Annotated in this window: 49 protein-coding genes and 1 tRNA gene (2 of these 50 only partly in view); 20 read left to right on the top strand and 30 right to left on the bottom strand. The window is 59.8% G+C overall.

The features are described from left to right. Positions 1-974, bottom strand: the 5' portion of a protein-coding gene (locus tag ACZRMH_RS00505; protein WP_464011673.1) for a threonine aldolase family protein. The gene continues 67 nt to the left of window position 1, outside the view; only the first 974 of its 1041 coding nucleotides appear in the window; the start codon lies at positions 972-974; its stop codon lies off the left edge, out of view. Positions 975-1315: 341 nt separating this feature from the next. Here ACZRMH_RS00505 and glyA point away from each other — a divergent pair, with 341 nt between their 5' ends. From glyA to fdhA, 7 genes are all read left to right on the top strand, one after another. Beyond that, entirely contained in the window at positions 1316-2569 is a 1254-nt protein-coding gene (glyA, locus tag ACZRMH_RS00500; RefSeq protein WP_464011672.1) for a serine hydroxymethyltransferase, read from the top strand. A gap of 22 nt (positions 2570-2591) precedes the next feature. Then, positions 2592-3842 (top strand): sarcosine oxidase subunit beta family protein, encoded by a 1251-nt coding sequence (locus tag ACZRMH_RS00495; protein ID WP_016782563.1) that lies wholly within the window; start codon positions 2592-2594, stop codon positions 3840-3842. Between the two features lie 14 nt (positions 3843-3856). Beyond that, positions 3857-4189, top strand: a complete 333-nt coding sequence (locus tag ACZRMH_RS00490) for a sarcosine oxidase subunit delta (RefSeq protein WP_464011671.1) — start codon at positions 3857-3859, stop codon at positions 4187-4189. Next, a complete protein-coding gene (locus tag ACZRMH_RS00485; protein ID WP_464011670.1) occupies positions 4186-7203 on the top strand; it encodes a sarcosine oxidase subunit alpha in 3018 nt (1005 codons plus the stop codon). The genes ACZRMH_RS00490 and ACZRMH_RS00485 overlap by 4 nt, the downstream gene beginning before the upstream one ends. 112 nt (positions 7204-7315) lie before the next feature. Then, positions 7316-7948, top strand: coding sequence for a sarcosine oxidase subunit gamma (locus tag ACZRMH_RS00480; protein WP_464011669.1), 633 nt, complete (start codon positions 7316-7318; stop codon positions 7946-7948). A gap of 141 nt (positions 7949-8089) precedes the next feature. After that, the gene (purU, locus tag ACZRMH_RS00475) at positions 8090-8947 is read left to right on the top strand and encodes a formyltetrahydrofolate deformylase (RefSeq protein WP_464011668.1); all 858 of its coding nucleotides are present in this window, start codon (positions 8090-8092) and stop codon (positions 8945-8947) included. Positions 8948-9013: 66 nt separating this feature from the next. Beyond that, positions 9014-10213, top strand: coding sequence for a formaldehyde dehydrogenase, glutathione-independent (fdhA, locus tag ACZRMH_RS00470; RefSeq protein ID WP_464011667.1), 1200 nt, complete (start codon positions 9014-9016; stop codon positions 10211-10213). Between the two features lie 107 nt (positions 10214-10320). Here fdhA and ACZRMH_RS00465 read toward each other — a convergent pair whose 3' ends face one another. Together ACZRMH_RS00465 and ACZRMH_RS00460 are read right to left on the bottom strand one after the other, a co-directional pair. Further along, entirely contained in the window at positions 10321-10995 is a 675-nt protein-coding gene (locus ACZRMH_RS00465; RefSeq protein WP_464011666.1) for an anti-sigma factor, read from the bottom strand. Continuing rightward, entirely contained in the window at positions 10992-11624 is a 633-nt protein-coding gene (locus tag ACZRMH_RS00460; RefSeq protein ID WP_464011665.1) for a sigma-70 family RNA polymerase sigma factor, read from the bottom strand. Before ACZRMH_RS00460 ends, ACZRMH_RS00465 begins: the two co-directional genes overlap by 4 nt. A gap of 182 nt (positions 11625-11806) precedes the next feature. On the opposite strand from ACZRMH_RS00460, the gene ACZRMH_RS00455 reads away from it, so the two are divergent. Next, a complete protein-coding gene (locus tag ACZRMH_RS00455) occupies positions 11807-12364 on the top strand; it encodes a DUF2780 domain-containing protein (RefSeq protein WP_464011664.1) in 558 nt (185 codons plus the stop codon). A 3-nt stretch (positions 12365-12367) separates the two neighbouring features. Here the strand turns inward: ACZRMH_RS00455 and ACZRMH_RS00450 are convergent, their stop codons facing one another. After that, positions 12368-13255: an acyltransferase gene (locus tag ACZRMH_RS00450; protein ID WP_464011663.1), complete on the bottom strand. Its 888-nt coding sequence runs from the start codon at positions 13253-13255 to the stop codon at positions 12368-12370. A 174-nt stretch (positions 13256-13429) separates the two neighbouring features. On the opposite strand from ACZRMH_RS00450, the gene rloA2 reads away from it, so the two are divergent. Beyond that, the gene (gene rloA2 / locus ACZRMH_RS00445) at positions 13430-13930 is read left to right on the top strand and encodes a retropepsin-like aspartic peptidase RloA2 (protein ID WP_464011662.1); all 501 of its coding nucleotides are present in this window, start codon (positions 13430-13432) and stop codon (positions 13928-13930) included. 67 nt (positions 13931-13997) lie between these two features. Here the strand turns inward: rloA2 and ACZRMH_RS00440 are convergent, their stop codons facing one another. From ACZRMH_RS00440 to ACZRMH_RS00410, 7 genes are all read right to left on the bottom strand, one after another. Further along, entirely contained in the window at positions 13998-14174 is a 177-nt protein-coding gene (locus ACZRMH_RS00440; RefSeq protein ID WP_464011661.1) for a hypothetical protein, read from the bottom strand. Continuing rightward, complete coding sequence (locus ACZRMH_RS00435) at positions 14171-15283, bottom strand: PepSY-associated TM helix domain-containing protein (protein WP_464011660.1); 1113 nt, start codon at positions 15281-15283, stop codon at positions 14171-14173. Before ACZRMH_RS00435 ends, ACZRMH_RS00440 begins: the two co-directional genes overlap by 4 nt. 140 nt (positions 15284-15423) lie before the next feature. Beyond that, entirely contained in the window at positions 15424-17838 is a 2415-nt protein-coding gene (locus tag ACZRMH_RS00430) for a TonB-dependent siderophore receptor (protein ID WP_464011659.1), read from the bottom strand. Positions 17839-17928: 90 nt separating this feature from the next. Beyond that, the gene (locus tag ACZRMH_RS00425) at positions 17929-18906 is read right to left on the bottom strand and encodes a FecR family protein (protein ID WP_464011658.1); all 978 of its coding nucleotides are present in this window, start codon (positions 18904-18906) and stop codon (positions 17929-17931) included. Further along, positions 18903-19427 carry an RNA polymerase sigma factor gene (locus ACZRMH_RS00420; RefSeq protein ID WP_464011657.1) on the bottom strand — a complete coding sequence of 175 codons (525 nt, stop codon included), beginning with the start codon at positions 19425-19427 and terminating at the stop codon, positions 18903-18905. Before ACZRMH_RS00420 ends, ACZRMH_RS00425 begins: the two co-directional genes overlap by 4 nt. Before the next feature lie 259 nt (positions 19428-19686). Next, complete coding sequence (locus tag ACZRMH_RS00415) at positions 19687-20397, bottom strand: 3'-5' exonuclease (protein WP_464011656.1); 711 nt, start codon at positions 20395-20397, stop codon at positions 19687-19689. Further along, positions 20394-22328, bottom strand: a complete 1935-nt coding sequence (locus ACZRMH_RS00410) for a putative nucleotidyltransferase substrate binding domain-containing protein (RefSeq protein ID WP_464011655.1) — start codon at positions 22326-22328, stop codon at positions 20394-20396. The genes ACZRMH_RS00415 and ACZRMH_RS00410 overlap by 4 nt, the downstream gene beginning before the upstream one ends. A 293-nt stretch (positions 22329-22621) precedes the next feature. Here ACZRMH_RS00410 and ACZRMH_RS00405 point away from each other — a divergent pair, with 293 nt between their 5' ends. Then, positions 22622-23062, top strand: coding sequence for a response regulator (locus ACZRMH_RS00405; RefSeq protein ID WP_464011654.1), 441 nt, complete (start codon positions 22622-22624; stop codon positions 23060-23062). A gap of 253 nt (positions 23063-23315) precedes the next feature. Here the strand turns inward: ACZRMH_RS00405 and ACZRMH_RS00400 are convergent, their stop codons facing one another. Further along, entirely contained in the window at positions 23316-25493 is a 2178-nt protein-coding gene (locus tag ACZRMH_RS00400; RefSeq protein ID WP_464011653.1) for a malate synthase G, read from the bottom strand. Between the two features lie 342 nt (positions 25494-25835). On the opposite strand from ACZRMH_RS00400, the gene ACZRMH_RS00395 reads away from it, so the two are divergent. Continuing rightward, positions 25836-26354: a glycine cleavage system transcriptional repressor gene (locus tag ACZRMH_RS00395; protein ID WP_016782481.1), complete on the top strand. Its 519-nt coding sequence runs from the start codon at positions 25836-25838 to the stop codon at positions 26352-26354. A gap of 3 nt (positions 26355-26357) precedes the next feature. Here ACZRMH_RS00395 and rarD read toward each other — a convergent pair whose 3' ends face one another. The 5 genes from rarD to ACZRMH_RS00370 form a co-directional block, all read right to left on the bottom strand. Further along, complete coding sequence (gene rarD, locus ACZRMH_RS00390) at positions 26358-27245, bottom strand: EamA family transporter RarD (RefSeq protein WP_464011652.1); 888 nt, start codon at positions 27243-27245, stop codon at positions 26358-26360. A 112-nt stretch (positions 27246-27357) separates the two neighbouring features. Beyond that, positions 27358-28332: a serine/threonine protein kinase gene (locus ACZRMH_RS00385; RefSeq protein ID WP_464011651.1), complete on the bottom strand. Its 975-nt coding sequence runs from the start codon at positions 28330-28332 to the stop codon at positions 27358-27360. A gap of 182 nt (positions 28333-28514) precedes the next feature. Continuing rightward, complete coding sequence (locus tag ACZRMH_RS00380) at positions 28515-30416, bottom strand: PhoX family protein (protein WP_464011650.1); 1902 nt, start codon at positions 30414-30416, stop codon at positions 28515-28517. 81 nt (positions 30417-30497) lie between these two features. Beyond that, positions 30498-31262, bottom strand: a complete 765-nt coding sequence (locus ACZRMH_RS00375; protein ID WP_464011649.1) for a TOBE domain-containing protein — start codon at positions 31260-31262, stop codon at positions 30498-30500. 56 nt (positions 31263-31318) lie between these two features. Further along, positions 31319-32059: a double zinc ribbon domain-containing protein gene (locus tag ACZRMH_RS00370; RefSeq protein ID WP_464011648.1), complete on the bottom strand. Its 741-nt coding sequence runs from the start codon at positions 32057-32059 to the stop codon at positions 31319-31321. An 87-nt stretch (positions 32060-32146) separates the two neighbouring features. Between ACZRMH_RS00370 and bioB the strand changes: the two genes are divergently transcribed. The 7 genes from bioB (at position 32147) to ACZRMH_RS00335 (ending at position 40863) form a co-directional block, all read left to right on the top strand. Beyond that, complete coding sequence (gene bioB, locus ACZRMH_RS00365; RefSeq protein WP_464011647.1) at positions 32147-33202, top strand: biotin synthase BioB; 1056 nt, start codon at positions 32147-32149, stop codon at positions 33200-33202. A 133-nt stretch (positions 33203-33335) separates the two neighbouring features. Further along, entirely contained in the window at positions 33336-34508 is a 1173-nt protein-coding gene (gene bioF / locus ACZRMH_RS00360; protein ID WP_464011646.1) for an 8-amino-7-oxononanoate synthase, read from the top strand. After that, positions 34501-35232: an alpha/beta fold hydrolase gene (locus ACZRMH_RS00355; RefSeq protein ID WP_464011645.1), complete on the top strand. Its 732-nt coding sequence runs from the start codon at positions 34501-34503 to the stop codon at positions 35230-35232. The genes bioF and ACZRMH_RS00355 overlap by 8 nt, the downstream gene beginning before the upstream one ends. Continuing rightward, positions 35225-36037: a malonyl-ACP O-methyltransferase BioC gene (gene bioC, locus ACZRMH_RS00350; protein ID WP_464011644.1), complete on the top strand. Its 813-nt coding sequence runs from the start codon at positions 35225-35227 to the stop codon at positions 36035-36037. The genes ACZRMH_RS00355 and bioC overlap by 8 nt, the downstream gene beginning before the upstream one ends. Beyond that, a complete protein-coding gene (gene bioD / locus ACZRMH_RS00345; RefSeq protein WP_464011643.1) occupies positions 36034-36714 on the top strand; it encodes a dethiobiotin synthase in 681 nt (226 codons plus the stop codon). The genes bioC and bioD overlap by 4 nt, the downstream gene beginning before the upstream one ends. Before the next feature lie 284 nt (positions 36715-36998). Then, on the top strand, positions 36999-38804 hold the full coding sequence (locus tag ACZRMH_RS00340; protein ID WP_464011642.1) for a phenylacyl-CoA dehydrogenase: 1806 nt from the start codon (positions 36999-37001) through the stop codon (positions 38802-38804). 280 nt (positions 38805-39084) lie between these two features. Further along, positions 39085-40863, top strand: coding sequence for an acyl-CoA dehydrogenase C-terminal domain-containing protein (locus tag ACZRMH_RS00335; RefSeq protein ID WP_464011641.1), 1779 nt, complete (start codon positions 39085-39087; stop codon positions 40861-40863). A gap of 256 nt (positions 40864-41119) precedes the next feature. Here the strand turns inward: ACZRMH_RS00335 and ACZRMH_RS00330 are convergent, their stop codons facing one another. Further along, the gene (locus ACZRMH_RS00330) at positions 41120-42019 is read right to left on the bottom strand and encodes a LysR family transcriptional regulator (RefSeq protein ID WP_464011640.1); all 900 of its coding nucleotides are present in this window, start codon (positions 42017-42019) and stop codon (positions 41120-41122) included. Positions 42020-42236: 217 nt separating this feature from the next. On the opposite strand from ACZRMH_RS00330, the gene ACZRMH_RS00325 reads away from it, so the two are divergent. Together ACZRMH_RS00325 and ACZRMH_RS00320 are read left to right on the top strand one after the other, a co-directional pair. Continuing rightward, on the top strand, positions 42237-43520 hold the full coding sequence (locus tag ACZRMH_RS00325) for an aspartate aminotransferase family protein (RefSeq protein WP_464011639.1): 1284 nt from the start codon (positions 42237-42239) through the stop codon (positions 43518-43520). Between the two features lie 209 nt (positions 43521-43729). Next, positions 43730-43888 carry a YqaE/Pmp3 family membrane protein gene (locus ACZRMH_RS00320; RefSeq protein ID WP_464011638.1) on the top strand — a complete coding sequence of 53 codons (159 nt, stop codon included), beginning with the start codon at positions 43730-43732 and terminating at the stop codon, positions 43886-43888. A 111-nt stretch (positions 43889-43999) separates the two neighbouring features. On the opposite strand, the gene ACZRMH_RS00315 is transcribed toward ACZRMH_RS00320, so the two are convergent. The 12 genes from ACZRMH_RS00315 to ACZRMH_RS00260 form a co-directional block, all read right to left on the bottom strand. Beyond that, entirely contained in the window at positions 44000-45832 is a 1833-nt protein-coding gene (locus tag ACZRMH_RS00315; protein WP_464011637.1) for a S9 family peptidase, read from the bottom strand. Beyond that, positions 45798-46943, bottom strand: a complete 1146-nt coding sequence (gene pqqE / locus ACZRMH_RS00310) for a pyrroloquinoline quinone biosynthesis protein PqqE (protein ID WP_464011636.1) — start codon at positions 46941-46943, stop codon at positions 45798-45800. The genes ACZRMH_RS00315 and pqqE overlap by 35 nt, the downstream gene beginning before the upstream one ends. Then, positions 46936-47211, bottom strand: coding sequence for a pyrroloquinoline quinone biosynthesis peptide chaperone PqqD (pqqD, locus tag ACZRMH_RS00305; protein ID WP_464011635.1), 276 nt, complete (start codon positions 47209-47211; stop codon positions 46936-46938). Before pqqD ends, pqqE begins: the two co-directional genes overlap by 8 nt. Beyond that, complete coding sequence (gene pqqC / locus ACZRMH_RS00300; RefSeq protein ID WP_464011634.1) at positions 47208-47960, bottom strand: pyrroloquinoline-quinone synthase PqqC; 753 nt, start codon at positions 47958-47960, stop codon at positions 47208-47210. Before pqqC ends, pqqD begins: the two co-directional genes overlap by 4 nt. 128 nt (positions 47961-48088) lie before the next feature. Beyond that, a complete protein-coding gene (gene pqqB / locus ACZRMH_RS00295) occupies positions 48089-49000 on the bottom strand; it encodes a pyrroloquinoline quinone biosynthesis protein PqqB (RefSeq protein ID WP_464011633.1) in 912 nt (303 codons plus the stop codon). 94 nt (positions 49001-49094) lie between these two features. Next, positions 49095-49169 carry a pyrroloquinoline quinone precursor peptide PqqA gene (gene pqqA / locus ACZRMH_RS00290; protein ID WP_003444522.1) on the bottom strand — a complete coding sequence of 25 codons (75 nt, stop codon included), beginning with the start codon at positions 49167-49169 and terminating at the stop codon, positions 49095-49097. A 153-nt stretch (positions 49170-49322) separates the two neighbouring features. Then, a complete protein-coding gene (gene pqqF, locus ACZRMH_RS00285; RefSeq protein WP_464011632.1) occupies positions 49323-51764 on the bottom strand; it encodes a pyrroloquinoline quinone biosynthesis protein PqqF in 2442 nt (813 codons plus the stop codon). A gap of 39 nt (positions 51765-51803) precedes the next feature. After that, entirely contained in the window at positions 51804-52598 is a 795-nt protein-coding gene (locus ACZRMH_RS00280; protein ID WP_464011631.1) for a carbon-nitrogen hydrolase family protein, read from the bottom strand. 25 nt (positions 52599-52623) lie between these two features. Continuing rightward, complete coding sequence (locus tag ACZRMH_RS00275; protein ID WP_464011630.1) at positions 52624-54306, bottom strand: flavin monoamine oxidase family protein; 1683 nt, start codon at positions 54304-54306, stop codon at positions 52624-52626. Positions 54307-54456: 150 nt separating this feature from the next. Further along, the gene (locus ACZRMH_RS00270) at positions 54457-54909 is read right to left on the bottom strand and encodes an Lrp/AsnC family transcriptional regulator (RefSeq protein WP_464011629.1); all 453 of its coding nucleotides are present in this window, start codon (positions 54907-54909) and stop codon (positions 54457-54459) included. Positions 54910-55180: 271 nt separating this feature from the next. Further along, positions 55181-55257, bottom strand: a tRNA-Ile gene (locus tag ACZRMH_RS00265). Positions 55258-55272: 15 nt separating this feature from the next. Next, positions 55273-56748 carry the 3' portion of a bifunctional diguanylate cyclase/phosphodiesterase gene (locus tag ACZRMH_RS00260; protein ID WP_464011628.1) on the bottom strand. It continues 1896 nt past the right edge of the window, so the window shows 1476 of its 3372 coding nt (coding positions 1897-3372); the start codon falls outside the window, past its right edge; its stop codon occupies positions 55273-55275.

Raw genomic sequence — 56748 nt, 5'->3', positions numbered from 1 at the left:
GAGCACATGAAGCGTGCGCCGCCTTTGCCGATAAAGGTATAGAAACGCCAGCCCTTGGCAGTCAGCGCAGTCACGGCCGGTTCCGACAGTTGCAGGAACACGCCGTTGGCCTCCACCGGAAACATCAGCTCAACCCCCGGAATATCACTCACCAGCTGGCTCAGCAGTTGCGCGCAGTGGTTGGCGTGGCGGGAGTGTTTGAGCCAGGCGTCGTTTTCCAGCAGGCCAACCCAAGGGGCCGACAAGAAACGCATTTTCGATGCCAGTTGCCCGGCCTGTTTGCAGCGGTAGTCAAAGTCCACCGACAGGTCATGGTTGAAGAACAGAATCGCTTCGCCCACCGCCATGCCGTTTTTGGTCCCGCCAAAGCACAGCACATCCACGCCAGCTTTCCAGCTCAGTTCTGCCGGGGTGCAGCCGAGGAAGGCGCAGGCGTTGGAGAAGCGCGCGCCGTCCATATGCAACAGCAGGCCCAGCTCCTTGCAGGTGGCGCTGATGGCGCGGATTTCTTCCGGGCGGTACACGCTGCCGACTTCAGTGGCCTGGGTGATGGTGACCACACGCGGTTTGGGGTAGTGGATATCCTTGCGCTTGAGGGCGATTTCGCGGATCGACTCGGGGGTGATCTTGCCGTTTTCAGTACGCGCGATCAGCAGCTTGGAACCGTTGGAAAAGAACTCCGGGGCGCCGCATTCGTCGGTTTCGACGTGGGCGGTCTCGGAGCAGATCACGCTGTGGAAACTCTGGCACAACGACGACAGGGCCAGGGAGTTGGCCGCGGTGCCGTTAAAGGCGAAATACACCTCGCAGTCTGTTTCGAACAGTTTGCGAAAGTCATTGGAGGCGCGCAGGGTCCACTCATCGTCGCCGTATGAGCGTTGGTGGCCGTGGTTGGCTTTTTCCATGGCAGACCAGACTTCGGGGCAGATACCGGAGTAGTTGTCGCTGGCGAATTGTTGGCTCTTGTCAGTCATTTTCCGGTTCCTTGGTCGAATGTTGTGGTGCACTTTATCCAAGATTTTGGCGGGTGCACAGGCACGACTTGAAGTACGGAAACTCCCTACACGAAAACGCCTAAGTAGCACTGTGGGAGCGGGCTTGCTCGCGATTCAAACTACTCGGTACATCTGAAAGAACGAGGTGCTGCAATCGCGAGCAAGCCCGCTCCCACAGGTTATGTATTTCTTCATGTCGTAAACGCACCATTGCGTGGCGTCCATAGGCATTTGGTCCGCCTGCGCCAGCTCTACCATCAGGCTCAAAGGGCATCAGCCCCACCGAGACCAAAAGGCGCGCTGGCGCTGGGAGACACGCAATGTTCAGCAAGCAGGATCAGATCCAGGGTTACGACGATGCCTTGTTAGCGGCCATGAATGCCGAAGATCAGCGCCAGGAAGATCATATCGAGTTGATCGCCTCCGAAAACTACACCAGCCAGCGCGTAATGGAAGCTCAAGGCAGCGGTCTGACCAACAAGTACGCCGAAGGCTACCCGGGCAAGCGCTACTACGGTGGCTGCGAACATGTGGACAAGGTCGAGCAACTGGCCATCGACCGTGCCAAACAACTGTTCGGTGCCGATTACGCCAACGTGCAACCGCATTCGGGCAGCCAGGCCAACGCGGCGGTGTACCTGGCCCTGCTCAATGCCGGTGACACCGTGCTGGGCATGAGCCTGGCCCACGGCGGGCATTTGACCCACGGCGCCAGCGTCAGCTTCTCCGGCAAACTCTATAACGCTGTGCAGTACGGTATCGATACCGCCACTGGCCTGATCGACTACGACGAAGTGGAGCGTCTGGCCGTTGAACATCAGCCCAGGATGATTATTGCCGGGTTCTCGGCTTACTCAAAATTCCTCGATTTCCCGCGCTTTCGTCAGATCGCAGATAAGGTCGGCGCTTATCTGTTTGTGGACATGGCCCACGTGGCCGGTCTGGTTGCAGCGGGTCTGTACCCGAACCCGCTGCCCTACGCTGACGTAGTCACCACCACGACCCACAAAACCCTGCGCGGCCCCCGTGGCGGCCTGATTCTGGCCAAGGCCAACGAAGCACTGGAGAAAAAACTCAACTCGGCGGTGTTTCCCGGTGGGCAGGGCGGTCCGCTGATGCATGTGATTGCGGCCAAGGCGGTGTGCTTTAAAGAAGCGCTGGAGCCAGGCTTCAAAACCTATCAGAAGCAGGTTATCGACAACGCCCAGGCCATGGCCGAGGTGTTTATCAAGCGCGGCTTCGACGTGGTCTCGGGCGGTACCGACAACCACCTGTTCCTGCTCAGCCTGATCCGTCAGGGCCTGACCGGCAAGGACGCCGACGCCGCCCTCGGACGTGCGCATATCACGGTCAACAAGAATGCCGTGCCTAACGACCCGCAATCGCCGTTCGTGACCTCGGGCCTGCGTATCGGCACCCCGGCGGTGACCACCCGCGGTTTCAAGGTGGCGCAGTGCACGGAACTGGCAGGCTGGATCTGCGACATCCTCGATCACCTCGGCGATGCCGATATCGAGGCCGATGTGGCACGCCAGGTGACCTCGCTGTGCAAAGACTTCCCGGTTTATCGCTGAGCGCGTTTTTGGAGTAAACCCTATGCAACGGTATTCAGGCTTCGGCCTCTTCAAGCACTCCCTCAGCCATCACGAAAACTGGCAGAAGATGTGGCGCACGCCAACCCCGAAAAAGGTCTATGACGTGGTTATCGTCGGCGGTGGCGGCCACGGGCTGGCAACCGCCTACTACCTGGCCAAGGAACACGGCATCACCAATGTGGCGGTGGTCGAGAAAGGCTGGCTGGGCGGCGGCAACACGGCGCGCAACACCACCATCGTGCGTTCCAATTACCTGTGGGACGAGTCAGCGCACCTGTACGAACACGCGATGAAGTTGTGGGAAGGCCTGTCCCAGGACCTTAACTACAACGTCATGTTCTCCCAGCGCGGGGTCTATAACCTGTGCCACACCCTGCAGGACATGCGCGACTCGGAACGCCGGGTCAGTGCCAACCGCCTCAATGGCGTGGACGGTGAACTGCTCAACGGCAAACAGGTGGCGGACGAGATTCCGTACCTCGATTGCTCAAAAAACACCCGCTACCCGATTATCGGTGCCACGGTACAACGCCGTGGCGGCGTGGCCCGCCACGATGCCGTGGCCTGGGGCTTTGCCCGCGCCGCGGATGCACTGGGCGTGGACCTGATCCAGCAGACCGAAGTGCTGGGCTTTCGCAAGGAAAACGGCGTGTGTATCGGTGTTGAAACCAGCAAAGGCTTTATCGGCGCCAAGCGCGTGGGTGTGGTCACGGCGGGCAACTCGGGGCATATGGCCCGCCAGGCAGGCTTTCGCCTGCCGATCGAATCCCACCCGCTGCAGGCGCTGGTGTCGGAGCCGATCAAGCCGATTATCGACAGCGTGATCATGTCCAACGCCGTTCACGGCTATATCAGCCAGTCCGACAAGGGCGACCTGGTGATCGGTGCCGGTATCGACGGCTGGGTCGGCTATGGCCAGCGCGGTTCGTACCCGGTGATCGAGCACACCATCCAGGCGATCGTGGAAATGTTCCCGGTACTGTCCCGCGTGCGCATGAACCGCCAGTGGGGCGGCATCGTCGACACCACCCCGGATGCCTGCCCGATCATCTCCAAAACTCCGGTGCCGAACCTGTTTTTCAACTGCGGTTGGGGCACGGGCGGCTTCAAGGCTACGCCGGGCTCGGGCAACGTTTTTGCCGCCAGCCTGGCCAAAGGCGAGATGCATCCCCTGGCTGCCCCGTTTTCCATTGACCGGTTCCACACCGGTGCCCTGATCGACGAACACGGCGCTGCCGCGGTTGCTCACTAACAGGAGAAATACCCATGTTGCATATCTTCTGTCCCCATTGCGGCGAACTGCGCTCCGAAGAGGAATTCCATGCCAGCGGCCAGGCGCATATCCCGCGCCCGCTGGACCCCGGCGCCTGCACCGATGCCGAGTGGGGCGACTACATGTTCTTTCGCGACAACCCGCGCGGTCTGCACCACGAACTGTGGAACCACGTCGCCGGTTGCCGGCAGTTTTTCAACGCCACGCGCAACACCGTGACCTACGAAATTCTTGAAACCTATCTGATCGGCAGCAAGCCGCAGTTCACTGAAGAGGCTGCGCCACAGACCACCACGGCCACTCGCGAGCAGGGAGAAAAGGTATGAGCCAGACCCATCGCTTGCCTAATGGCGGTCGTGTTGACCGCAGCAAGGTGCTGACCTTTACCTTCAACGGCCAACAGTACAAAGGCTACGAAGGCGATACCCTGGCCGCAGCCTTGCTGGCCAACGGCGTCGACGTGATCGGTCGCAGCTTCAAATATTCCCGACCCCGTGGCATTTACGCTGCCGGTGCCGAAGAGCCCAATGCGGTGCTGCAGATCGGCGCCACCGAAGCCACCCAGATTCCCAACGTACGCGCCACGCAACAGGCGCTGTATCAGGGCCTGGTCGCCACCAGCACCAACGGCTGGCCCAATGTCAACAACGATGTGATGGGCATTCTCGGCAAGGTCGGCGGCAAGCTGATGCCGCCGGGCTTCTACTACAAGACGTTTATGTACCCGCAGTCGTTCTGGATGACTTACGAGAAGTACATCCGCAAGGCCGCAGGCCTGGGCCGTTCGCCGACCCAGAACGATCCTGATACCTACGACTACATGAACCACCACTGCGACGTGCTGATTGTCGGTGCAGGCCCTGCCGGTCTGGCAGCGGCACTGGCGGCAGCGCGCAGCGGCGCGCGGGTGATCGTGGCCGATGAGCAGGAAGAATTTGGCGGCAGCCTGCTCGACAGCCGCGAAAGCCTGGACGGCAAACCGGCGATGGAATGGGTGGGCAAGGTTATTGCCGAGCTCAAGGCACTGCCGGACGTGATCCTGCTGCCACGGGCGACCGTCAACGGTTATCACGACCACAACTTCCTGACCATTCATGAACGCCTCACCGATCATCTGGGTGATCGCGCGCCGATCGGCCAGGTACGTCAGCGCATCCACCGGGTTCGGGCCAAGCGCGTGGTACTGGCGACCGGCGCCTGCGAGCGGCCATTGGTATACGGTAACAACGACGTGCCGGGCAATATGCTGGCGGGCGCAGTGTCCTCTTACGTGCGCCGCTATGGCGTGGCACCGGGCAAAAAGCTGGTGCTGAGCACCAACAACGACCATGCCTACCGCGTAGCGCTGGACTGGCTTGATGCTGGTCAGCAGGTGGTGGCTGTCGCCGATGCGCGCAGCAACCCGCGTGGCGCACTGGTAGAGGCGGCGCGGGCTAAAGGCATCCGCATTTTGACCGGCAGCGCGGTGATCGAAACCCGTGGCAGCAAGCATGTGAACAGTGCCCGGGTGGCGGCGATTGATCTTAAATCCCTCAGTGTCGCCAGCCCCGGCGAATGGCTGGAATGTGATCTGGTGGCCACTTCGGGCGGTTACAGCCCGGTGGTTCACCTGGCTTCGCACCTGGGCGGCAAGCCGACCTGGCGCGAAGACATCCTCGGTTTTGTCCCCGGTGAAGCGCCGCAAAAGCGTGTGTGCGTAGGGGGGATCAATGGTGTTTACGGCCTGGGCGACAGTCTTGCCGACGGTTTTGAAGGCGGCGTACGTGCGGCCAGCGAAGCGGGCTTCAAAGCGGTGGAAGGTGTATTGCCCAAAGCCCTGAACCAGCTTCAGGAAGCAACCTTGGCGCTGTTCCACGTGCCCCATGAAAAAGGCACGGCGCGAGCGCCCAAGCAATTTGTCGACCTGCAAAACGACGTCACCGCCGCCGCCATCGAACTGGCGACTCGCGAAGGTTTCGAGTCGGTCGAGCATGTCAAACGCTACACCGCCCTGGGCTTCGGTACCGATCAGGGCAAGCTGGGCAACGTCAACGGGCTGGCCATTGCTGCACGTTCGCTGAACGTGACCATCCCGCAGATGGGCACCACCATGTTCCGCCCCAACTACACGCCGGTAACGTTTGGCGCCGTGGCGGGCCGCCATTGCGGGCATATCTTCGAGCCGGTGCGCTACACCGCGCTGCAAGCCTGGCACGTCAAGCAGGGTGCCGAGTTTGAAGACGTGGGCCAATGGAAACGCCCGTGGTATTTCCCGCGCAACGGCGAAGACCTGCACGCAGCGGTCAAGCGTGAGTGCCAGGCCGTGCGTGACAGCGTCGGTATTCTCGATGCCTCCACACTGGGCAAAATCGACATTCAAGGCCCGGATGCGCGGGAATTCCTCAACCGTATCTACACCAACGCCTGGACCAAGCTCGACGTGGGCAAGGCCCGCTACGGCCTGATGTGCAAAGAAGACGGCATGGTCTTCGATGACGGTGTAACCGCCTGTCTGGCCGACAACCATTTTGTGATGACCACCACCACTGGTGGCGCGGCGCGGGTACTGCAATGGCTGGAAATCTACCAGCAGACCGAATGGCCAGAGCTCAAGGTGTACTTCACTTCGGTGACCGACCACTACGCCACCCTGACCCTGTCCGGGCCCAACAGCCGCAAGCTGTTGAGTGAAGTGACCAATATCGACCTGGACCGCGAGGCCTTCCCGTTCATGACCTGGAAGGAGGGGCTGGTGGGCGGTGTACCGGCACGGGTGTTCCGTATCTCGTTTACTGGCGAGCTGTCGTACGAGGTCAATATCCAGGCTGACTACGCCATGGGTGTACTGGAGAAAATCGTCGAGGCGGGCAAGCAATACAACCTTACCCCCTATGGCACCGAGACCATGCACGTGCTGCGGGCCGAGAAGGGTTTCATCATCGTCGGCCAGGACACTGACGGCTCCATGACCCCGGATGACTTGAACATGGGTTGGTGCGTAGGCCGTACCAAACCGTTCTCGTGGCTCGGCTGGCGCGGCATGAACCGCGAAGACTGTGTACGTGACCAGCGCAAACAGCTGGTGGGCCTCAAGCCGGTCAACCCGACCCAATGGCTGCCCGAGGGTGCGCAACTGGTGTTCGATCCGAAGCAGGCGATCCCGATGACCATGGTTGGCCACGTGACTTCCAGCTATGCCCACAACTCCCTGGGTTATTCGTTTGCCATGGGTGTGGTCAAAGGTGGTTTGAAGCGTATCGGTGAGCGGGTGTTCTCGCCCCAGGCCGACGGTAGCGTGATCGAGGCTGAAATCGTGTCTTCGGTGTTCTTCGACCCGAAAGGCGATCGGCAAAATATTTGACTGAAGCCCATCGCTGGCAAGCCAGCTCCCACAAAAACAGCACAAAACCTGTGGGAGCTGGCTTGCCAGCGATGACGGTCTAACCGACACAGCATTAAGAATGGGTGATCTCATGACCACAGCCAACGTATATCAACAACGCCCGGACTCGAGTGCCAAAGCCGAGTCATCGCTGCACCACGCCAACCTTGCCGGGCTGATCGGCAAGGGCCGCAAGAACCCCGGTGTGAGCGTGCGCGAGAAAAAACTGCTGGGCCATCTGACCCTGCGCGGCGACGGCAAAGACCCGGCTTTTGCCGAAGGCGTGCACAAGGCCCTGGGCCTGGAACTGCCGGTGGCCCTGAGTTTGGTAGCCAAAGACGAAACATCGCTGCAATGGATGGGCCCGGATGAATGGCTGTTGATCGTTCCCGGCGGCCAGGAGTTTGCTGTGGAACAGGCACTGCGCGCTGCACTGGCCGGGCTGCATATCTCGGTGGTCAACGTCAGCGGCGGGCAACAGCTGCTGGAACTGAGCGGGCCGAAAGTGCGGGAAGTGCTGATGAAGTCCACCAGCTACGACGTGCACCCGGATAACTTCCCGGTGGGCAAGGCAGTAGGTACGGTGTTTGCCAAGTCGCAACTGGTGATTCGCCATACGGCTGAGGACACCTGGGAACTGCTGATCCGCCGCAGTTTTTCGGATTATTGGTGGCTATGGTTGCAGGATGCGGCAGCGGAGTATGGTTTGAGTGTCGAGGCTTAAATACCCAGCGACCCCTGTGGGAGCGGGCTTGCTCGCGATAGGATCGCTGCGGTGTGCGTGATGCACCAGGTTGCCTGAATCGCGAGCAAGCTCGCTCCCACAGGGGGAGTGGGCGTTCAATAACAATCAAGGAGCACCCCCATGAGCCGCGCCCCCGATACCTGGATTCTCACCGCCGATTGTCCCAGCCTGCTGGGCACGGTGGACGCGGTGACGCGTTATCTGTTCGAACACAGCTGCTACGTCACCGAGCACCATTCCTTCGATGACCAGCGTTCGGCGCGTTTCTTTATTCGGGTGGAGTTCCGTCAGCCCGACGGTTTCGACGAGCATGCCTTTCGCGAAGGCCTGCTCGAGCGCGGTCAGGCGTTCGGCATGACCTTCGAACTGACGCCGCCCCATCATCGTCCCAAAGTGCTGATCATGGTGTCCAAGGCCGACCATTGCCTCAACGACTTGCTCTATCGCCAGCGCATCGGCCAGTTGTCGATGGACGTGGTAGCCGTGGTGTCCAATCACCCCGATCTTGAACCCCTGGCCAGCTGGCACGGTATCCCGTATCACCACTTTGCCCTCGACCCGCTCAACAAACCGGCGCAAGAGGCCAAGGTCTGGCAAGTGATCGAAGACACCGGTGCCGAGCTGGTGATCCTCGCCCGCTATATGCAAGTGCTATCCCCCGAGCTGTGCCGCAAGCTCGATGGCAAGGCGATCAATATTCACCACTCCCTGCTGCCCGGCTTCAAGGGCGCCAAGCCCTATCACCAGGCCTACGAAAAGGGCGTCAAGCTGGTGGGCGCCACCGCCCATTACATCAATAACGACCTGGACGAAGGCCCGATCATCGCCCAGGGCGTCGAGGTGGTGGACCACAGTCACTACCCGGAAGATCTGATCGCCAAGGGCCGCGACATCGAAGCACAGACCCTGGCGCGCGGTGTCGGCTACCACATTGAGCGGCGCGTTTTCCTAAATGGAGGTCGTACTGTGGTGCTGTGAGGGCGCGGCACGTTCTAAGCTGCAGGCAGCAAGTAATTCCCTCCAATAACAATTAGGGCAAATACGATGGCTGACAATCGCGGTGTGGTGTACCTGGGCAATGGCCAGGTTGAAGTGCAAAGCATTCCTTTCCCGAAAATGCAGAACCCGCAGGGCAAGCCCATCCACCACGGCGTGATCCTGCGGGTGGTGTCGACCAATATCTGTGGTTCCGACCAGCATATGGTGCGTGGCCGTACCACGGCGCAGACCGGGCTGGTGCTGGGCCATGAAATTACCGGCGAAGTGATCGAAGCCGGTCGTGATGTGGAACATCTGAAAGTCGGCGACCTGGTGTCAGTGCCGTTCAACGTGGCGTGCGGGCGTTGCCGCAGTTGCAAGGAACAGAACACCGGTGTGTGCCTGACCGTCAACCCGGCCCGTCCCGGCGGCGCATATGGTTACGTGGACATGGGCGACTGGGTTGGCGGTCAGGCTGAATATGTATTGGTGCCTTATGCCGATTTCAACCTGCTCAAGCTGCCCGATCGCGATGCGGCCATGGAAAAAATTCGCGACCTGACCTGCCTCTCCGACATTCTGCCCACCGGCTACCACGGTGCAGTCACCGCAGGGGTTGGCCCCGGCAGCACGGTGTATATCGCCGGTGCTGGCCCGGTGGGCCTGGCAGCAGCGGCTTCGGCGCGTTTGCTGGGGGCGGCGGTGGTGATTGTCGGTGACGTCAATCCGATTCGCCTGGCCCATGCCAAGGCCCAGGGTTTTGAAATTGCCGACCTGTCCAAAGACACGCCATTGCATGAGCAAATTGCCGATCTGCTGGGCGAGCCGGAAGTGGATTGCGCGGTGGACGCGGTGGGCTTTGAAGCTCGTGGTCATGGCCATGACGGGGTCAAGCATGAAGCGCCGGCCACGGTACTTAACTCGCTGATGGGCGTGGTGCGGGTGGCGGGCAAGATCGGTATTCCGGGGCTGTATGTGACCGAAGATCCGGGTGCGGTGGATGCCGCTGCAAAAATGGGCAGCCTGAGCATCCGCTTTGGTCTGGGCTGGGCCAAGTCCCACAGCTTCCACACCGGGCAAACGCCGGTGATGAAATACAACCGCCAACTGATGCAGGCGATCATGTGGGACCGGATCAAGATCGCCGATATTGTGGGCGTTGAAGTGATCAGCCTGGACGAAGCGCCACGCGGCTATGGCGAGTTCGATGCGGGTGTGCCGAAGAAGTTTGTGATCGATCCGCACCGGATGTTCAGCAAGGCTTAAGTTTCCCTGGGGCATCTGTGGGAGCGGGCTTGCTCGCGATGGCAGCACCTCGGTCTTTCAGATGCACCGAGTTGTTTGCATCGCGAGCAAGCCCGCTCCCACACATTTTATAGTGCTGCCAGCGGCCCCTGATACAACACTGGGCCGGTGGGTTGCCCGGTCGGCGAACCGCCCTGGGGTTCAAGGCTCACGGCCAGCACCACGGGCACCCTGATCAATTGCTGTTGGCTCTGGCTCAGCACTATCCGCCCATCGCCCTCGCGCGGAACAAGTCCCAGGGAAACCGGTTTACCCTCTACCGGAATCGCCCACAATTCCAGACTGCGGCCTGCATCCACCGCCGCCAGTTCCAGCGGTTGAACCTTGAGATAATCAGCATGGGCCTCCACCCGCAGGCCGGGCTGCGCCGTGCCGCTAAGCAGGGTGGCCTTGTATTGCACGCTGTCGTGGTTGTAGAGCAAACCCACAGTCACGGCGATCAACAAGGAGCAAGCAGCTGCACTTAATCGCCACCAGCTCCAGAACGGTCGCCGGGCCGGCACATGCAGCTTTTGCGGCTCGATACGCGCCACGATGGCGTGCCACACGTGATCGGCTACAGGTTGTTCGATCAAGGGCTCGGTCAGTAGGCTGAGGTGTGTTTGCCAGCTTGCCAATTCAGTTCGCAGAGCGGCATCGTCTTGCAGCAAGTGTTCAAAGCGTCTGCGGGCCGTGGGCGGCATCAGGCCGATGGCGTAATCGGCGGCCAGTGCACGGCGCAGTTCGGGGGTTTGATAGTTCATGATTCGAGGCACCTGCGCAGTCGCTCCATGCCCCGGCGAATCCAGGACTTGACCGAGCCCAGCGGCGCCGCCAATTGCTGCGCCAGCTCGCTGGCGCTCAGCCCGTGAAAATAGGCGCTGGTGATGCTCTGGCGTTGCATGCCCTCGAGCCGCTCCAGGCACTGGTTGAGGGCGCTGGCCTCACGAGCGCTGTGCAGTTGCTCGTGGGCACTTGGGCTGTCATCGGCCACTGCGTCTTGCTGCAGGTCGCTCAAGGGCAGCTCGCGGTGTTTGCGCAACTGGTCGATGGCCTGGTTACGGGTGATGGTGATCATCCAGGTCAGCGGTGCCGACAAATGGGCGTCGTAACGCGAGGCGTTGTGCCAGATGCGCACAAAACTTTCCTGCACCACTTCCTCTGCCAGATCGCTGCGACCCATACAGCGCAGTGCCACGCTGTACAAACGCGGGGCGACGCTGCGGTAGAGGGTTTCAAAGGCTCGCCGATTGCCCAGTGAACATTGGGCCAAGAGTTTTTCAAGGTAATCGGTATTGGCAGTTAAAATAGCTGTTCTCCCCTCAAAAAAAGCCAGGACTTCAGAGCAGTTGTCGGTTGAGGGTAGTCCAGGGTGTGGGGTTGTTCCAATCATGGGAGTCACCTCGCTGCTCTGTATACGCAGGCAAGGGTCCAGCGGATGCAGCTGTTTTCAATTAAGATTGCAGGCCGTTTGATCCGATAGTGGCATTTGGGAACATCTGCCTGGATTCTGGGTCATACACATGGTTTTACCGCTCCTGCGCGGGCGGTTTTTTGGTTCTAGAGGTTGAAGCGATGAAGAAGTTGAGCGGCGTGGCACTGGCAACATTGATGACTGTGGCAGCGAGCCCGGTGTTTGCAGGTTTCAGCCTGAGCGACGTGGCCAACGTGGCCGCTCAGGTGCAAGGTGCCAACGGTAATGGCGCCACCACTGACAAGTCGGCCCAGGCCGTGCAGATGCTGACCAAGGTCAACGAGCTGGGCGTAAAGCCTGAGCAAGCGGCTGGTGGTATCGGCGCGATGCTGAGCCTGGCAAAAAACCAGCTGACTTCCAGCGACTACTCCCAACTGGCCGAGCAAGTGCCGGGGGTAAACAAGCTGGCAGGTGCTGGTGCCCTGGGTCAGTTGAGCCAGTTGGGCGGCCTGCTGGGCAAGTCCTCGGGTGTATCCGAGACTGCAACCAGCGCGGTCAGCAACGTGGCTAACACTGACCAGTTGAACGCCGCATTCTCGGCGCTGGGCATGCAGGACGGCATGGTTGCCAAGTTTGCTCCGGTACTGCTGGACTACTTCAAGGGCCAGAACGTCAGCACTTCGCTGCTGAGCAAACTGGGCAGCGCCTGGGGCGTTTAAAGGCTAGTCGCGCCCGGCACGCAAGGTGCTGATGCGCTGGTCTTTCAAGGTCCAGAGCTGGTTGACCCAGCTCTGGACCTGCTCACGAAACACCGGGTCGTTTTCGTAATCGCCCTGCCACAACGCCGGATCCAGTTCTCGGGTCTGTATATCGACAATCACCTTGGGCACCTGCCCGCTGATCAACTGCCAAAAGCCCGGAATCCTTGCCTGTGGGTACACCACGGTCACGTCGAGCACGGCATCCAGCTGTTCGCCCATCGCCGCCAGCACAAACGCCACGCCGCCTGCCTTGGGCTTGAGCAGCCAGGTATAGGGTGAATGTTGTTGAGCGTGTTTGGCCGGGGTAAAGCGCGTGCCTTCCAGGTAGTTGACGATCGTCACCGGCTGGCGCTTGAACAGCTCGCAGGCGGCCCTGGTGATTTTCAGGTCTTCGCCCTTGAGTTCTGGGTGTTTGGCCAGAAAGGCCTTGGAATAACGCTTCATGAAGGGATAGTCGAGCGCCCACCAGGCCAGGCCCAGAAAGGGTACCCAGATCAGTTCTTTTTTCAGGAAGAATTTGAAGAACGGCGTGTGCCGGTTCAGACCCTGCATCAATGCGGGGATATCTACCCACGACTGGTGATTGCTGATCACCAGATACGAGGTATCGCGGCTCAGGCCTTCGGCGCCGCGAATGTCCCATTGGGTGGGCAGACACAGGGCAAAAATGCGTTTGTCGATCTCCGACCAGGTTTCGGCAATCCACATCACCGCCCGCGAGTTGTAATCGCGCAGGCGCCCCGATGATGCCAGCTTGAACAGGGCAAACAGCATCAACGGCCCGAACAGGATCAGGGTGTTGCATAGCAGTAACAGGGTGACGAAACAGCCGGTGAGCAGGCGGCGCATAAGCAACTCTTGAACGTTTAAGGACAGGCCATGATAAGCAGACTGGCGTAGAACGCCAAATCCATGGACCTTGTGGGAGCGAGCCTGCTCGCGATAGCCTCACTCCCACACACGCAATGTGAACCTACTGTGGATAAGCGGTCTAACGCTTACTTTTTCAAAGGAAATGCCTGCATGAAGTCTGTTCTCGCGTTGCTGTCTGTATTGGCGCTGCCGGTGATGGCCGCCGAGCCGACCCTTTACGGGCGTTACGAGTACATCAAGTTGCCGGAAATCGGCGAAACCCTCAAAGCCAAGATGGACACCGGCGCCCTGACCGCGTCGTTGTCGGCCAAAAATATCCAGACTTTTTCCCGCGATGGTGAAGAGTGGGTGCGTTTTCAGCTGGCGACCGAAGGCGCGAGCAACAAGGTGTATGAACACAAAGTGGCGCGCATCAGCAAAATCAAAAGCCGTGCCGATGAAGATGAAGACCGGGACACCCCCGAAAGCGCCAAGCGCCCGGTGGTCGATCTGGAAATGTGCCTGGGGAATGTCAAACGCACTGTGGAGGTCAACTTGACCGACCGCAGCAGTTTTAACTATCCGCTGCTGATCGGCGCCAAGGCATTGCGCGAGTTTGGCGCGGCGGTGAACCCGGCGCGGCGTTATACGGCGGACAAGCCGGATTGCTGAGTTGGGCTCAGGCCCACCCTAACCCACTCCCGGAGGGAGAGGGTTGGGGTGAGGGCAGTGGTTTCAATCAGCGCTTGCATATCCCGCAAACACTGATCCACACCGGAATTCCCAGACCAATCCAGCTCAACACATCCCAGGCGCCGTCCCCCAACAGCGCACTGAACAACCCCGTCACACTGACCAGCCCGATTGCCAGCGGAATGGAAAACACTTTCCAGAAGCTCGACTGACGCGGCCTCATCGTGCGCTCTCCTTTGCCGCGCGACGGCGTACCCACCACAGGTACAAGCCGCTGCCGAGCACTACGATGGTCAACACATCGAGTGCCGCCCAGAGGATTTTCATCGGCATGCCGCCATAGTCGCCAAAGTGCAGCGGCTGGGACATGCCCATGGCATCCATGTACCACGGGCGCCCGGCCACGGCGGTGACATCCAGGGTGCTGGCGTCGATCAGTACCGGGGTCAGCAGATGCGATGTGAGGTGCGTGCTGCCTTTCATAAAGACTGCGTAATGGTGCTCGCTGGAGAACCGGGTGCCGGGGAAGGCGATAAAGTCCGGTTGCATGCCGGGAGCGGCCTTGGCGGCAATTTCCAGTAACTGACTGGCTGGGGCCAGATGGGTCAGCGGCGGTGCATCGCGATAGGGTTCGATCATGGCGCTGAGGCTGTCATTGCGCCAGGCAGCGATAATCAGGTCGGCACAGGCGCTGATAACTCCGGTCACCCCCACCACCAGCGCCCAGGTCAGGGTCACGGCGCCAAGCAGGTTATGCAGGTCGAGCCAGCGCAAGCGCGCGGACTTGTCGGTGCGCACCGTGGCGAATTCATGACGGCGCATAAAGGGCAGGTACAGCACTGTGCCGGAAATGATCGCCAGCACAAACAGCAGCCCCATAAAGGCCAGCAGCAACTTGCCGGGCAGCCCGGCAAACATATCCACATGCAGGCGCAGCATGACCATCATGATTCCGCCATTGGCTGACGGCATTTCTATCGCCTCGCCGGTGCGGGCATCGAGCATAAAGGTGTGGGACGAGTTTGGCTCGGTGCCTGCGGTGGCCGCCATGATGGCGACAATCGCATTGGGCTCGTCTTCTTCCCAGCCGAAATACTGCATGACCTCGCCCGGCCGATGAGCCTCGGCGGCGCGCACCAGTTGTTGCAGGTCGAGGGTCGGGGTGTCGGCAGGCAGTTCCTTGACCTGCGGCGCATCGCCCAGCAGATGGTCGATTTCATGATGAAAAATCAACGGCAGACCGGTCAGTGCCAGCATCAGCAGGAACGCGGTGCAAATCAGGCTGGTCCAGGTATGGATAAAGGACCAGCGGCGGATGGTTTTGCTTTTCATGACTTTCCCAAAATGCAAAAACACCCTGTGGGAGCGGGCTTGCTCGCGATGCAGGCAACTCGGTGTATCTGAAAGAACCGAGGTGATGCTATCGCGAGCAAGCCCGCTCCCACAGGGGGAGGTGGTGCGCTAACGACCGTTTAAAACTCCAGCTGTGCCGAGAACTGCACGGTGCGCGGGTCGCCCAAGTAATGGCTGTTGAGCCAGTAGTCCTTGTTGGCCAAGTTGCTGACGTTCATGCGCAAGGTCAGGTCGTTTTCCGAAACCTTCATGCGGTAGCGCGCACCGGCATCAAAGGTGGTGAACGACGGCAGTTGGTAGTCGTTGCTGACATCGGTGTATTGCTTGCCGGTGTAGAACGCCCCGCCGGTCAGAGCCAGGCCGGGCAGGGCATTGATGTCGTATTCGGCGTAAACCTTGGCCAGTTGCTTGGCTACGTCAACGGGGGCATTGCCGTCGTTGGCCTTGTTGTCGGCGTCCTTGACCTTTGGATCAAGCAAGGTAAAACCGCCTACCACGGTCAGCTCGGGAGTGACTTTGCCCGTTACGCTGAACTCCAGGCCGTTGTTCACCTGTTTGCCACTCTCGGTATAAATCATCCCTTCGTTGAGGAAACCGTTGGGCTTTTCGATGTTGAACAATGCCAGCGTCAGCAGTGTTTCGCCCACCGTGGCTTTGGCGCCAATTTCGTATTGCTTGCTGACTTGCGGAGCGAAAATTTCCCCTGCGTTGACTGCGTTCCAGGGAGCCGTGCCACCTGCCTGTAGCCCTTCAATATAAGTGGCGTAGGTCGTCAACCAAGGTATTGGCTTGTAGATAAGCGAAACGCTGGGCGAGGTTTTGCTTTCGTCGTAACGGGTTTTCTTTTCGGGCGTGGAATAGATGAAGTCGTTGTTGTAGGCCTTGATCTGGGTGCGGGTCACACCGAGGATGCTCGACCATTGGTCGTTAAAGGTAATAACGTCGCCAATCAGGAAGTTGTTGTTTTGCGATGTACTCGCCAAACGCTGATTGCCGTGGCCAATGGAGTAGCTGGGCTTGCCGACCTGTTCGCTGGTGCCGAAAGGCAGTGGGCCGCCGCCGACGTCAACGTATTGCGGCGGTGAGCTGGGAATATGGTCTTCGTACATGCGAATGCGCGAGTCATTGCCCTGATAGCCCATGGTCATCTTGTGATCAATGGAGCCCGTGGCAAAGGCGGCATCAAGGAACAGGTAGGCCGAGTTTTCGACATGTTCAATGGGCGCAAAGGCATACAGTGGCTGGGTGTAAACCCCCGGGCTGGATACCGTAGGGCCAGTATAGGTGTTCTCTTCGGTGAACTTCTGGGTCGCCAAGGCGCCGCGGAGGGTGAAGGTGTCGTTCAAGCGCCACTTGGCCCGCACACCGCCCTTGTCGGTTTCGTTGTCCGAGAATGACCACTTCTGGCTGTACAGTTTGTCGTTATCGAGTTGCGAAGCGCGTGGGCGTAGCGCCTGGTCATTGAAATACCAGTAGCTGGTCAGCCCGCGAATCTGAGTTTTCTTGTGCGATGCATCGAACTGGATTTGCAGGTCGTCGCTGACGTTCCAGTCCACAGCCAGGCTGACCAACTCGCGACGGCGTTTCTGCATGTCGATGGCGGTTTCGCCATCTTGGCTCAGCAGGTTCAGGCGATAGGCAAATTTGCCTTCATCGTCGATCTTGCCGCCAAAGTCGCCGTGCAGGTAGTAGTTGTCACCACCGGCATTGCCCAGAGTAACGCTGCGATAGTTTTCGTAGGTCGGACGTTTGAGCACATAGTTGGCAAGACCGCCGGGCGTAGCGGGGCCATATAGAAAGCCGGTAAGGCCGGTGATGACTTCCAGTTGCTCGGTTTCTTCCAGATAGTTGCCCGCATCGGCCAATGTGCTGAAGCGCAGGCCATCGTTGGCAATATTCAGGTTCCCCGCGCCGCTGAATCCGCGAATGTTAACTGCGCTGGCATAACCTGCGCCGGTCGGAGAGAACATCTGGGTAAACGGGTTGCGCTTGAATACGTCATCCAGCGAGGTGGCTTGCATGTTTTTCAGCAAAGCCTGAGATGTCACGCTCATGGAGTACGGCGTGTCTTGCAGTTTCATCCCGCCCAGGGCGCCGACATTATTCAAATTTTCGCTGACATAACCCGCCGCTTCCGAGCCTTCAGCAACAGCGGCGCCGTTGATATTGACGTCGCCCAGCGTCAGGGCACCTTCCACGATTGGCAACAGGGTGTAAGAGCCGTTGCCACTGTTTTGTAGCTGCAACCCACTGCCCTGCAATGCCTCACGCAACGCCGTCGTGGCTTCGAACGTGCCTTTGACCGGTGCCGAGGTTTTGCCCGCCAGCAGCGACGAGTCGATAGCCAGGGTGATGCCGGCCTGGCTGGCGATCTGGTTCAGGGTGGCCGCCAAAGGTCCGGCAGGCAGGTTGTAGCTGCGCGCAGACGAGGCCTGCTCGGCGGCAATCAGCGTGGTGCTGGCCAGCGGGGCGCTCAGGGCGATGGCGACAGCCAACAGGCTTGGACGCAAAAACGTGTCGAGGGTGCGGGACATTCGGCGGGTTCCTGAATGGAAATGTTTCTCAATGCCTATCTGCCGCACGAGATTGGAAAAGTGATAGGGCTAATTGAAAATAATTTCGATTCAGTTGTTTTTCGGCTTGGCGCTGACGGTGACCCACCATGGGGTACGTTGTTCGATCTGTACCGGTAAGGTCGGTAACAGGGCATTGAGCGCCAGTTCGACATTGTTCAGCGGGAAGCTGCCGGTGATGCGCAGGTCGGCCACTTCGGGGGCTACGCCCAGGTGGCCGCGCTGGTAGCGGTTGAGTTCGCCGACCATGTCGGCCAGACGTACGTTGTCCAGCACCAGCATGCCTCGTGTCCAGGCATCGGCCCCGGGGTTGACCGCGTACATCTGGCCCAGGCGGTCGCGGTGCATCAGCACTTGCTGGCCTGCGCTGTAGATGGTCTGTTCGACGCTATCTTGAGGGTGGGCCTGCACCCGTGATTGCAGCACGCTCAGGCGCGTTCCATCGTCTTCACGCTTGACCATGAAACGTGTGCCCAGTGCCAGCAGGCTGCCATCGCGGGTTTGCACGATAAACGGGCGAGGGTCGCCATGGCCGGTCTCGACCATGATCTCGCCTTCTTGCAGGATGATGCGCCGGGTTGTGTCATCAAAGCGCACATCGATTGCGCTGTGGGTATTGAGGTTGAGCAGGGTGCCGTCGGCCAGGCGCAACTGGCGTTGTTCGCCGGTGGCGGTGCGCTGGTCGGCCATCCAGTAATCAATGGGCAGGTAGCTTTTACCGGCAAACAGGGCCAGCCCGCAGACCAGCGCAATACTGGCCAGGCCGCTGCCAAGCTTGCGTGCCCGCTGTTGCACGCCATTACGGGCGTTGAGCAGGGCGTTGCGCGCAGGAATGCTGGTGTTACTGAAGCGCTGGTCGAGCATGCCCAGTTGCAACCAGGCGCGGGCGTGTTCTTCGCTGGCGCTGTACCACTTGGCAAACTCGGCCTGTTCCACGGCGCTGCCATTGCCGCAATCCAGGCACAGCTGCCAGGCGATGGCGGCGTCCAGCACCCGGGCCGAGACCGGCTTGGTGTTGGCCTGGCTCATGTCGGCTCGCCATACAGGGCGATATAGCATTGGCGGATGCCCTGGGCCAGGTACTGGCGTACGCGGGGCACCGACACGCCCAGGCGCTCGGCGATTTCGGCGTGGGGCAGGCCGTCGAGGCGACTGTAGAGGAAGGCTGCGCGGGCCTTGGTCGACAGCTTGCCGAGCAGGCGGTCGATGGCCCTGAGGTCTTCGAGAATCAGGTGCTGGGCTTCGGGCGAGGGTTGTTCTGCCTCGGGGATCAGCATCAGTTCGTTGAGCCAGGCCTGTTCCAGCGCGGCGCGGCGAAAGTAGTCAAACAGCAGGCCCTTGGCGATGGCCGCCAGAAAGGCCCGGGGCTCGCGGGGTGTTTGCAGTTCGGTGCGGCCCAGCAGGCGCACGAAGGTGTCCTGGCTGAGGTCTTCGGCCCGCTGCGGGCAGGCTACGTTGCGCCGCAACCACGCCAGCAGCCAGCCGCGATGGTCGCGATAAAGCGCTCCAACCAGCTCGCTGTGTGGGTTTTGGACTGACGACAAAGACATCACCGAATTCTAGTTTTAACTAACGATAATTATTCGCGATTGTGTCAGAGGGAATGATCCTACGCAATTGACGCTCATCGGATGCTGGAATAAGTCGTTTCTGTCGTAGCAGCTGCCGAGCCTGCGTTCGGCGGCGAAGCCGTCGCAAAATCAAACACCGCGCAGTGCCAGTTAAAACCGACTCTCAGGGTTTACGACGGCTGCGCCGCCGAACGCAGCCTCGTTCCTTCGACAGCTGCTACGGGGGAGTGATTGTGTGTCAGAAGCTGTGCACCTGCTTGCGCCGCTGCCACTGGTTGAGCCGCTGTTGCAGGGCCAATGGGCTGTCGATGCCCTGAGCGCGGGCGCGGCTAAACAAAATGAGCGCCAGTTCGGCAGTGGCCAGGGCGTCGGCGCTGGCGTTGTGGCGGTCTTCGACTTGCAAGTTGAAGTGGTTGATCCACTGATCAAGCCCGGCTTCGCGCAGGTTCACTTGCGGGCAAAACATCGGTGCCAGTGCCGCCACATCCATAAACACATGCTGCAAGCGGTAACCCAGGCTGTCTTTAAGGGCGCGGGTGAGCATGTGCTGGTCAAACGGTGCATGGAAAGCCAGCACCGGGCTGTCCCCCACAAAATCCATAAAGTCGAGCAGGGCATCCACCGGGTCGCTGCCCGCAGCAATGGCCGCGGGGCCCAGTTCATGCAGCAGCATGCTGGGGCTCAGGGGGTTATCGGGACGCAGCAGGGTGCGTTCAAAGGCCTGGCTCAGGTCAATGGCGCCGTCTTCAATCACCACCGCGCCAATCGACAGCACCTGGTCACGATTAAGGTTCAGGCCGCTGGTTTCCAGGTCGACCACTACCCAGCGCTGGCTGCGAATTGGCGTCTCGCTCAGCGTCGAGGCAGGCGGTAGTTGCAGCAGGCGCTGATGCTGCTCAAGGCTCAGTACTGGTTTTTTGCGTGGCAACAACCAGGACAACAGGCTCATAGCTGATACCGCAGGGCCAGGCTGCTTTGCAGGCGCTGGGCCTGGCGCAGGGCTTCACGCAAGATGCGCCGGTCCAGCTGGTTGAGGCTGTCGGGGTCGACGCGGTTGGAATACGGCCGGTTTTCCCGGGTTTGCAGTTGGTGCTGCTGCATGCGGGTCTGCTGGATAAAGTGATAGGCCTCTTCATAGGCGGCGCCGTCCAGCGGCTCGATCACTTCAAGGCTGACCAGCTGGCGCAGGCGCTCCAGGGTGTTGTTGGCTTCGACGCCGTTGGCTAGCGCCAGCAAGCGCGCACCGTCAACAAAGGGGGTAAGGCCCTGGACCTTGAGGTCGAGGGTGGCCTTGTCACTGCCTTTACGCTCCAGCACAAATTCGCGAAAGCGCCCTACGGGTGGGCGATGGCGCAATGCGTTGTCGGCCATCATGCGCTGGAACAGGCGGTTGTCGGCTACTTGCGCAAGCATGCCGCGCCGCAGTTGCTCACAGCCGAGCTCGTCGCCCCAGACCACGCGCAGGTCGAAATAGATGGTGGAGGCCAGCAGGTTTTCCGGGGTGGCTTCGCGGATAAAGGCTGCAAAACGACGCGTCCACTCGGCACGGGACAAGCACAGGTCGGGGTTGCCGGCCATGATATTGCCCTTGCACAGGGTAAAGCCGCACGCCGCCAGATGCTGGTTGATCTGCTGGGCGATGGGCAACAGACGCTGGCGAATGCTGGCGGCCTCAGCCGCATCCTTGGCCTCGAACAGAATGCCGTTGTCCTGGTCGGTGTGCAGGGTTTGCTCGCGGCGCCCTTCGCTGCCAAAACACAGCCAGGTAAATGGCACGCCGGGGTCGCCCTTGTCGGCCAGTACCAGCTCGATCACCCGGCATACGGTGTGGTCGTTGAGCTGGGTGATGATATGGGTGATTTGCGTGGAGGACGCACCGTGGGCCAGCATGCGTTCCACCAACTGGCCGATTTCACCGCGCAGGCTGATCAGGGCATCCAGCCTTGGCGCGTGGCGAATGGTGCGCGCCAGATGCACCAGATCGACCCGTTGCAGGGAGAACAGGTCGCGCTCGGACACCACGCCGCACAGGCGCTGATCTTTAACCAGGCACACGTGGGCAATATGCCGTTCGGCCATGGCAATGGCGGCGTCGAACGCGCTGTGATCGGGGCTCAGGTAAAACGGCGCGGGGGTCATGTGCAGTTCGATAGCCTGGTTGAAGTCCTCAAGGCCATCAGCCACTACCTGGCGCAAGTCGCGCAGGGTGAAAATTCCCAGCGGCGCCTTGTGTTCGTCCACCACCACAATGCTGCCCACTTGCTGTTCGTGCATCAGATGTACGGCATCACGCAGGGTGGCGGTGGGGGCGCAGGTCACCGGGTGACGCATGGCCAGTTCACCCAGGCGGGTGTTGAGCGAATATTGAGTGCCAAGGGTTTCAGCGGCTTTCTGCTGCACCTGCTGGTTGACCTTGTCGAGCAGGCTGCTGACACCGCGCAGGGCAAAGTCGCGGAATTCGTCGGACAGGGCAAAGAGTTTGATAAACGCAGGCTTGTTCAGTTGCAGGCAGAAGGTGTCTTCGGCGGCGCGGTGTTCGGTGCGGGTGGCACGTTCGCCCAGCAATGCAGCAAGGGGGAAACACTCGCCAGCAGTGATCTCGAAGGTGGTCTGGGCCTCTTCGCGGCCTTCGTGGGTACGCTCACCCACCACACGGCCCTGTTTGACGATATAGAAGTGTTCCACCGGCCCGTCAGTCGGTCGGATGATGCTCTCGCCCGGGGCATAGAAGCGCAGTTGGCACTGCTCCACCAGATACGCCAGGTGAGTGTTTTCCATTTGGTTAAAGGGCGGGAATCGCTGCAAAAACTGCATGGTGCCGTGAATGTTCTGCAACACCGCGGTTTTCCCTGCCTGGAGAAACGCATCCGATTTACTCATTACTGATACCGCGTTGTGGGTGGTGAACCGTTGTTGTTATGACCGGGCAGGGCGGCGCCCCGTGGTTTTTTCTATCCCTCATGCTCGGCGGTCTGCGCCCGGGTGCCCATTGGACGTAAGTCTAGGGGGCATCGCGCTATCACCGCTTTCTAGATTTCGTACAGGTTTTTTGTCTGTTTCTTGTGCTATGAGGCTTGGAAATACATGCATCTAAGCGCAAATTGACATGCGGTTAGGCATAACCGACTACGCTTATAGGATATTTCGCCTGCAAGGTTGCTTTCGAGAATCCTATGACTGAATACGACATTTTGACCGACGCCGAACGTGAGGCCTTGCAAGAGGTCATGCAGACACCTGCTTCGGTTTCATCGTGCGTATTGATTGTCGAAGACGACCCTGTCGCGCAGGAGTTGTTGGCGGAGTTTCTGGAGATGAACGCAATCGAATGCCTCAAGGCCAGTAATGAGGAGCAGGCACTTGAGCTGTTGGCCTCTGGCCAACCCATCAACCTGATGGTCACCGATTTGCGCATGTTGCCCCACGATGGCTTGCACCTGATCCGCAAAGTACGCGAATCGGAGCGGTCGGCCTTGCCGATCATCATCATGTCGGGCGATGCCAATGTGCGTGATGCAATCGATGCGATGCACCTGCATGTGGTGGATTTTCTGCTTAAGCCGATTGATACCGACAAGCTGCTCAAACTGATCCGCGAGGAGTTGGGGCTTTGACACCGATCCAACAGAGTTGGGACAAAGCGCATAAAAAACCCCGGCACTTGGCCGCAATGTTGTTCACTTAAGCGATTTCAACCCCTGTGGGAGCGGGCTTGCCCGCGATGGTCGTAAACGATGACGCGCATTTACTTAGTAAATGCGGCGCTCAGAAGACCATCGCGGGCAAGCCCGCTCCCACAATTGAGTAGCGTTGCTCTTAAGTGAACAGCATTGCGGCACTTGGCCGGGGCTTTTTTATCGCTGCGGGTTACAGGCCGTTCTTGGCCTTGAACTCGCGACGACGACGGTGCAGTACAGGCTCGGTGTAGCCATTAGGCTGCTTGGTGCCTTCGATCACCAGTTCGACCGCCGCCTGGAAGGCGATGTTGCTGTCGAAGTCTGGCGCCAATGGACGGTACAGCGCGTCATTGGCGTTCTGGCGGTCAACCACTGGCGCCATGCGCTTGAGGCTTTCCATGACCTGAGTTTCGTTGACGATGCCGTGACGCAGCCAGTTGGCGATGTGCTGGCTTGAAATACGCAGCGTGGCACGGTCTTCCATCAGGCCGATATCGTTGATATCCGGCACCTTCGAACAACCCACGCCCTGGTCGATCCAGCGCACCACGTAGCCGAGGATGCCCTGGGAGTTGTTGTCCAGTTCGTTCTGGATCTGCTCCGGGGTCCACTGCGGATTTACGGCCAGCGGGATGGTCAGGATGTCGTCCACCGAGGCCGGAGCGCGCTTGGCCAGTTCGGCCTGACGGGCGAACACGTCAACCTTGTGGTAGTGCAGTGCGTGCAGGGCAGCAGCGGTCGGCGAGGGCACCCAGGCGGTGTTGGCACCGGCCAGTGGGTGGGCGATTTTCTGTTCGAGCATCGCGGCCATCAGGTCGGGCATGGCCCACATGCCTTTACCGATTTGCGCACGGCCTTGCAGGCCAGTGCTCAGGCCGACATCGACGTTGTTGTTTTCGTAGGCCGAAATCCACTTCTGGGCTTTCATGTCGGCCTTGCGTACTACGGGACCAGCCTCCATTGAGGTGTGAATCTCGTCGCCGGTGCGGTCCAGGAAGCCGGTGTTGATAAACACCACACGCTCGCTGGCGGCCTTGATGCACGCCTTGAGGTTGACCGTGGTGCGGCGCTCTTCGTCCATGATCCCGACTTTGAGCGTGTTGCGTGGCAGCTTGAGCACGTCTTCGATGCGACCGAACAGCTCGTTGGTGAACGCCGCTTCTTCAGCGCCGTGCATCTTCGGCTTTACGATGTAGACCGAGCCGGTGCGGCTGTTACTGCGCGTGGCTTTGCCGTTGAGGCTGTGGATCGCTGCGAGGCTGGTCAGCAGGCCGTCGAGAATGCCTTCGGGCACTTCGTTGCCGTCTTTGTCGAGGATCGCGTCGATGGTCATCAGGTGGCCAACGTTACGCACGAACAACAGCGAGCGGCCATGCAGGCTGACGGTGCCGCCGTTGGGCGCGGAGTACTCGCGGTCCGGGTTCATGGTGCGGGTGAAAGTTGCGCCGCCCTTGGACACCTGCTCGCTGAGGTCACCTTTCATCAGGCCGAGCCAGTTGCGGTAGATCACTACCTTGTCGTCAGCATCGACGGCAGCAACCGAGTCTTCACAGTCCATGATGGTGGTCAGGGCCGCTTCCATCAGCACGTCTTTGATGCCTGCGGCGTCGGTCTGGCCGACAGGGCTGGAGGCATCGATCTGGATTTCGAAGTGCAGGCCGTTGTGCTTGAGCAGCACGGCAGTCGGCGCTGCGGCAGAACCGTGGTAGCCGATCAGTTGCGCGGTGTTGCGCAGGCCGCTGCTGGCGCCGCCCTTGAGGGTGACTTGCAGGGCACCGCCAACGATGGCGTAGCCGGTCGCGTCAACGTGGGTGCCGCTGGCCAGAGGTGCAGCTTCGTCGAGAAAGGCGCGGGCAAAGGCAATAACCTTGTCGCCACGGACCTTGTTGTAGCCTTTGCCCTTTTCGGCGCCGTCAGCTTCGCTGATGGCATCAGTGCCGTACAACGCGTCGTACAGCGAGCCCCAGCGGGCGTTCGAGGCGTTGAGGGCAAAGCGCGCATTCATTACCGGGACCACCAGTTGCGGGCCGGCCATGCGGGCGATTTCGTCATCGACGTTTTGCGTCGTTGCCTGGAAATCCGCAGCTTCTGGCTGCAGATACCCGATATCCTGGAGGAAGGCTTTATAAGCCACGGCGTCATGCGCCTTGCCGGCCTGAGCCTGGTGCCAGGCGTCGATCCGCGCCTGCAAATCATCGCGTTTGGCGAGCAGTGCTTTGTTCTTGGGTGCCAGGTCATTGATGACCTTGTCGGCACCGGCCCAGAACTGGTCGGCGGTGAGGCCGGTACCGGGGATAGCTTCGTTGTTTACGAAGTCGAACAGGACTTTGGCGACCTGCAGGCCACCGACGTGAACGTGTTCAGTCATTGCTTGCCTCACTCATTTTTATTTAAAGCCTGGAGCGCTTCTCAAAACACCGCCTGAGCGGGTTTGTACGGGGGATTGCAGACGCTTTGGCGAACCATGTTGCAAATTATGTAGTGGTCGCCGAGGCATACTACATGATCAATTGCAGATGTGAAAATCAGACTAATCACGTCGTTCTGCGACCGTTTTTAGGCTGTCGGTCACACAGAAGAACAGGATGTTCTCAAGAAATAGGCAGGTTGTTCCAGATAATTCTAAAAACAGTACACAATTTGTGATTTGAGAGGGCTTTTGTGGGGGCTGACTATACTCAACCGACCCCCTGATAAAAGAGTCCCCGCCATGAACCATCTTGTGATTACGGTGTTTGCCCAGGACAAGGCCGGGCAGGTCGAGCGTATTGCCCAGTGCATCGCCGAGCATGGCGGTAATTGGCTCGAGAGTCGAATGTCGCGGATGGCCGGGCAATTTGCCGGAATCCTGCGCGTGGGCGTGCCCGCCGAAGCCCACGACGAGCTGGTCGATGCGTTGCAGCGGTTGGGCAAGGAGGGGATTCGGGTATTGATTGCCGAAAGCGGCATCGAGCAGTCTTGCACCTGGAAGCCCATTGCCATGGAACTGGTGGGCAACGACCGCCCCGGCATTGTGCGCGACATTACCCGGGTGCTGACGGAGCAGGGGGTGAGCCTGGAGCGGCTGGTGACGGACGTGCGGCCCGCGCCGATGAGCAACGAGCCGCTGTTTCATGCCGAGGCGATTCTGGCAGTACCCCTGACCCTGTCGCTGGATGTGTTGCAAAAACGCCTGGAAACCCTGGCCGATGAACTGCTGGTGGACCTCAAGTTCAGTACTGAGGAGTAAACCTCAACCGCGCTGGCGCAGGCTGAACCAGGCATCGAGGCTGTACACCACCAGCCCGGCCCAGATAAACACAAAGGCCAGCAGGGTACTTTCGGACAGGTGTTCGCCATAGACCGTTACCGCCAGGATCAACACCAGCGTCGGCGCGATGTACTGCATAAAGCCCAGGGTGGTGTAGGGCAGATGCCGTGCGGCGGCGTTGAAGCTCACCAGCGGTATCAGCGTGGCCGGGCCGGCAAATACCAGCAGCCAGGCCTCTGAGGTGCTCCAGAAGTCAGCATGGGCACTATTGGCCTCGGGGTGCAGCAACAGCCAGCCGATGGCCACCGGCACCAGAATCCAGGTTTCGACCACCAGCCCTGGCAATGCCTTGACCGGCGCCTGTTTGCGGATCAGCCCGTAAAAGCCGAAGCTCAGCGCCAATACCAGCGACACCCATGGCAGGCTGCCCACATACCACACCTGTTGCGCCACCCCGGCAGCGGCCAGGCCGACGGCAAGCCATTGCAGGCGGCGCAGGCGTTCGCCCAGCAACAGCATGCCCAGCAGTACATTGACCAGCGGGTTGATGTAGTACCCCAGGCTGGCTTCGACCATGCGGTCGTTGTTTACCGCCCACACATAGGTCAGCCAATTGACTGCAATCAGCAGGCCGCTGATGGTCAGCACGCCAAGACGTTTGGGGTTGTCGCGCAGTTCCTGCCACCAGCCGGGGTGCTTCCATACCAGCAGCAACAGCGAGCCGAACAGCGCCGACCAGAGCACCCGGTTAACGATGATTTCGGCGGCCGGGACGCTGGCCAGCAGTTTGAAATAGAGTGGGAAGATGCCCCAGATGATATAGGCGGTGAGGCCTAAGATGTACCCGCGACGCGGGTTGGCGGCTTGCATGCAGAATCCTTGCTTAAGCAACTAACGGACACGAAAGAAGCCAAGAGTGTAAGCAGGTTTTTCCATTTGTGGGAGCGTCGCACCGCTGCTCCCACAGAAAGAGGGTGTTACTTCAAAACAACTTCAGCGGCTCTTCATTAAGCGCCGACAACTGCTCGCGCAGCGCCAGGACCTGATCGCCCCAATAGCGTTCGCTGCCAAACCACGGGAAGCTGTGGGGGAATGCCGGGTCGTCCCAGCGGCGGGCCAGCCAGGCGCTGTAGTGCATCAGGCGCAGGGCACGCAGGGGTTCGATCAACGCCAGTTCGCGCGGGTTGAAGTCATGGAACTCGCTGTAGCCGTCCATCAATTCTGACAACTGGCCCAGGCATTCCTGACGGTCACCGGCCAGCATCATCCACAAGTCCTGCACCGCAGGGCCCATACGGCAGTCGTCGAGGTCGACGATATGGAACACCTCGTCGCGGCACATCATATTGCCGGGGTGGCAGTCGCCGTGCATGCGGATATTGGTGTGCGGGGTCGCGGCGTACACATCTTCGACGCGCTTGAGCAGGTCGCGGGCAACGGACTCATAGGCCGGCAGCAGGCTGCGCGGGATAAAGTTGCCTTCCAGCAGGGTGGTCAGCGAGTCATGGCCGAAGTTTTTCACGCCCAGCGCTTCGCGATGCTCAAACGGCTTGGTCGCGCCCACGGCATGCAGGCGGCCGAGCAGCTGGCCGAGGCGATAAAGCTGGTCGAGATTGCCCGGCTCCGGCGCACGGCCACCACGGCGCGGGAACAGGGTGAAACGGAAACCCTGGTGCTCGAACAGGCTTTCGCCGTTGTGGATCAGCGGCGCCACCACCGGTACTTCGCAGTCGGCCAGTTCGAAGGTAAAGCGGTGTTCTTCGAGGATCGCTTCGTTGGTCCAGCGCTGGGGGCGATAGAACTTGGCGATCAACGGTTCCGAGTCTTCGATGCCGACCTGGTACACGCGGTTTTCGTAACTGTTGAGCGCCAGCACACGGGCATCGCTGAGGAAGCCGATGCTCTCGACGGCGTCGAGGACCAGATCAGGGGTAAGTGTTGCAAACGGATGAGACATGCTGACTCCTGCGCGCAGCAGGCTGCCGCGTCCGGCCATGCATGTTAGCGCAGACCGATGGAGGGCAGGCACAAAACCTGTGGGAGCGGGCTTGCTCGCGATACAGGCGACTCGGTTTATCTGCTAAACCGCACAGATAGCCATCGCGAGCAAGCCCGCTCCCACAAGGGCAGGTCCCGGCTTTAAGCGCCGACGATACCGCCGTCTTCACGGCTGATGGCCATGACCGAGGAGCGCGGTTTGCCGTTGGGCAGGTGCTCGGGGAAGGTCGAGCCGCCGTTTTCGCCAGGATGCTGAATGCCCACGAACAGGGTTTTCTGGTCGGGGGAGAAGCTGATGCCGGTGACTTCGCAACCAATCGGCCCAACCATAAAGCGACGGATTTCACCGCTCACCGGATCGGCGCAGAGCATCTGGTTGTTGCCCATGCCGGCAAAGTCGCCGCTGTTGCTGGCATCGCCGTCGGTGAGGATCCACAAGCGCCCGGCATCGTCAAAACCCAGGCCGTCGGGGCTGTTGAACATGTTCTGCGGGGTGATGTTGGCCGAGCCTCCTTTGGCCGTTTTGCCGTGAACCGCCGGGTTGCCGGCCACCACAAACAGATCCCAGTCGAAGCTGTCGGCAGCGTGATCGCCCTTGTGGGCCTGCCAGCGCAGGATTTGCCCGTAGACGTTTTTCTCCCGCGGGTTGGGGCCGCCAGCGGGCTGGCCGTCTTCGCCGCGTTTGACGTTGTTGGTCAGGGTGCAATAGACCTGGCCGTCCTTGGGGCTGACCACAATCCATTCCGGGCGATCCATGCGCGTGGCGCCGACCGTGCTGCCTGCCATGCGCGCATGGATCAGGACTTCGGCCTGGCTGGCAAAGCCACTATCCGCATCCACACCGTTTTTACCGTGGCTCAGTTCAATCCACTGGCCGTGGCCCTTGGGGTGGTCAGGGTTGCTGTCGCCATTGTCAAAGCGCGCCACATAAAGGGTGCCATGGTCGAGCAGGTCGCGATTGGCCTTGGGGTTCTGGTGATTGATCTTGTCGCGGCTGATAAATTTGTAGATAAATTCGCCGCGCTCATCGTCGCCCATATACACCACGGCCCGGCCGTCGCCGGTTTCGGCCAGGGCAGCGTTTTCATGTTTAAAACGGCCCAGTGCAGTGCGTTTGACCGGTGTTGAAAGCGGGTCGAACGGGTCGATCTCCACCACCCAGCCGTGACGATTGAGTTCGTTGGGGTTGAGTGCCAGGTCGAAGCGCGGGTCGTGCGGGTGCCAGTTGATGTCCTTGCTGGCGGCGACTGCGCCATAGCGTTTTTGCGCAGCATCGAAGTTTTGTTTGGCATCAGAGCTGCCGAAGCAGTCGGTGAAGTTTTCTTCGCACGTCAGGTAGGTGCCCCACGGGGTTTTACCGTTGGCGCAGTTCTGGAACGTACCCAAGGTACGAGTACCGGTGGCGTCGGCCTTGGTACGTAACAACTCGTGCCCGGCGGCGGGGCCGCTCAGGCGAATCGGTGTATTGCCGTGGATGCGCCGGTTAAAGGGCGAGCCCTGGACGAACTGCCAGCTGTCGCCCTTGCGCTGGATTTCGATGACCGACACGCCTTCACTGGCCAGGGCCTTGCGCACTTCTTCAAGGGAAGTGGGCGAGCCGCCGTGGGGGTAGAGGTAGCGGTAGTTGGTGTATTCGTTGTTGATCGCCATCAGGGCCCGGTTCGGGTCATCGGGGAAGGCGAACAGGCTCATGCCGTCATTGTTGTCGCCAAATTGCACTTCCTGCTCGCTGGCGGTGCCGTTGCCGGAGGGGTCAAACGCAGGACCTTTGGCTTGCAGCGGCTGGCCCCAACTGATGAGTACCGAGGAACGATAGCCGGGCGGCAGGCTGATGGTATCGGCGGTGGCGGCGTTGATGCTGTCGAAGCCCAGCAGTTTACTGTTGGCGGCGCTGACTCCGGCTGCCAGGGCACTGCGACTGAGCAGGCCGCCGCCCAAAAACATCGCTGCGCCGCACAAGGCGCCTGCACTGATAAAACCACGACGGCTCAGGCCGATAATCTGCTCAAGGTCGGTGGATTGGTTTTCTTCTAATAGGCTCATGGCTGGCTCGGCTGGCAACGGTTTTGGCAGACACCATAAGCAGCCGGTATGACAGGGATGTTTCAGACGGTGGGTGGCGGTTCAGAGTGCTGTCCCCAACAACACCATGGAGGGTGAAAATTGCACCTGGGCCTCGTCTTCAACACTCAAGCCAAGTGTTTCAAGGTGTTGCGACTCGGTCAGGGCACACAGAGTCTGGCCGCCGGGCAGGCTGATACGGACTTCGCTGGGGCCGTCGCCGGTATGCAGGATCTGTTCGATCTGCCCGTGCAGGTGATTGTGCTCGGGGCTTGGGAGCTGTTCGGCATCGATCAATTGCAACCAGCCCGCTTTGATCAGCGCCACTGCCGGGCTGCCGATGGCCAGTTCCAGGCGCTGGGTGCTGTCGCGGGTAATTTGCGCGCGTAAGGTCAGGGCACCAGGCAACTCAAGTTCGATCAGGTCGTTGTGGCCATGGTTGTGAATGGCAATAACGGTGCCGTGCAACTGGTTGCGGGCGCTGGTGCGCAGCATCAGGCGGCCCAGCAGGTCGAGATCCTGCGCGTCTTCGGCGGCGTCCAGCACTTGGGCCTGTAATGCCTGCAAGCGCTGATAAAGGCGCAGCACCCGTTCACCGGCTACCGACAGGCGGGCGCCGCCTCCGCCTTTGCCGCCAATGCTGCGCTCAACCAAGGGGGTTTGCGCGAGGTTGTTCAACTCATCAATGGCATCCCACGCAGCCTTGTAGCTGATGCCCGCACTTTTGGCAGCCGCTGTGATCGAGCCCTGTTCGGCTATGTGCTGCAACAGGGCGATGCGTTGCGGGCGACGGACGATATGTTGGGCAAGCAGGGTGGGCAGGTGCATGAGGCAGGTTCGCAAGGTGGGACGTGCCCGGAAAGTGCCTGCTCAACCGGGTGGCGTCAAGCAAGCCCGTCGGGTTTTGGCGTGCGTGCCAGGCAATATACATCGACCCGCCGCGCTCCGGCCTTGAGCAGCAGGCGCGCCAGGCTTTCAGCTGTGGCACCGGTGGTCAGCACGTCATCGACCAGGGCCAGATGCAACCCGCGAACCTGCACCCCCGGTGCCAGGCTGAATGCCTGACGCAGGTTGCGCTTGCGGGTTTTGGCGTCCAGATCCTGTTGCGCGGCAGTGTTCTGAGTACGCAGCAGCCAGTGCGGTTGGCAGGGGATGCTCACTTGCTTGCTGAGCCAGTCCCCCAGCATGCCCGCTTGGTTATACCCACGCTCTCGCAAGCGTTGGGTGGACAGGGGCACCGGCAGTAGAAAGGCAGGTCGAGGCTCACCCGAATTGAAGCTATCAAGCAGCGATTGGCCGAGAATTTCGGCCAACAACCGACCATAGGGCCATTTGCTCTGGTGCTTGAAGCGAACGATCAAACTGTCGATCGGAAAGCCATACACCCAGGGCGCATGGACGCGCTCGAAGGCTGGCGGCTGCCTGATGCAATGGCCGCATATCAGCCCCGCCATCGGCAGCGGCAAAGCGCAGCGCTGACAGCAGTCGCCCAGCCAGGGCAACTCCAGCTCGCAGGGGACGCACAGGGCTTGCCCCGTACAGGCGCGCTCGTCGCACAATAAACACGTCTGGTTGTTTAATAACCAGTTGTAAACCACCTTTATCCATTGTGGTTGACAGTTCATGTCACATCCTTAAACATGCCGACATCCGTGCCGTGTCTGGGGTTATTGCCTCGGGTTCTAGTCAAAGCATAAACAAGAGAAACGCCGATGAGCGCCAGCAGCCTTGCCAAATTGCGACATGATTGGTCTTTAGCCGAAGTCCGGGCGATGTTTACCCAGCCTTTCAACGACCTGCTTTTCGAGGCGCAGACCGTTCACCGCAAGCATTTCAATGCCAACCGGGTCCAGGTTTCGACGCTGCTGTCGATCAAGACCGGCGCCTGCCCGGAAGATTGCAAATATTGTCCGCAGTCGGGCCACTACAACACCGGCCTGGCCAAAGAGAAGCTGATGCAGGTGCAGAAGGTGCTCGAAGAGGCACAACGGGCCAAGGATATCGGCGCTACCCGCTTTTGCATGGGCGCGGCCTGGAAGCATCCGTCAGCCAAAGACATGCCCTACGTGCTGGAAATGGTCAAAGGCGTGAAGGCCATGGGTCTGGAAACCTGCATGACCCTGGGCAAGCTGGATCAGGAGCAGACCGCTGCACTGGCCCATGCCGGGCTCGACTACTACAACCACAACCTCGATACCTCCCCAGAGTTCTACACCAGCATCATCACCACTCGTACCTACAGCGAGCGCCTGCAAACCCTGAGTTATGTGCGCGACAGCGGGATGAAGATCTGCTCCGGCGGCATTCTGGGCATGGGTGAGTCGCTGGATGACCGCGCCAACCTGCTGATCCAGTTGGCCAACCTGCCTGAGCATCCGGAATCGGTGCCGATCAACATGCTGGTGAAAGTGGCCGGTACGCCGATGGAAAACGCCGAAGATATCGACCCGTTCGACTTTATTCGCATGCTGGCGGTAGCGCGGATCATGATGCCGCACAGTCATGTACGGCTTTCGGCCGGGCGTGAGGCGATGAACGAGCAAATGCAGGCGCTGGCGTTTTTTGCCGGGGCCAACTCGATTTTCTACGGCGACAAACTGCTGACCACGGCCAACCCGCAGGCGGACAAAGACATGCAGTTGTTCAGTCGCCTGGGTATCTTGCCCGAGGCCCGTGAAGATCATGCTGACGAAGTGCATCAGGCGGTGATCGAGCATGCGCTGCGCGATCAGAAATCCAGCGAGCAGTTCTATAACGCTGCGGTTTAAACCTTTTCGCAATTCCCTTGTGGGCGCGGGCTTGCTCGCGATTGCAACACCGCGGTAGTTCAGATACACCGCGTCGTCTGCATCGCGAGCAAGCCCGCTGCCACAGGGGGGTGATGTTTTTATCGAGGCCAGCATGTCTTTTGATTTAAGCGCCCGTCTGGCCGTTCGCCGTGCCGATAATTTGTATCGCCAGCGCCCGCTGCTGCAGAGCCCGCAAGGGCCGCAGGTGGTGGTCGACGGCAAGCCGCTGCTCGCCTTCTGCAATAACGACTATCTGGGCCTGGCCAATCACCCGCAGGTGATCGAAGCCTGGCAGGCCGGCGCCTCGCGCTGGGGTGTAGGCGGTGGTGCGTCGCATCTGGTCATCGGCCACAGCACTCCCCATCACGAACTGGAAGAAGCCCTGGCCGAGTTCACCGGGCGTCCACGGGCGCTGCTGTTCAGCAATGGCTATATGGCCAATATCGGCGCGGTCACCGCCTTGGTGGGGCAGGGCGATACGGTGCTTGAAGACCGTCTCAACCATGCCTCGTTGCTGGATGCCGGCTTGCTCAGTGGCGCGCGTTTCAACCGCTACCTGCATAACGATGCGAGCAGTTTGGCCAAACGCCTGGAAAAGGCCTGCGGCAGTACCCTGGTGGTCACCGATGGCGTATTCAGCATGGACGGCGACCTGGCTGATCTGCCCGCGCTGGCCCGTGAAGCCAGGGCCAAAGGTGCCTGGCTGATGGTGGACGATGCCCACGGCTTCGGCCCTTTGGGCGCCAATGGCGGCGGGATTGTCGAGCACTTCGGTTTGAGCGCGGACGATGTGCCGGTTCTGGTGGGCACGCTGGGCAAGGCGTTCGGCACCAGCGGCGCATTTGTGGCGGGCAGCGAGGAGTTGATCGAAAGCCTGATCCAGTTCGCCCGGCCTTATATCTACACCACCAGTCAGCCGCCTGCGCTGGCCTGTGCAACGTTGAAAAGCCTTGAACTGCTGCGCACCGAGCACTGGCGCCGTGAGCACCTGAACACCCTGATCAGTCAGTTCCGTCGTGGCGCCGAGCAAATTGGCCTGCAACTGATGGACAGCTTTACTCCAATCCAGCCGATCATGATCGGTGACAGTGGCCAGGCCATCCGTTTGTCGCAGAGGCTGCGTGAGCGCGGCTTGCTGGTGACTGCGATCCGCCCGCCTACCGTGCCCGCAGGCAGCGCCCGCTTGCGAGTGACCCTGTCGGCCGCCCACACAGAGGCGCAGGTGCAGCTATTGTTAAGTGCACTCGACGACTGTTGGCGTACGTTGGAGCCTGCTCATGCGTGATCGTTTGATTTTACTGCCGGGCTGGGGCCTCGGGGTTTCTCCCCTGGAGCCGCTGGCCTTGGCATTGCGTGGCCTGGACGAACACCTGCGGGTCGAAATCGAACCGCTGCCGGTGCTGTTGTCCGCCGAGCTTGATGATTGGCTCGATGAGCTCGATTCGACCCTGCCCGACAACGTCTGGCTGGGTGGCTGGTCGCTGGGCGGGATGCTCGCCAGCGAACTGGCCGCCCGCCGCGGCGATCGTTGTTGCGGGCTGGTGACATTGGCCAGCAACCCCAGTTTTGTCAGTCGCGAGAACTGGCCGAGCGCCATGCCCGCGTCCACGTTCGAGCCGTTCCTCAGCGGCTTTCGCGATGCTCCCAACACTACCCTGAAACGCTTCTGCCTGCTGAGCAGCCAGGGCTCGCCTGAAGCCCGGGCACTGGCCGGCTTGCTGCTGGGTGGTGCGCCTAAAGCCCAGCCCGATACCCTGCTGGCCGGTCTGGAATTGCTGGGCAAACTGGATACGAGGGCTGCTTTGCAGGCTTTCAACGGTCCGCAATTGCATCTGTTTGCCGGGCTTGATGCCTTGGTGCCGGTGCAGGCGGCGAGTGATGTACTGGCGTTACTGCCCGATGTTGAAGTGGGTCTGATTGAACAGGCCTGTCATGCTTTTTTACTGGAAGCCCCCCACGAGCTGGCGGCGGCGATCCAGGATTTTTTACACGAGTCGGGCGATGAATGATTTGAGTGTTGCGCTGCTGGCGGCCAGTTTGCCGGACAAGCGCCAGGTGGCGGTTTCGTTTTCCCGTGCGGCGGCCAGTTATGACAGCGTCGCCGAGCTGCAACGGGCGGTGGGTCATGAATTGATTGCCCGGCTACCGGCTGGCCTTAGCCCCGAGCGCTGGCTGGACCTGGGCAGTGGCACGGGGTATTTCAGCCGCGTGCTGGGCGAGCATTTTGCTCATAGCCAGGGGCTGGCACTGGATATTGCCGAGGGCATGCTGGGCTACGCCCGGCCTTTGGGCGGTGCGCAGCATTTTATCGCTGGCGATGCCGAAAGCCTGCCGCTGCAATCGAACAGTTGCGACATGATTTTCTCCAGCCTGGCGCTGCAATGGTGTGCAGACTTTCGCGCCGTGCTAAGCGAAGCGCATCGCGTGCTCAAGCCCGGAGGGGTGCTGGCATTTGCCAGTTTGTGCGTAGGCACCTTGAGTGAGCTGCGTGACAGCTGGCGGGCGGTGGACGGGCAGGTGCACGTCAATCGATTCCGTGACTTCGAAACCTACCAGCAACTGTGCGCCGACAGTGGCCTGCAGGTAATCGGCGTGCATAAGCAGCCCCATGTGCTGCACTACCCGCAAGTTCGCCAGCTGACCCATGAGCTCAAAGCGCTGGGCGCGCACAACCTGAACCCCGGTCGCCCCGAAGGTTTGACCGGCAGGGCACGGCTTCAGGGGCTGATTGGCGCCTATGAGCAATTTCGTCAACCACAGGGGCTGCCAGCGACCTATCAAGTGGTCTACGGCATTCTGGAGAAAACGCGATGAGTCCTGCGTACTTCATTACCGGTACTGATACCGATGTGGGCAAAACCACAGTGGCTGCCGGCTTGCTCTATGCGGCCCGTGCCGCCGGGCTGAGTACGGTGGCAGGTAAACCAGTCGCCTCGGGCTGTGAAATCACCCCCCAGGGTTTACGCAATGCCGATGCGCTGGCCCTGATGGCCGAAAGCTCGGTCAAATTGGCTTATGACGAGGTAAACCCGGTTGCCTTCGAGCCAGCCATTGCCCCACATATTGCTGCCCGCGAAGCCGGGGTGGTGCTGACGGTGCATTCGCTGCTGGAGCCGATGCAGCACATTTTAGCCAAACAGGCGGACTTCACCCTGATAGAAGGTGCTGGCGGCTGGCGTGTGCCATTGTCAGGTCAAGACAGCCTGTCGGACCTGGCGCAAGCACTGGACCTGCCGGTGATTCTGGTGGTGGGGGTGCGTTTGGGCTGCATCAGCCATGCGTTGCTGACAGCCGAGGCGATTGCCCGGGATGGTCTGCAACTGGCGGGTTGGGTGGCGAACATCATTGGCCCGCAAACTTCACGTCTTGAAGAAAACCTCGCCACCCTGGCCGAACGCTTGCCCGCACCTTGCCTGGGACGGGTGCCAAAGCTCAAATCGGCGTCGGCGCAGTCCGTGGCTGAATACCTGCAGCTCGAGTTGCTGGACTGACTCCCTGCTTGCCCCTCTAACCCCTGTGGGAGAGGGCTTGCTCGCGATCGCATCACGACTTGCCTGAAATACCGCGCCGTCTGCATCGCGAGCAAGTCGAATCGTCGCACCGCCGCTCCCACAAATAAGTCATCCCTTGCCTATCAACCTGCCTAAGACGAACGGCGGCTTCGCGCTGCTTGACAATAAATAGGCGTAAACGTATGTTTCAAACACCTGTTTGACCGCTATAACAAATCCACGCGGTTGTTCATCCCCGGATTCATCAGCAGAGGTTTATCGCTATGCCTGACTACAAGGCCCCCTTGCGTGATATTCGCTTCGTTCGTGACGAACTGCTCGGTTACGAAGCGCATTATCAGAGCCTGCCGGCTTGCCAGGACGCTACTCCAGATATGGTTGACGCCATTCTTGAAGAAGGCGCCAAGTTTTGTGAGCAGGTGCTGGCACCTCTGAACCGTGTGGGTGACATTGAAGGCTGCACCTGGAGCGAGTCCGGGGTTAAAACGCCTACCGGTTTCAAAGAAGCCTACAAGCAATTCGTTGAAGGCGGCTGGCCGAGCCTGGCCCATGACGTGGAGCACGGTGGCCAAGGCCTGCCGGAGTCTCTGGGTCTGGCTGTCAGTGAAATGGTCGGCGCTGCCAACTGGTCATGGGGCATGTACCCTGGCCTGTCCCATGGCGCGATGAACACCATCTCCGAGCACGGTACTCCCGAGCAGCAAGAGACCTACCTGACCAAGCTGGTAACCGGCGAATGGACCGGCACCATGTGCCTGACCGAGTCGCACTGCGGTACTGACCTGGGCCTGCTGCGCACCAAGGCTGAACCTCAGGCTGACGGCTCCTATAAAATTTCCGGCACCAAGATCTTTATCTCGGCCGGTGAACACGACATGGCCGACAACATCGTCCATATCGTTCTGGCCCGCCTGCCGGATGCACCGGCTGGCACCAAAGGCATTTCGCTGTTTATCGTGCCCAAGTTCAAGGCTAACGCCGACGGCACCATCGGTGAGCGCAATGCTGTGTCCTGTGGCTCGCTTGAGCACAAAATGGGCATCCACGGCAACGCCACCTGCGTGATGAACTTCGACGGTGCTACAGGTTTCCTGATCGGCCCGCCGAACAAAGGCCTGAACTGCATGTTCACCTTTATGAACACCGCACGTCTGGGTACCGCATTGCAGGGCTTGTCCCACGCCGAAATCGGTTTCCAGGGCGGCCTGAAGTACGCTCGCGACCGTCTGCAAATGCGTTCGTTGACCGGCCCTAAAGCCCCTGAAAAGGCGGCTGACCCGATCATCGTTCACCCTGACGTACGCCGCATGCTGTTGACCATGAAGGCATTCGCCGAAGGCAACCGTGCGATGGTTTACTTCACTGCCAAGCAAGTCGACATCGTTAAATACGGCGTTGATGAAGAAGAGAAGAAGAAAGCCGACGCACTGCTGGCTTTCATGACTCCGATCGCTAAAGCGTTCATGACTGAAGTCGGTTTCGAATCCGCCAACCACGGCGTTCAAATCTACGGTGGCCACGGCTTTATCGCCGAGTGGGGCATGGAGCAGAACGTTCGCGACAGCCGCATTTCGATGCTGTACGAAGGCACCACCGGTATCCAGGCACTCGACCTGCTGGGCCGTAAAGTGCTGATGACCCAGGGCGAAGCGCTCAAGGGCTTTACCAAGATCGTGCACAAGTTCTGCCAGAGCAACGAAGGCAACGAGACGCTCAACGAGTTCGTCACGCCACTGGCTGCACTGAACAAGGAATGGGGCGAGCTGACCATGAAGGTCGGTATGGCAGCCATGAAAGACCGTGAAGAAGTGGGTGCGGCTTCGGTCGATTACCTGATGTATTCCGGTTATGCCTGCCTGGCGTACTTCTGGGCTGACATGGCCCGCCTGGCTGCTGAAAAGCTGGCAGCCGGTACTTCGGAAGAAGCCTTCTACAAAGCCAAGCTGCAGACGGCGCGCTTCTACTTCCAGCGCATCCTGCCGCGCACCCGCGCGCACGTTGCCACCATGCTGTCGGGCGCTGCCAACCTGATGGACATGAAAGAAGAAGACTTCGACCTGGGCTACTAAGCCTCGGCGGGTCACCTAAAAAGCCGCGTTCCCTTGGGGGCGCGGCTTTTTTGGTTTTAAGAATGTATTGGTCACTGTGGGAGCGGGCTTGCTCGCGATGCAGGCAACGGGGTGTTTCAGGATGACCGCAGTGATGCTATCGCGAGCAAGCCCGCTCCCACACAAGTTGAATATGACCATTATTTATGTGGTGGTCACAGCATGACCCTATGTATCGCTGTCGTCGTTAAGCTAGACTGAGTCCCACATTAATCGCCGTTTACAGATTACGAGGTTTGCCATGGCTGACTACAAAGCGCCCCTGCGCGATATGCGCTTCGTCCTCAATGAAGTGTTCGAGGTCGCTACACTTTGGGCGCAATTGCCTGCGTTGGCAGAGACCGTAGACGCTGAAACGGTTGAAGCCATTCTTGAAGAAGCGGGCAAGGTCACCGCTAAAAGCATCGCCCCGCTGAGCCGTAGCGGCGATGAAGAAGGTTGCCACTGGGACAATGGCGCAGTGACCACTCCGGCCGGTTTCGTCGATGCTTACCGCACCTACGCTGAAGGCGGATGGGTCGGCGTGGGCGGTGACCCGCAGTTCGGCGGCATGGGCATGCCCAAGGCAGTGTCGGCCCAGGTCGAAGAAATGATCAACTCCTCGAGCCTGTCCTTCGGTCTGTATCCGATGCTGACGGCCGGGGCTTGTGTATCGATCAACGCTCACGCCAGCGATGAACTTAAAGCCACTTACCTGCCGAATATGTACTCCGGCGTGTGGGCCGGTTCCATGTGTCTGACCGAGCCCCATGCCGGTACGGACCTGGGGATTATTCGCACCAAGGCCGAGCCTCAGGCAGATGGCTCCTACAAAGTCAGCGGTACCAAGATCTTTATCACCGGTGGCGAGCACGACCTGACCGAGAACATTATCCACCTGGTGCTGGCCAAACTGCCGGATGCGCCTGCGGGGCCTAAAGGCATCTCGCTGTTTCTGGTGCCCAAGTTCATGGTCAATGCCGATGGCAGTCTGGGTGATCGCAACCCGGTGACCTGCGGCTCCATTGAACACAAAATGGGTATCCAGGCTTCGGCCACCTGCGTGATGAACTTCGACGAGGCGGTCGGTTATCTGGTGGGCGAACCCAACCGTGGCCTGGCCGCGATGTTCACCATGATGAACTACGAGCGTCTGGGCGTCGGCATTCAGGGCTTGGCCTCGGGTGAGCGTTCGTACCAGAACGCCGTGGAATATGCCCGCGACCGTCTGCAAGGGCGCGCTGCAACCGGCCCGCAGGCCAAGGACAAAGTGGCCGACCCGATCATCGTCCACGCCGATGTGCGGCGCATGCTGTTGACCATGAAGGCATCGAACGAAGGCGGGCGTGCTTTTTCGACCTACGTGGCCAACCAGCTGGATATCGCCAAGTTCAGCGAAGACCCGGCGGCCCGTGAGCGTGCCGATGGTCTGGTGGCCTTGCTGACCCCGGTGGCTAAAGCCTTCCTGACCGATCTGGGTCTGGAAACTACCGTGCATGGCCAGCAGGTGTTCGGCGGCCATGGCTATATTCGTGAGTGGGGCCAGGAGCAACTGGTGCGCGATGTGCGCATCACCCAGATCTATGAAGGCACCAACGGTATCCAGGCGCTGGATCTGGTGGGGCGCAAGATCGTGGGCAACCAGGGTGCTTACTACCGTCAGTTCGCCGACGAGATCCGTCAGTTTATCGCCTCGGCAAACAGCGACCTGAACGAGTTCACCCAGCCATTGGCTGCGGCATTGGACACACTTGACCAGTTGACAGCCTGGGTACTGGATCGCTCGCAAAATAACCCAAACGAGATCGGTGCCGCTTCTGTCGAGTACCTTCAGGTTTTTGGTTACACAACGTATGCGTATATGTGGGCACTGATGGCGAGGGCTGCGTTTGGCAAAGAAGCCGACGAAGCTTTCTATGCCAGCAAACTGGGGACTGCGCGCTTCTACTTCGCCCGTTTGCTGCCACGTATCCACTCGTTGAGCGCTTCGGTGAAGGCGGGCAGCGAGTCGCTTTATCTGTTGGATGAAGCACATTTTTAAAGTGTTTAGTACGTTGTAAGCATTTGCTTACATTACGTGCTGCCAATTGCCCATATCGGCAGATTGGATCCAGAGGTAATCTACTTTCCATGGACGTAGAGCAGGAAGCTCAAAGCAACAACAGGGACACGTAGGATTCTGCCAGGATGGCGGAGTGAAAAGGATGTCAGGGAAACAGTCTGCAAAACCCCGCCTCGGCGGGGTTTTCTTTTTTGTGCGTCTGAATTTTACGATGTTCCTGTTTCTGCTCCCACATTTACAGCGCTGTATCCTGTGGATGCATCACATCCTCCAGCAGCGTACGCAACAAGGCCAATGTGGCTTGCTGACGCTGCACATCGCGACAGACCAACCCCACTTTTAGCGGCACCCTCGGCTCACTCAGCGGTTTCCACAGCAACGCCTTGTCGTCGTGCTGGTGACGTGAGCGCCCCGGCAACACGGTGGCCAGCTTGCTGTGGGGCAGGCTGTCGAGTATCCCGGCCATGGTGTTCAGCTCGGCCTGCACCTGGGGTCGACGGCCCAGGTTGGCAAGCTGGGTTTGCCAGATCTGGCGCACCTGAAACTCTTCCCCCAACAGCAACATCGGCAGCTCTGCGGCCTGACTCAGGGACACTTTCTTGAATTCGCGCAACGGATGATCTGCCGGGATGACCAGTTGCAGTTCGTCTTCGTACAGCATCATGCCGTGCAACCCCGGCTGGCGCGGTGGCAGATAGCTGATGCCGATATCCAGCGAGCCATTGAGCAGGCGTCGCTCGATTTCGATGCCGGTCAGTTCGTAAATCTGTACCACCAGATGAGGCTGGGCCTGACGCACCCGCTCAAGCATTTGTGGTACCAGGCTGGTGTGCACGGTCTGCAATACCCCAATGGCAATGGTGCGCAGCGCCTGGCCCTGAAAGTTGTGCAGGGCCTCTTTGGCCCGCTGCAAACCGTCGAGCAGTGGCAGTGCATGGTTATACAGGGTGTGCGCCGCCAAGGTAGGCAGCAGGCGTTTGCTGCTGCGCTCGAAAAGGCTGACATCGAGGTTGTGCTCGAGCTGACGAATCTGCTGCGACAGGGCTGGTTGCGAGATGGAAAGGCGTTCGGCAGCACGGCCCACATGGCCTTCTTCATAGACCGCGACGAAATAACGCAGCTGCTTGAAATCCATAAGTAATACTTATCGAAAATGCTTAAAAAACGAAATGGCTCAATAGCCCGCAGGCGCCTAGTCTACGCCCATTCCACCAGGCTCATCGAGCCATAGATGCTGATCTGCAGCGGCGTTTTACATAGGCAAGGCAATAAACCCAACAAGAGGTTTACCTTCTATATAAACAGCCGGGGCTTGCAAATCGAATCTGTATAGGGTCACAAGGTCCGCGTGCATGAACCTGTTTAATCTGCGTCGTCATTCCCCCAGCCTAGAAGAGATGGCTGCGCACTCTGCGCCGTCCAAGGCTGGCAACCACCCGTCGCGTGATTACCTGATGCCCTGTGTCGAGCGCGCAGCCCAAGTGTTTGTACGCGGGCAGGGGTCGTGGATGTGGGACAGCGACAGCCGTGCCTATCTGGATTTTACCCAGGGCGGGGCAGCCAACAGCCTGGGTCATAGTCCGGCGGTGCTGGTCAAGGCAATGACCGGGCAGGCGCAATCTTTGATGAACCCAGGCGCAGGCTTTTTAAACCGCGCCATGCTGGATCTGGCCCAGCGCTTGTGTGAAAGCACCGGCAGCGATCAGGTGCATTTGCTCAATACCGGTGCTGAGGCTAACGAAGGCGCGATCAAGCTGGCGCGCAAATGGGGCCAGCTGCATCGTGGTGGCGCGCACCGGATTATCACGGCCAGCCACAGCTGCCATGGTCGCAGCTTTGGCGCCATGTCGGCCTCGGGCGGAGCTATCCTGGATAACCGCTTCGAACCGCAGTTGCCTGGGTTTATCAATGTACCGTTTAACGATTTGCCCGCGCTGCATGCGGCCGTTGATGCACAGACCGTGGCTATTATGCTGGAGCCGGTGCAAAGCGAAGCTGGGGTGATCCCGGCGACCGAGCATTACCTCAAGGGTGTTGAGCGGTTGTGTCGTGAGCTGGGGATTTTGCTGATCCTGGATGAAGTCCAGACTGGCATGGGTCGTTGTGGCACCTTGCTGGCAGAACAGAATTACGGCATTCGCGCCGATATCATCACCCTGGGCAAGGGCCTGGGAGGTGGTGTGCCACTGGCTGCGTTGCTGGCTCGGGGCAAGGCTTGTTGCCTGGAGCCCGGCGAGCTGGGTGGCACCCACCATGGCAATGCCTTGATGAGCGCAGCGGGGCTGGCGGTGCTCGATACGCTACTGGAAAAAGGCTTTCTGCAACAGGTTTGCGACGCGGGGCAACATCTGCGCGAGGGCCTGGGCCGCTTGGCGAATAGTTATGCACAGGGTGAATTGCGTGGGCATGGGCTGCTGTGGGGGCTGACCTTGTCGGATGATTCGGCAGATGCGGTGGTCAAGGCGGCGCTGTACGAGGGTTTGTTGATTAGCGCCCCGCAGCCTGATTGCCTGCGCTTTACCCCGGCACTGTGCGTGAGCAAGGGCAATATCGATGAAATGCTGCTGCGTCTGGCGCGGGCCTTTGCCCGGGTTAGAACGGCGCAATTGCAGTGCCGTCGCGGTGTTGCCGTCTGATTGCCGATAGCTCCCACAGTTGTTGTGCTGTGTAGTACACAGAATTTAAAGAACCGTCTCGCGGTATAACGCATCGCCCTGTGCCTGATTCCTTCGGCACGGGGCGTTTTTTTTGGCTGTGGATAAGTCTGACTGAACCTTTGCGTCGTGCCCGCAGTCGATTAAGGGTAGGGCCGGATCAGGCCCACCATCGATTGGGAGCTGCGCATATGGATCTTGTAAAAATCATCTTCGCCATTCTGCTTCCGCCGCTGGGCGTGTTTATGCAGGTAGGTTTTGCCGGGGCATTCTGGCTGAATATTCTGCTGACCCTGTGCGGTTATATTCCGGGGATCGTGCACGCGGTGTGGATTATCGCCAAGCGTTAAACTGGCAAGGGATATAGATCTGTAGTCGCTGCCGCAGGCTGCGATCAGGGCCGAAGGCCCTGCTCATTCAACCTTGGGGTACCGTTCGCAGCCTTCGGCAGCGACTACACGTTATGCATTAGCCTGCATCACCTGGCTGTAAAACAACCATTCCTGTTCCAGCGCATGTGCCTGGTTACTGGCCTTGCGAAAGCCGTGGCGTTCGTCCGGGTAGTAATGGGCCTGGGCCGGGATGCCGTTGTCCTGCAGCGCCTGGAGCATGTCGCGGGTTTGCTGCGGCATGACTACGGCGTCGAGTTCGCCCTGGAAGAAAATTACCGGCACGCTGATCTGGTTGGCGTATAGCAACGGGGTGCGTGCCGCATAGCGTTCAGCATCCTGTACGGGGTCGCCTATCAGCCAGTCCAGGTAATCGCCTTCAAACTTGTGGGTAGACCGCGTCAGCGCAATCGGGTCGCTGACTCCGTACAGGCTGGCCCCCGCCCGGAACACCTTGTGGAACGCCAGCGCGCACAAGGTGGTGTACCCCCCCGCACTGCCGCCGCGAATAAACGCATGGTCCGGATCGATCAGCCCTTGCCCGGCGAGATAACTGACCACCGCGCAGGCGTCTTCGACATCCACCACGCCCCAATTCAGATGCAAGGCCTGACGATACTCACGGCCATAACCGGTGCTGCCGCGATAGTTGAGGTCGGCCACGGCAAAGCCGCGCTGGGTCCAGTACTGGATGCGCGGGTCGAGCATCGGGTAGCAGGCCGAAGTCGGGCCGCCGTGGATAAACACCACCAATGGCGGTTTGCTCTCGCTGTTCATCGACGGGTAGAAAAAGCCGTGAGCGTGGTCGCTGCCAGAAGGGTAGCGCAGGGTCTGTGGACGGCTGATACGTTCGGGCGGCAAGGGCGCAACACCACCGGCCAGTACCCCAACCTGGTGGTCGGTGCGGCCAATGCGGATCACTGCCGAAGGGCTTACGGGCGACGAGGCGATGCAATAGATATACCCATCATCCAGCGCCAGGCTGCGAAAATGGCTGTAGTCGCCAGTGAAGTCTTCCAGGCTGCCGTCAGCCGTGCGGATGCCCAGGCGGCCGAAACCGCCTTCGCTCCAGGTAGCCAAATAAGATTGCTCACCCAGCGGCAGCCAGGTGCTGGTGCCCAGTTGCCAAGGTGCCGGGGCGTGATCGGCGCGCGCGCAGGGTGCGGGCACCAGGCCTTCGCCGGATTCGGCCCAAGGCTGCCAGAACCCGGCACGGTCGGTCAGGCAATGCAGGCGGTTGTTTTCGTCGAAACGCGGCTGTTGCAGCGATTCTTGGGCAAGGTCGCCCGCCAGGCATTGCGCGGCATTCCAGCGCCCTGCAGTTTGGCCTTCGGCCAGCATCAGGCGGGTGGAGGTCCAGGGCTGGTGCGGGCGGCTCCATTCAACCCAGGCCAGGCGTTGGCCGTCAGGGCTGAGGCTGGGCGCACCATAGAAATCGGCACCTTCGGCCAATACCTGGCGTTCAAGGCTGCTTAAGTCGATGCTGACCAGTCGATGCTGATCGATGTTTTCTTCGACGGCCAGCACCTGCCCGCCGGCAAACTGCACGCCGCCGTAGCGGCAAGTGCCCTGGGTCAGCGCCTGCGCAGCTGTGCCGTCCAAGGGTTGCAGGTACAACTGCTGATCGGCTTCGTTGACGAACACCACGGCGTCATCGCTCAGGCAAAACCCGCCACCGCCGTACTCGTATACCCGGCTGCGTGCGCTGAAACCGGCGGGTGTCAGGCAGTGAGCCTGGCCATTGCGCCAGTGCCAGATGCGTGAGGCCGCATCCTGTGGGCGGTACTCATTCCAGAACAGGCCCTGTGTCCCGACGCGCAGCTCTGCGAAATCGACCCCGGCGGCAACGGCGAGTGCGGCGCTGAAGGGTTCAGCTTTTGGCGATAAGACGTGAGTTTCGTTCATTTCGGAAGGCCAATTGTTCAATGGTCTGGGTGGCGTGCTCGGCTTCTTCGCGCGCCTTGAGAATCAGGTCGTGTTGTGGCGATTTACTGCACACCGGGTCGGCATTGCTGGCGTCCCCGGTGAGCATAAAGGCCTGGCAACGGCAGCCGCCGAAGTCCTTTTCTTTCTCGTCGCACGAGCGGCAAGGCTCGGGCATCCAGTCATAACCGCGAAAACGGTTGAAGCCAAACGAGTCATACCAGATGTGCTGCATGCTGTGGTCGCGCACATTGGGAAACTCGACCGGCATTTGCCGGGCACCATGACACGGCAGGGCCGTGCCGTCAGGTGTTACGGTCAAAAAGATGCTGCCCCAGCCGTTCATGCAGGCCTTGGGGCGCTCTTCGTAATAGTCCGGGGTGACGAAAATCAGCTTGCAGGGATGGCCTTCGGCCTCCAGCTTGGCCCGGTACTCATTGGTAATGCGCTCGGCGCGGACCAGTTGCTCTTTGGTCGGCAGCAGGCCGACGCGGTTGAGCTGGGCCCAGCCGTAGAACTGGCAGGTGGCAAGCTCTACAAAGTCGGCCTCAAGGGCGATGCACAGCTCGATGATGCGGTCGATCTTGTCGATATTGTGCCGATGGGTGACGAAATTCAGCACCATCGGGTAGCCGTGAGCTTTGACCGCTCGGGCCATCTCGAGTTTTTGCGCGAAGGCCTTTTTCGAGCCGGCCAGCAGGTTGTTCACTTGCTCGTCACTGGCCTGGAAGCTGATCTGGATATGGTCCAGCCCGGCTTTTTTGAAGTCGCTGATCTTTTGCTCGGTCAGGCCGATGCCCGAGGTGATCAGGTTGGTGTAAAAGCCCAGTTTGCGGGCCTCGCCGATCAGTTCGGACAAATCCTGACGCACCAGCGGCTCGCCACCGGAGAAGCCTAGCTGCGCGGCGCCCATTTCCCGCGCTTCGCGAAACACCTTGATCCATTGCTCGGTGCTCAGCTCTTTACCCTGTTGGGCGAAGTCCAGCGGGTTGGAGCAATAGGGGCATTGCAGCGGGCAGCGATAGGTCAACTCGGCCAACAGCCAGAGCGGCAAGCCGACTTCTGGTTTGGGCGGGATACGGCTATCAGGCAAGTTCGATCCAGTGCTCTGCACGAGCGACCTCCATAAATTGCTCGATGTCTGCGCCGAGCTCGGGTACGCCGGGGAACTGTTGGTCCAGTTCACCAATAATGGCCGCGACATCGCGCTGGCCATCGATAAGGCCGCCAATCAGCGCGGCGCTGTCATTGAGTTTGATCATGCCTTCGGGGTACAGCAGCACATGGCCTTTTTGCGCCGGTTCGTACTGAAAGCGATAGCCGGTACGCCAGCTCGGGATTTTGCTGCGATCGAAGCTCATAGGGTGATTCCTTTATGCCAGACGCGTTCGCTGGTCACGCTGTGATAAGGCGGGCGGTCCAGCTCGTAGGCCATGGTCATGGCGTCGAGCATGCTCCAGAGAATGTCGAGCTTGAACTGCAGGATCTCCAGCATGCGTTGCTGGCCTTCATAGGTAGTGTAGTGCTGCAGGGTGATTGCCAGCCCGTGTTCCACGTCGCGTCGGGCCTGGCCCAGGCGGGTGCGGAAGTATTCGTAGCCGGCCGGGTCGATCCAGGGGTAATGCTGGGGCCAGCTGTCGAGGCGGGACTGGTGGATTTGCGGCGCGAACATTTCGGTCAGCGAACTGCTGGCGGCCTCTTCCCAACTGGCGCGGCGGGCGAAGTTGACGTAGGCGTCTACGGCGAAACGTACGCCGGGCAGGACCAGTTCCTGGGAACGCATCTGGTCCGGATCCAGGCCGACTGCCTGACCCAGGCGTAGCCAGGCTTCGATGCCGCCGTCTTCGCCGGGGGCGCCGTCGTGGTCGATCATGCGTTGAATCCACTCGCGGCGTACTTCGCGATCCGGGCAGTTGGCGAGGATGGCGGCGTCTTTAAGCGGGATATTGACCTGGTAGTAGTAGCGGTTGGCGACCCAGCCCTGAATCTGCTCGCGGGTCGCACGGCCTTCGTACATGGCTACCTGGTAAGGGTGGTAGATGTGGTAGTAGGCGCCTTTGGCACGCAGGGCGGCCTCGAATTCGGCGGTGGAGAGTGGGGCTTGGGTCATCGGGTGCCTCCGCAAGAGTTGTTCTTGTAGTCGCTGCCGCAGGCTGCGATGGGGATCGCAGTGTTTTGAAGAAAACGGGTTGCTCCGCAACCCTTCGCAGCCTTCGGCAGCGACTACAGGGTTTTGCATTACAACTCGATACTCATGCCATCAAAGGCTACTTCAACGCCCCGACGGGCCAGTTCGGCACGTTCGGCAGAGTCTTCGTCGAGTATCGGGTTGGTGTTGTTGATATGGATAAGGACCTTGCGCTGCTCGGGCAGTTGCTCAAGCACTTCGAGCATGCCGCCGGGGCCGTTTTGTGCCAAATGGCCCATCTCACGACCGGTACGGGTACCGACACCGCGGCGCTGCATTTCGTCGTCGTCCCACATCGTGCCGTCCACCAGCAGGCAGTTGCTGCCGGCCATGATTTCCAGCAACGGTGCATCCACCTTGCCCAGGCCCGGGGCGTAGAACAGTTTGCCGCCGGTGCGCAGGTCTTCGACGATCAGGCCGATATTGTCGCCTGGGTGCGGGTCGAAGCGGTGCGGCGAGTACGGCGGCGCGGCACTGCGCAAGGGCAGCGGGCTGAAACGCAGGTTGGGGCAGGCCGGGATGGTGAACGAGCCTTCAAGTTCGATGCGGTGCCAGTTCAGGCCACCGTTCCAGTGCTTGAGCATGGTGAACAGCGGAAAACCGGTGCTCAGGTCTTCGTGAACCATATCGGTGCACCACACATCATGCGGGCAACCTTCGCGCAGGCTCAGCAGGCCTGTGGTGTGGTCGATCTGGCTATCCATCAGGATGATCGCGCTGATCCCGGTATCACGCAGGGCCCGGCCCGGTTGCATCGGAGCAAAGCCTTGCAGTTGGGCGCGGATATCGGGCGAAGTGTTGCACAGAACCCAGTTTACGCCGTCATCGGATATCGCAATGGACGACTGGGTGCGGGCCGTGGCGCGCAGGCTGCCGTCACGAAAACCTGCGCAATTGACGCAGTTGCAGTTCCACTGCGGGAATCCGCCGCCTGCGGCGGAGCCTAGAATCTGGACGAACATGGAGTGTTCTCTTGTGAAGCTGAAAATAAAAACGCCCCGGCGAACCGAGGCGTTGGGTTGCTCTGCTTGGCTCTTATTCAAGAGGCCGCGCGGATCAACGGCTTGCGAAGTACATGGTGACTTCAAAGCCAATACGCAGGTCGGTGTAAGCAGGTTTGGTCCAGGCCATTAGGTGACTCCTTCAGTGGGTGGGTAAAAGGGTGTCTCTTGATTAGTCCAGCTCCCGAAGGAGATGTTCAAAAGCTTAGGAGGCTATGTTACTAAATTTGACAGTTTTTGAACGCCCAATGTCGAAGAAAGCCCTTTGCAGGGTTGGTAACTATCAGCTTCTCCCTGGATAAAACGTTTCAGTTGCCGGGCTTGTGGCCAAGCACAGCCAGTGACTTGCAGGTGAGCTGATCTGCTCGGCCGCTTTCAGTGTAGTGCCTTGATCCAGCGCCATAAGGGCAGCGTAGAGAGCTGTGAGGTAATCCGACGGGTGGCCCGCGAGTTTGGCTTGCCATAACAATTCGCTGGCCTGGGACACGCCCAGAGCCTCGTTCGAGAACTGTTGTGCCAAGGCGGCGCGGGTCTGGGTGAAAGATGTTTCATCCAGAGCACAGACCCGATTCGGCAAATCTTCGAGGAAACTACCGATGTGCTCATAGATTTGTGCAGTAGTGGCGTGGGGCGATTGCACGCCAAACAACAGGCCGGTTTGGCCATTGATTTGGCGCAGGCCGCTGAACACGGCATAACCCAGTTGCAAATCAACCCGCAGGCGCTGGTAGAACGGAGTTTGCGCCACCTGCGCAAGCAACCGCCAGGCGGCTTCGTCAGCCAGTGTGGCTTCGGGGGTCGGGCAAAACAGGATCAGTGCATGCTCGCTGGAGTCGCAGGGCTCGGTATGCCAGCGGCGCTCGCTGGCCGGCTCAGGCAGCTGCGCCAGCTGTGCGTGCGCAGTGCCGGGCACCTTGTTCAGTACGGGGGTGATCAAGGCCTGGGTGGCGGCTGGCAGACCGACCGCCAACCCGTCCCAGCGCGCCCCGTCCCAGCAGTGTTGCAGATCGTTGATCACTGGTTCGCTGTCAGAATGGCGCAACTCAGGCAGGCGTTTAAGCAGTTGGCGAATCGGCATCAATGTCGTGCTTGAGGACGCGTTGGCTGGTTTTTCAACCGCAGGCACGCTGAGTGCGCGCAGTGCGTGCTCAAGAATGGCGGGCATTGGTTCGTGAAAGCCCTGCAGTTTTAGCAGCCAGTCATTGCCCACGGCATTGAGCGAAAGTTCGACTCCGGCGTGGCGGGCATCTAGCCTCAGCGACTGCAGGCTGTTTTCCAGCGCAGGCAGCAACGTGTCGGCAGGCTTTGCCGGCAGGCGCCAGCGCAGGTAAATCACCGCTTCGCCGCTGTGGCTTGTGATTGCGCTGCTGAAACTCATGGCGGACAGATCGCGGCGGCTGCGCAAACGGTCTTGAGCGAAGGTGCGCAAGCCACGGTGAGCGCTGGTTTGGCCGCGAATCAGACCGGCACTCACAGGCTCTTTCGCAGTTTGCAGAAACGGATTGGGTGCAGGCAGTTGCCAGGCCTGGTGCGCTGCTGGCACTGGCTGCATCTGTTGCACAATGGCCTTGAGGGCTGTGATGCCCTGGTCCGACAGGCCGGGCACAGATTGCTCACAATCAAGGCGGGCCAGTTCCAGTGCGCCGTTAATATCTTGCTGACGCTGCTGCAGCAGGCGGTATTCCTCACGCAGCCCGGGCCAATCTTGTTGAGCGCTGAAAAACGCCAGCCAGTCATGGAAGGTGTCGCGGATTTGCCTGGCGTCTTGGGTAATGTCCCCGGCTGCACTGAACTCTATTTGCAATAAGGCCTGACCATTGAAGTCGTAGAGGCGTTTGGCTTTAAGGCTGTCGATCAGTTGTTGCTCGCGCAAGCGTGCGAGCAGGCCGCCAGCCTTGTCGGCATTGATCCAGTGGCACAGAAAGTCCAGGGCTGGTACCGACTCTGGCGGCAGTTGCTCCAGGGCGAACATCAGGCTCAGGGTCTGTTCATTGATGTGTTGATAGTGCGCTTGCCCGACTGTCATCAGTGCCGGCGGGCAGGTTTGTTGCACGGCCGCGCCGGGGCGAAGATCGTTGGTGCAATGTTCGGCGAGGGCGATCAGTTCTTGAACCATCTGCGGGCCGCTAAGGCTCAAGGTCATTTGCCCGGTCTGATAGAACCTTTGGTAGAAGTCTTTAAGAGCCTGCTGAAAACTCGTACGCGGCACGGGTAGGCTGTACCTGTTACCGGCATGGAATGCCCGCAGCGGATGGCCCGGGTTCAGCGGCTGGAACAGTTTTATCTCACGCTGTGCCAATGGCTCACGGGCCCAGGCGATAAATTCGGCGTGCAGCACTTCGCGTTCGCGCAGCTGTTCATCCATATTCATGCGCAGGTGGCCGAGCATGTCGCACAAGCGCTCAAGGCCGCCTTCTACGGCGCTTAAAGGCAGCTCGAAAAAGAAGTCGGTATGCCGCTCGCAAGTCCGGGCATTGACCAGACCGCCGTGGCGCTGCACCCAGACCATCAGATTGTCTGCGGCCGGGAAGCGTTCGGTGCCCAGAAACAGCAGGTGTTCAAGGAAATGCGCAAGGCCCGGCCATGCGCCGGGCACATCGTGACTGCCTGCGGCGACCCGTAAAACGGCCGCGCAGCGCTTGAGGCGCGGCTCGTGGCGCACGCTAAGGGTCAGACCGTTTTCCAGGGTCAGACGTTGGGTGTGAGGGTGGTTCAGCGCAGGCATGGGCACTTCCGGAACAGAGAAGCGTCCATGCTAGCGGATTTAGCGCTTGCTCAGCTCGCCATATAGCTCGGGGCGACGGTCTGCAAGGTAGAAATTGCCGGTTTTGGCATCAGCCAGTTGCTGGCGTTTCAAGGTCGCGACCAGCAGGGTCTCGTCCTGTTCGGCCAGGGCAATCTGCTGGCCGTTGGGCGCAGCAATGCTGCTTTGCCCGCAGTAATGGATCTCGCCTTCGTGCCCACAATAGTTGGCGTAGGCCACATAGCACTGGTTTTCAAAGGCACGGCAACGCACGGTGACGTCAGCGATAAAATCGTAGGGCGCCATATTGGCGGTGGGCACCACAATCAGTTCGGCCCCGGCCAGAGCCAGGCGGCGGGTGTTTTCCGGGAATTCGAGGTCGTAGCAAATCAGCAGGCCGAGTTGCCAGCCATTGAGCTCAAAGACCGGAAATGCGTCGGGGCCTTTGCTGAACATCGAATGGTCGAGCTCGCCGAACAGATGGGTCTTGCGGTAATTGCACAGGCTGTTGCCGTGGGCATCGATCAATTGTGCGCTGTTGTAGATATGCCCGTCTGCGCCACACTCGGGGTAGCCGTAAACGATGGCCATGCCGGTGGCTTTGGCCAGTTTGGCAATCTGTTGTGCGGCGTCGCCGTCGTGGGCCTGGGCGAGTTCGGCTACAGCCCGGGCGCCGATGTTATAGCCGGTGAGGAACATTTCGGGCAGGACCAGCAGGTCGACGCCTTCGGTTTGCTGTGCAATATCACTCAAGCGCTGCAGATTGCCCGCGACATCCAGTGGTAGGGGCGGGCATTGGTATAGGGCGACGCGCATGGGGTTCTCCTGCTGTACTTTCGGGTCAATCCGGCAAGGCAATCGGTCCGAGTTCATGGAACACATCGCCCGGGCCCGGGTTCTCGGCGTGGGTGCTGCCGCCGAAGTGGTTCATGATGCCCCACACCGCGTTCAATGAGGTCTGCACTGCACCTTCGACCCACGCCGGAGTCCAGGACACGTCATCACCGGCAATAAAGATACCGCGCTGTTCGCCGGGCATGTCCTGCTGCATAAAGTGCGCATACATACGCTGGTTGTAACGGTAATGCCCCGGCAGCGCGCCCTTGAAGGCACCCAGGAAGTGCGGGTCGGCTTCCCACGAGATAGTGATCGGATCGCCGATGATACGGCTGGCGATATCCACCTTCGGGTAGATCTTTTTCAGCGAGTCGAGGGCCAGCTTCACGCGCTTTTCCACCGGATGCGGGAGCATTTTCAGCGCATCGCTCATCCATGAGTACGACAGGCAAATCACCCCCGGTTTGTCGTCGCCGTTGTCGAACAGGTAAGTGCCGCGGGTCAGGCGGTCGGTGAGGGTCATGCTCATCAGGTCGCGGCCGGTTTCCGGGTCTTTATCTTTCCAGAACGGGCGGTCGACCATGACAAAGGTTTTCGACGACTGCATATAGCGCGTGCGGTCCAGGGCCATCCACAGTTTTTGCGAGAACAGCGACTCTTCGCATTCGATCTGGGTGGTCAGCAGCCAGCTTTGGCAGGTGACCAGAATCGCTTCGTGAGTGCGCACTACGCCGAGATTGTCAGTAACGGAAAACATCCCGTCAGTTGCACGAGAGATGGCTTTGACCCCGGTACGTGGGGCGCCGTTGTGCAGCGAACTCAGGCTTGTGCCTGCAGGCCAGTGGGCGCAGCGCTCGGGGGTGTGGCGCCAGATTCCCAGTGGTACTTGTTCGACACCACCGACGACCAGATGTTGGTGGTCGTCGCAGTTGGTCATCACCACGCGGAAGATTTCCAGCATCGAGTTGGGGAAGTCCGAGTCCCAGCCACCGGTGCCGAAACCAACCTGGCCAAACACTTCGCGGTGCTGGAATGACAGCTTGGCGAAAGCCTTGGACGTGGCTACGAAATCGTAGAAGGTGCGGTCGTCCCACAGTGGCACCAAGGTGTTCCACAGTTCTTTCAGGCGCGGGACATCACGGTCACGGATGGCTTGCTGGATATCGCCAAAGCGCGAGCCTTCCTCCAGCGCATCGGCCCAGGCGTCAGCCACTTCCTGAAACAGTGCAGGCAGATCTGCCAGTTTCTGTGCGTAGAAGGTTTGGCCTTCAAGGTCGATAACCGTGCTGCCCGACGCGGGAGTCAGCGGGTTGGGGAAGGGTTTGGTCTCCAGCCCCAGCTTGTCGACATAGTGGTAAAACGCCGTAGAGGACACCGGGAAACGCATGCCGCCCAGCTCGGCGATCACCCCTTCGCTGCCTTCAAAGGCTTGCGAGCGCAGACGGCCGCCCATTTTCGAGGCTTCATACACCACAGGTTTGAGGCCCAGCTTCATCAACTCATAAGCCGCCACCATGCCGGCCATGCCGGCGCCGACAATCGCCACCTCCGATCCCAGCTTGTGTGCCGGAATACTACCCAGACCTGCCGGGTGCTCGATCCAGTCATCAAAGGCAAACGGAAAGTCCGGGCCGAAAATGGTGATCGGTTTTTTGCCGTCGATAGGGTGGCGATTATTCTTGTTCATGGCTGACCTTGCTGGCGACTCAAGCGTTACTTTGAGTATAGAAAAAGACAGGGACCATGATAGGGAGCGCAGAACACGTTAATAAGACGCAAACTGTCGTCGTTATGGCTTTTATTTAGTCGATATGACGAAGTTGTTGATCAAAATGACTTATCCGCGATCAACTTTGCTGCTGAGGATGATTGAGGTAGTGGTTTTTTCGACACCTTCTACGCTGCCAATCTGATCGAGCAATTGGTCCAGTTGCTCGGGCGAATCGCTACGCAGCCAGGCCACGTAATCGAATTCGCCGCTGACTGCGCACAGCTGCTGTACCTGGGCCATTGCGCTCAAGCGGCGCACCACTTCCTTACCGGAGCGTGGCTGTACGGTAATCCCGACATAAGCCTGCAAGCCGCCATCAATCAGGCGCTGCCCCAGGCGAACCCCATAGCCGGTAATGACCGCTGTTTTCTCCAGCCGCGCCAGCCGTGAGGTCACGGTGGTGCGCGCAATCCCCAACTGCCGGGCCAGCATCGCCACGCTTTCACGGGCATTGAGCTGCAAGGCCGCGATCAATTGGCGGTCGATTTCATCCAGTGCAGGGGGGCGGGTGTCAGGCAAGGGTGGCTCCAGGGAGGGGGTGAGCGTGTTTGGCAGTCATGGAGTTTATTCTTTTGTGAGCCGATTAATGAGGCTATTCGGCTCACTATTTGAGCTGATAATGCTGGGTATCAGGCTCACTGTCTAACCTGTGAAATGTGGAGAACAGTACAAGGACTGTAAGGCTGGCCTGTGGACGGGTTGTGGACGGAAACCGGTTTTTGGAGATTTTTGAAAAGCCAAATCCCAACCCCCAGAAACACAAAAGCCGCGCAGTGCGCGGCTTTGAGTATGGTGGGCCCAGTAGGACTCGAACCTACGACCAAGGGATTATGAGTCCCCTGCTCTAACCAACTGAGCTATAGGCCCTCAGTAGGTCGCGGATTATAACGACGGTTTCTCAGTAGTGCTATCCGAAAAATCTGAAATTGGCATGTGAAGGAAGGTAGCCGCGAATTTTTCTGGAAGCAACGGCGGGCTGACGAGGTCGCCCTGGATCATTTCGCAACCTGCCTGTGCCAGAAATATCTGTTGTTCCCGGGTTTCAACGCCGTCGGCAATGATGGTGAAGTGCATGCTGTGCCCCAACGCGATGATGGCATGCACGATGGCGGCATCATTTGTATCATCGGGTAACCCATGAACAAATGACGGGTCGATTTTCAGGGTGTCCAGCGGCAAGCGCTTGAGGTAGCTGAGGGACGAGTTACCGGTGCCGAAGTTGTCGATGGACAGTTTGACCCCCAGTTGCTTGAGCCGATGCAGGGCTTCGAAAGCTTGTTCGGTCTGGCCCGTGATAAAGGTTTCGGTGATTTTCAGTTTCAGGCTTTCAGGTCTGAGTTTGCAGGTTTCGAGCAGTTGTTGGATGTGCTCCGTCAGCCCAGGCTGGTGCAACTGGGCGCTGGCAAGGTTGACTGAGATGGGGCCAAAGGGCTTGTACAGCTCATTCCACGCGCACAGTTGCTGGCAGGCGCGTTCAAGCATCCAGTCACCAATTTGTATGATCATGCCATTTTCTTCAGCAAGGTGAATTAAGCGCTCATGTGAGATTCCTCCCAGTAGAGGGTGGTTCCAGTGCAGCAGTGCTTCGGCCCCTGCCAGGGTATGGTCGCGTAAACGGATTTTTGGCTGGTACAGCAGTGATACTTGGCCGCGCTCCAGGGCGCGGCGCAATTCCTGCCCCAGAAGGATCCGTGCACTGCTCTCGGAGCTAAGGTCGTGGCTGAAGCGTTCGACGCGATTACGCCCTTTGAGTTTGGAGTGGTACATCGCGATATCGGCATTTTTGATCAGGGTGGCTACGTCGTCGCCATCGTCCGGGTAGACGCTGATGCCGATGCTGGCACTGATAAACAGTTCGCATTCGTCTGTAAGAAAGGGCTCGTTGAAACTGCTCAGCAGTTTTTCGGCAATCATCTGCGCATCGTTCGGGTCTTTGAGCCCGGGTAACAGGATGATAAATTCATCGCCGCCAAGGCGGGCGACCGTATCTATGTCGCGCAGTTGCTCGGTCAGGCGGGTGGCAATGCCTTTGAGCAACTGATCACCCACAGGGTGTCCGAGGCTGTCATTGATGTTCTTGAAGCGATCAAGGTCCAAAAACAGCACGGAGCTGTATTGGTCGTTACGACGCTGATCGGTGAGGATCTGGCGCACCCGGCTTTCAAACAGTAAACGGTTGGGCAAGTTGGTCAGCGGGTCGTGGTGGGCCTGGTGATCAAGGCGCTCCTGGGCAAGTTTGAGGCTGGAAATATCGGAAAATACCGCGACAAAGTGTGTCACCACATCATGGTTGTTGCGTACGGCGCTAATGGTCATCCAGTTGGGATAGATCTCACCGTTTTTGCGCCGGTTGCTGAT

It is taken from the genome of Pseudomonas sp. B414 (genome assembly GCF_055408445.1).
Note: the sequence above shows the minus strand (reverse complement) of the source record. Positions and strands in the feature narration are given on the sequence as shown.

Bases quoted from the DNA above. Each gene is read 5' to 3' on its own strand.
- glyA (WP_464011672.1), top strand. From the start codon at position 1,316: ATGTTCAGCAAGCAGGATCAGATCCAGGGTTACGACGATGCCTTGTTA.
- ACZRMH_RS00495 (WP_016782563.1), top strand. From the start codon at position 2,592: ATGCAACGGTATTCAGGCTTCGGCCTCTTCAAGCACTCCCTCAGCCAT.
- ACZRMH_RS00490 (WP_464011671.1), top strand. From the start codon at position 3,857: ATGTTGCATATCTTCTGTCCCCATTGCGGCGAACTGCGCTCCGAAGAG.
- ACZRMH_RS00485 (WP_464011670.1), top strand. From the start codon at position 4,186: ATGAGCCAGACCCATCGCTTGCCTAATGGCGGTCGTGTTGACCGCAGC.
- ACZRMH_RS00480 (WP_464011669.1), top strand. From the start codon at position 7,316: ATGACCACAGCCAACGTATATCAACAACGCCCGGACTCGAGTGCCAAA.
- purU (WP_464011668.1), top strand. From the start codon at position 8,090: ATGAGCCGCGCCCCCGATACCTGGATTCTCACCGCCGATTGTCCCAGC.
- fdhA (WP_464011667.1), top strand. From the start codon at position 9,014: ATGGCTGACAATCGCGGTGTGGTGTACCTGGGCAATGGCCAGGTTGAA.
- ACZRMH_RS00465 (WP_464011666.1), bottom strand. From the start codon at position 10,995: ATGAACTATCAAACCCCCGAACTGCGCCGTGCACTGGCCGCCGATTAC.
- ACZRMH_RS00460 (WP_464011665.1), bottom strand. From the start codon at position 11,624: ATGATTGGAACAACCCCACACCCTGGACTACCCTCAACCGACAACTGC.
- ACZRMH_RS00455 (WP_464011664.1), top strand. From the start codon at position 11,807: ATGAAGAAGTTGAGCGGCGTGGCACTGGCAACATTGATGACTGTGGCA.
- ACZRMH_RS00450 (WP_464011663.1), bottom strand. From the start codon at position 13,255: ATGCGCCGCCTGCTCACCGGCTGTTTCGTCACCCTGTTACTGCTATGC.
- rloA2 (WP_464011662.1), top strand. From the start codon at position 13,430: ATGAAGTCTGTTCTCGCGTTGCTGTCTGTATTGGCGCTGCCGGTGATG.
- ACZRMH_RS00440 (WP_464011661.1), bottom strand. From the start codon at position 14,174: ATGAGGCCGCGTCAGTCGAGCTTCTGGAAAGTGTTTTCCATTCCGCTG.
- ACZRMH_RS00435 (WP_464011660.1), bottom strand. From the start codon at position 15,283: ATGAAAAGCAAAACCATCCGCCGCTGGTCCTTTATCCATACCTGGACC.
- ACZRMH_RS00430 (WP_464011659.1), bottom strand. From the start codon at position 17,838: ATGTCCCGCACCCTCGACACGTTTTTGCGTCCAAGCCTGTTGGCTGTC.
- ACZRMH_RS00425 (WP_464011658.1), bottom strand. From the start codon at position 18,906: ATGAGCCAGGCCAACACCAAGCCGGTCTCGGCCCGGGTGCTGGACGCC.
- ACZRMH_RS00420 (WP_464011657.1), bottom strand. From the start codon at position 19,427: ATGTCTTTGTCGTCAGTCCAAAACCCACACAGCGAGCTGGTTGGAGCG.
- ACZRMH_RS00415 (WP_464011656.1), bottom strand. From the start codon at position 20,397: ATGAGCCTGTTGTCCTGGTTGTTGCCACGCAAAAAACCAGTACTGAGC.
- ACZRMH_RS00410 (WP_464011655.1), bottom strand. From the start codon at position 22,328: ATGAGTAAATCGGATGCGTTTCTCCAGGCAGGGAAAACCGCGGTGTTG.
- ACZRMH_RS00405 (WP_464011654.1), top strand. From the start codon at position 22,622: ATGACTGAATACGACATTTTGACCGACGCCGAACGTGAGGCCTTGCAA.
- ACZRMH_RS00400 (WP_464011653.1), bottom strand. From the start codon at position 25,493: ATGACTGAACACGTTCACGTCGGTGGCCTGCAGGTCGCCAAAGTCCTG.
- ACZRMH_RS00395 (WP_016782481.1), top strand. From the start codon at position 25,836: ATGAACCATCTTGTGATTACGGTGTTTGCCCAGGACAAGGCCGGGCAG.
- rarD (WP_464011652.1), bottom strand. From the start codon at position 27,245: ATGCAAGCCGCCAACCCGCGTCGCGGGTACATCTTAGGCCTCACCGCC.
- ACZRMH_RS00385 (WP_464011651.1), bottom strand. From the start codon at position 28,332: ATGTCTCATCCGTTTGCAACACTTACCCCTGATCTGGTCCTCGACGCC.
- ACZRMH_RS00380 (WP_464011650.1), bottom strand. From the start codon at position 30,416: ATGAGCCTATTAGAAGAAAACCAATCCACCGACCTTGAGCAGATTATC.
- ACZRMH_RS00375 (WP_464011649.1), bottom strand. From the start codon at position 31,262: ATGCACCTGCCCACCCTGCTTGCCCAACATATCGTCCGTCGCCCGCAA.
- ACZRMH_RS00370 (WP_464011648.1), bottom strand. From the start codon at position 32,059: ATGAACTGTCAACCACAATGGATAAAGGTGGTTTACAACTGGTTATTA.
- bioB (WP_464011647.1), top strand. From the start codon at position 32,147: ATGAGCGCCAGCAGCCTTGCCAAATTGCGACATGATTGGTCTTTAGCC.
- bioF (WP_464011646.1), top strand. From the start codon at position 33,336: ATGTCTTTTGATTTAAGCGCCCGTCTGGCCGTTCGCCGTGCCGATAAT.
- ACZRMH_RS00355 (WP_464011645.1), top strand. From the start codon at position 34,501: ATGCGTGATCGTTTGATTTTACTGCCGGGCTGGGGCCTCGGGGTTTCT.
- bioC (WP_464011644.1), top strand. From the start codon at position 35,225: ATGAATGATTTGAGTGTTGCGCTGCTGGCGGCCAGTTTGCCGGACAAG.
- bioD (WP_464011643.1), top strand. From the start codon at position 36,034: ATGAGTCCTGCGTACTTCATTACCGGTACTGATACCGATGTGGGCAAA.
- ACZRMH_RS00340 (WP_464011642.1), top strand. From the start codon at position 36,999: ATGCCTGACTACAAGGCCCCCTTGCGTGATATTCGCTTCGTTCGTGAC.
- ACZRMH_RS00335 (WP_464011641.1), top strand. From the start codon at position 39,085: ATGGCTGACTACAAAGCGCCCCTGCGCGATATGCGCTTCGTCCTCAAT.
- ACZRMH_RS00330 (WP_464011640.1), bottom strand. From the start codon at position 42,019: ATGGATTTCAAGCAGCTGCGTTATTTCGTCGCGGTCTATGAAGAAGGC.
- ACZRMH_RS00325 (WP_464011639.1), top strand. From the start codon at position 42,237: ATGAACCTGTTTAATCTGCGTCGTCATTCCCCCAGCCTAGAAGAGATG.
- ACZRMH_RS00320 (WP_464011638.1), top strand. From the start codon at position 43,730: ATGGATCTTGTAAAAATCATCTTCGCCATTCTGCTTCCGCCGCTGGGC.
- ACZRMH_RS00315 (WP_464011637.1), bottom strand. From the start codon at position 45,832: ATGAACGAAACTCACGTCTTATCGCCAAAAGCTGAACCCTTCAGCGCC.
- pqqD (WP_464011635.1), bottom strand. From the start codon at position 47,211: ATGAGCTTCGATCGCAGCAAAATCCCGAGCTGGCGTACCGGCTATCGC.
- pqqC (WP_464011634.1), bottom strand. From the start codon at position 47,960: ATGACCCAAGCCCCACTCTCCACCGCCGAATTCGAGGCCGCCCTGCGT.
- pqqB (WP_464011633.1), bottom strand. From the start codon at position 49,000: ATGTTCGTCCAGATTCTAGGCTCCGCCGCAGGCGGCGGATTCCCGCAG.
- pqqF (WP_464011632.1), bottom strand. From the start codon at position 51,764: ATGCCTGCGCTGAACCACCCTCACACCCAACGTCTGACCCTGGAAAAC.
- ACZRMH_RS00280 (WP_464011631.1), bottom strand. From the start codon at position 52,598: ATGCGCGTCGCCCTATACCAATGCCCGCCCCTACCACTGGATGTCGCG.
- ACZRMH_RS00275 (WP_464011630.1), bottom strand. From the start codon at position 54,306: ATGAACAAGAATAATCGCCACCCTATCGACGGCAAAAAACCGATCACC.